Origin of the sequence: Paucimonas lemoignei (assembly GCF_004342585.1) — a bacterium.
Lineage (GTDB): Bacteria > Pseudomonadota > Gammaproteobacteria > Burkholderiales > Burkholderiaceae_D > Paucimonas > Paucimonas lemoignei.
Genome location: NZ_SLZQ01000004.1, coordinates 1 through 55,784 on the forward strand (window position 1 = coordinate 1; position 55,784 = coordinate 55,784).

61 protein-coding genes and 2 tRNA genes (1 of these 63 running past the window's edge) are annotated in these 55,784 nt (G+C 58.1%); 24 read left to right on the forward strand and 39 right to left on the reverse strand.

The window, feature by feature from the left end:
- Positions 1-192 precede the first annotated feature (192 nt).
- Positions 193-969 (reverse strand): enoyl-CoA hydratase, encoded by a 777-nt coding sequence (locus EDC30_RS07225; RefSeq protein WP_132258164.1) that lies wholly within the window; start codon positions 967-969, stop codon positions 193-195.
- A 187-nt stretch (positions 970-1,156) separates the two neighbouring features.
- Between EDC30_RS07225 and EDC30_RS07230 the strand changes: the two genes are divergently transcribed.
- Positions 1,157-1,552 (forward strand): bacteriohemerythrin, encoded by a 396-nt coding sequence (locus EDC30_RS07230; RefSeq protein ID WP_165973760.1) that lies wholly within the window; start codon positions 1,157-1,159, stop codon positions 1,550-1,552.
- A gap of 63 nt (positions 1,553-1,615) precedes the next feature.
- Here EDC30_RS07230 and mltA read toward each other — a convergent pair whose 3' ends face one another.
- A complete protein-coding gene (mltA, locus tag EDC30_RS07235; protein ID WP_132258166.1) occupies positions 1,616-2,800 on the reverse strand; it encodes a murein transglycosylase A in 1,185 nt (394 codons plus the stop codon).
- A 159-nt stretch (positions 2,801-2,959) separates the two neighbouring features.
- Positions 2,960-3,334 carry a Co2+/Mg2+ efflux protein ApaG gene (gene apaG / locus EDC30_RS07240; RefSeq protein ID WP_132258167.1) on the reverse strand — a complete coding sequence of 125 codons (375 nt, stop codon included), beginning with the start codon at positions 3,332-3,334 and terminating at the stop codon, positions 2,960-2,962.
- A gap of 134 nt (positions 3,335-3,468) precedes the next feature.
- Between apaG and rpe the strand changes: the two genes are divergently transcribed.
- From rpe to trpC, 7 genes are all read left to right on the forward strand, one after another.
- Positions 3,469-4,134, forward strand: coding sequence for a ribulose-phosphate 3-epimerase (rpe, locus tag EDC30_RS07245; RefSeq protein WP_132258168.1), 666 nt, complete (start codon positions 3,469-3,471; stop codon positions 4,132-4,134).
- Positions 4,131-4,823: a phosphoglycolate phosphatase gene (locus EDC30_RS07250; RefSeq protein ID WP_132258169.1), complete on the forward strand. Its 693-nt coding sequence runs from the start codon at positions 4,131-4,133 to the stop codon at positions 4,821-4,823. The genes rpe and EDC30_RS07250 overlap by 4 nt, the downstream gene beginning before the upstream one ends.
- Positions 4,824-5,042: 219 nt before the next feature.
- Positions 5,043-6,539: an anthranilate synthase component I gene (trpE, locus tag EDC30_RS07255; RefSeq protein WP_132258170.1), complete on the forward strand. Its 1,497-nt coding sequence runs from the start codon at positions 5,043-5,045 to the stop codon at positions 6,537-6,539.
- A gap of 125 nt (positions 6,540-6,664) precedes the next feature.
- Positions 6,665-7,228, forward strand: coding sequence for an aminodeoxychorismate/anthranilate synthase component II (locus EDC30_RS07260; protein WP_132258171.1), 564 nt, complete (start codon positions 6,665-6,667; stop codon positions 7,226-7,228).
- A 19-nt stretch (positions 7,229-7,247) separates the two neighbouring features.
- The gene (locus EDC30_RS07265) at positions 7,248-7,592 is read left to right on the forward strand and encodes a hypothetical protein (RefSeq protein ID WP_132258172.1); all 345 of its coding nucleotides are present in this window, start codon (positions 7,248-7,250) and stop codon (positions 7,590-7,592) included.
- A 60-nt stretch (positions 7,593-7,652) separates the two neighbouring features.
- Positions 7,653-8,690, forward strand: coding sequence for an anthranilate phosphoribosyltransferase (trpD, locus tag EDC30_RS07270; RefSeq protein ID WP_132258173.1), 1,038 nt, complete (start codon positions 7,653-7,655; stop codon positions 8,688-8,690).
- Between the two features lie 38 nt (positions 8,691-8,728).
- Complete coding sequence (gene trpC / locus EDC30_RS07275; protein WP_132258174.1) at positions 8,729-9,529, forward strand: indole-3-glycerol phosphate synthase TrpC; 801 nt, start codon at positions 8,729-8,731, stop codon at positions 9,527-9,529.
- A gap of 27 nt (positions 9,530-9,556) precedes the next feature.
- On the opposite strand, the gene EDC30_RS07280 is transcribed toward trpC, so the two are convergent.
- The 3 genes from EDC30_RS07280 to EDC30_RS07290 form a co-directional block, all read right to left on the reverse strand.
- Positions 9,557-11,353, reverse strand: coding sequence for a M61 family metallopeptidase (locus EDC30_RS07280; RefSeq protein WP_132258175.1), 1,797 nt, complete (start codon positions 11,351-11,353; stop codon positions 9,557-9,559).
- An 86-nt stretch (positions 11,354-11,439) separates the two neighbouring features.
- The gene (locus tag EDC30_RS07285) at positions 11,440-12,165 is read right to left on the reverse strand and encodes a DsbC family protein (RefSeq protein WP_132258176.1); all 726 of its coding nucleotides are present in this window, start codon (positions 12,163-12,165) and stop codon (positions 11,440-11,442) included.
- A 31-nt stretch (positions 12,166-12,196) separates the two neighbouring features.
- Positions 12,197-13,393: a UbiH/UbiF family hydroxylase gene (locus EDC30_RS07290; protein WP_132258177.1), complete on the reverse strand. Its 1,197-nt coding sequence runs from the start codon at positions 13,391-13,393 to the stop codon at positions 12,197-12,199.
- A gap of 134 nt (positions 13,394-13,527) precedes the next feature.
- Between EDC30_RS07290 and EDC30_RS07295 the strand changes: the two genes are divergently transcribed.
- The 9 genes from EDC30_RS07295 to prmC all read left to right on the forward strand — a co-directional run bounded on the left by EDC30_RS07295 (position 13,528) and on the right by prmC (position 24,065).
- Positions 13,528-13,603 (forward strand) — tRNA-Phe (locus EDC30_RS07295).
- Between the two features lie 406 nt (positions 13,604-14,009).
- Positions 14,010-15,005: an SDR family oxidoreductase gene (locus tag EDC30_RS07300; RefSeq protein WP_132258178.1), complete on the forward strand. Its 996-nt coding sequence runs from the start codon at positions 14,010-14,012 to the stop codon at positions 15,003-15,005.
- 346 nt (positions 15,006-15,351) lie between these two features.
- Positions 15,352-16,041, forward strand: coding sequence for a response regulator transcription factor (locus EDC30_RS07305; RefSeq protein WP_132258179.1), 690 nt, complete (start codon positions 15,352-15,354; stop codon positions 16,039-16,041).
- A 68-nt stretch (positions 16,042-16,109) separates the two neighbouring features.
- Complete coding sequence (locus EDC30_RS07310) at positions 16,110-17,510, forward strand: FecR domain-containing protein (RefSeq protein ID WP_132258180.1); 1,401 nt, start codon at positions 16,110-16,112, stop codon at positions 17,508-17,510.
- A gap of 118 nt (positions 17,511-17,628) precedes the next feature.
- On the forward strand, positions 17,629-20,031 hold the full coding sequence (locus EDC30_RS07315) for a CHASE2 domain-containing protein (protein ID WP_132258181.1): 2,403 nt from the start codon (positions 17,629-17,631) through the stop codon (positions 20,029-20,031).
- Positions 20,032-20,181: 150 nt separating this feature from the next.
- The gene (hemA, locus tag EDC30_RS07320) at positions 20,182-21,471 is read left to right on the forward strand and encodes a glutamyl-tRNA reductase (protein WP_132258182.1); all 1,290 of its coding nucleotides are present in this window, start codon (positions 20,182-20,184) and stop codon (positions 21,469-21,471) included.
- Between the two features lie 110 nt (positions 21,472-21,581).
- Positions 21,582-22,664: a peptide chain release factor 1 gene (prfA, locus tag EDC30_RS07325; RefSeq protein ID WP_132258183.1), complete on the forward strand. Its 1,083-nt coding sequence runs from the start codon at positions 21,582-21,584 to the stop codon at positions 22,662-22,664.
- A 65-nt stretch (positions 22,665-22,729) separates the two neighbouring features.
- Entirely contained in the window at positions 22,730-23,206 is a 477-nt protein-coding gene (locus EDC30_RS07330; RefSeq protein ID WP_243656690.1) for a disulfide bond formation protein B, read from the forward strand.
- 10 nt (positions 23,207-23,216) lie between these two features.
- Positions 23,217-24,065, forward strand: a complete 849-nt coding sequence (prmC, locus tag EDC30_RS07335) for a peptide chain release factor N(5)-glutamine methyltransferase (protein ID WP_243656691.1) — start codon at positions 23,217-23,219, stop codon at positions 24,063-24,065.
- Positions 24,066-24,069: 4 nt separating this feature from the next.
- On the opposite strand, the gene EDC30_RS07340 is transcribed toward prmC, so the two are convergent.
- A complete protein-coding gene (locus EDC30_RS07340; protein WP_165973761.1) occupies positions 24,070-25,893 on the reverse strand; it encodes a sensor domain-containing diguanylate cyclase in 1,824 nt (607 codons plus the stop codon).
- A 352-nt stretch (positions 25,894-26,245) separates the two neighbouring features.
- Here EDC30_RS07340 and EDC30_RS07345 point away from each other — a divergent pair, with 352 nt between their 5' ends.
- From EDC30_RS07345 to EDC30_RS07360, 4 genes are all read left to right on the forward strand, one after another.
- Positions 26,246-28,588 (forward strand): Tex family protein, encoded by a 2,343-nt coding sequence (locus tag EDC30_RS07345; RefSeq protein ID WP_132258186.1) that lies wholly within the window; start codon positions 26,246-26,248, stop codon positions 28,586-28,588.
- A gap of 68 nt (positions 28,589-28,656) precedes the next feature.
- Positions 28,657-28,968, forward strand: coding sequence for a Grx4 family monothiol glutaredoxin (gene grxD / locus EDC30_RS07350; RefSeq protein WP_132258187.1), 312 nt, complete (start codon positions 28,657-28,659; stop codon positions 28,966-28,968).
- Position 28,969: 1 nt separating this feature from the next.
- The gene (locus EDC30_RS07355) at positions 28,970-29,575 is read left to right on the forward strand and encodes a UbiX family flavin prenyltransferase (protein ID WP_424446905.1); all 606 of its coding nucleotides are present in this window, start codon (positions 28,970-28,972) and stop codon (positions 29,573-29,575) included.
- A 30-nt stretch (positions 29,576-29,605) separates the two neighbouring features.
- Positions 29,606-30,016 carry a hypothetical protein gene (locus tag EDC30_RS07360; RefSeq protein WP_132258188.1) on the forward strand — a complete coding sequence of 137 codons (411 nt, stop codon included), beginning with the start codon at positions 29,606-29,608 and terminating at the stop codon, positions 30,014-30,016.
- A 56-nt stretch (positions 30,017-30,072) separates the two neighbouring features.
- On the opposite strand, the gene EDC30_RS07365 is transcribed toward EDC30_RS07360, so the two are convergent.
- The 6 genes from EDC30_RS07365 to petA all read right to left on the reverse strand — a co-directional run bounded on the left by EDC30_RS07365 (position 30,073) and on the right by petA (position 34,192).
- Positions 30,073-30,148, reverse strand: a tRNA-Thr gene (locus tag EDC30_RS07365).
- 29 nt (positions 30,149-30,177) lie between these two features.
- Positions 30,178-30,669, reverse strand: coding sequence for a ClpXP protease specificity-enhancing factor (locus EDC30_RS07370; RefSeq protein ID WP_132258189.1), 492 nt, complete (start codon positions 30,667-30,669; stop codon positions 30,178-30,180).
- Positions 30,670-30,702: 33 nt separating this feature from the next.
- Positions 30,703-31,314, reverse strand: coding sequence for a glutathione S-transferase N-terminal domain-containing protein (locus EDC30_RS07375; protein WP_132258190.1), 612 nt, complete (start codon positions 31,312-31,314; stop codon positions 30,703-30,705).
- A 78-nt stretch (positions 31,315-31,392) separates the two neighbouring features.
- The gene (locus tag EDC30_RS07380) at positions 31,393-32,157 is read right to left on the reverse strand and encodes a cytochrome c1 (protein ID WP_132258191.1); all 765 of its coding nucleotides are present in this window, start codon (positions 32,155-32,157) and stop codon (positions 31,393-31,395) included.
- A 20-nt stretch (positions 32,158-32,177) separates the two neighbouring features.
- Positions 32,178-33,584: a cytochrome b gene (locus EDC30_RS07385; RefSeq protein WP_207907244.1), complete on the reverse strand. Its 1,407-nt coding sequence runs from the start codon at positions 33,582-33,584 to the stop codon at positions 32,178-32,180.
- Entirely contained in the window at positions 33,584-34,192 is a 609-nt protein-coding gene (gene petA / locus EDC30_RS07390; RefSeq protein WP_132258193.1) for a ubiquinol-cytochrome c reductase iron-sulfur subunit, read from the reverse strand. The genes EDC30_RS07385 and petA overlap by 1 nt, the downstream gene beginning before the upstream one ends.
- Positions 34,193-34,446: 254 nt before the next feature.
- Here petA and mscL point away from each other — a divergent pair, with 254 nt between their 5' ends.
- The gene (gene mscL / locus EDC30_RS07395; RefSeq protein ID WP_132258194.1) at positions 34,447-34,869 is read left to right on the forward strand and encodes a large conductance mechanosensitive channel protein MscL; all 423 of its coding nucleotides are present in this window, start codon (positions 34,447-34,449) and stop codon (positions 34,867-34,869) included.
- Positions 34,870-34,897: 28 nt separating this feature from the next.
- Here the strand turns inward: mscL and EDC30_RS07400 are convergent, their stop codons facing one another.
- Positions 34,898-35,647: a Nif3-like dinuclear metal center hexameric protein gene (locus EDC30_RS07400; RefSeq protein WP_132258497.1), complete on the reverse strand. Its 750-nt coding sequence runs from the start codon at positions 35,645-35,647 to the stop codon at positions 34,898-34,900.
- 29 nt (positions 35,648-35,676) lie between these two features.
- Between EDC30_RS07400 and EDC30_RS07405 the strand changes: the two genes are divergently transcribed.
- Positions 35,677-36,852 (forward strand): Do family serine endopeptidase, encoded by a 1,176-nt coding sequence (locus EDC30_RS07405; protein WP_132258195.1) that lies wholly within the window; start codon positions 35,677-35,679, stop codon positions 36,850-36,852.
- 25 nt (positions 36,853-36,877) lie between these two features.
- On the forward strand, positions 36,878-37,555 hold the full coding sequence (locus EDC30_RS07410) for a DUF2461 domain-containing protein (protein ID WP_132258196.1): 678 nt from the start codon (positions 36,878-36,880) through the stop codon (positions 37,553-37,555).
- Between the two features lie 13 nt (positions 37,556-37,568).
- Here EDC30_RS07410 and tatC read toward each other — a convergent pair whose 3' ends face one another.
- From tatC to EDC30_RS07535, 25 genes are all read right to left on the reverse strand, one after another.
- Positions 37,569-38,351, reverse strand: a complete 783-nt coding sequence (gene tatC / locus EDC30_RS07415; protein WP_132258197.1) for a twin-arginine translocase subunit TatC — start codon at positions 38,349-38,351, stop codon at positions 37,569-37,571.
- A 30-nt stretch (positions 38,352-38,381) separates the two neighbouring features.
- Entirely contained in the window at positions 38,382-38,882 is a 501-nt protein-coding gene (tatB, locus tag EDC30_RS07420; protein ID WP_132258198.1) for a Sec-independent protein translocase protein TatB, read from the reverse strand.
- A 31-nt stretch (positions 38,883-38,913) separates the two neighbouring features.
- The gene (tatA, locus tag EDC30_RS07425; RefSeq protein ID WP_132258199.1) at positions 38,914-39,135 is read right to left on the reverse strand and encodes a Sec-independent protein translocase subunit TatA; all 222 of its coding nucleotides are present in this window, start codon (positions 39,133-39,135) and stop codon (positions 38,914-38,916) included.
- 52 nt (positions 39,136-39,187) lie between these two features.
- Positions 39,188-39,559, reverse strand: a complete 372-nt coding sequence (locus EDC30_RS07430; protein ID WP_132258200.1) for a histidine triad nucleotide-binding protein — start codon at positions 39,557-39,559, stop codon at positions 39,188-39,190.
- A gap of 30 nt (positions 39,560-39,589) precedes the next feature.
- Complete coding sequence (locus tag EDC30_RS07435; protein WP_132258201.1) at positions 39,590-39,958, reverse strand: phosphoribosyl-ATP diphosphatase; 369 nt, start codon at positions 39,956-39,958, stop codon at positions 39,590-39,592.
- A gap of 12 nt (positions 39,959-39,970) precedes the next feature.
- Positions 39,971-40,366, reverse strand: a complete 396-nt coding sequence (gene hisI, locus EDC30_RS07440) for a phosphoribosyl-AMP cyclohydrolase (RefSeq protein ID WP_132258202.1) — start codon at positions 40,364-40,366, stop codon at positions 39,971-39,973.
- Positions 40,363-41,127 carry an imidazole glycerol phosphate synthase subunit HisF gene (gene hisF / locus EDC30_RS07445; protein ID WP_132258203.1) on the reverse strand — a complete coding sequence of 255 codons (765 nt, stop codon included), beginning with the start codon at positions 41,125-41,127 and terminating at the stop codon, positions 40,363-40,365. Before hisF ends, hisI begins: the two co-directional genes overlap by 4 nt.
- Positions 41,128-41,162: 35 nt before the next feature.
- Positions 41,163-41,933 (reverse strand): 1-(5-phosphoribosyl)-5-[(5-phosphoribosylamino)methylideneamino]imidazole-4-carboxamide isomerase, encoded by a 771-nt coding sequence (gene hisA, locus EDC30_RS07450; RefSeq protein WP_132258204.1) that lies wholly within the window; start codon positions 41,931-41,933, stop codon positions 41,163-41,165.
- 49 nt (positions 41,934-41,982) lie between these two features.
- On the reverse strand, positions 41,983-42,621 hold the full coding sequence (hisH, locus tag EDC30_RS07455) for an imidazole glycerol phosphate synthase subunit HisH (protein ID WP_132258205.1): 639 nt from the start codon (positions 42,619-42,621) through the stop codon (positions 41,983-41,985).
- Between the two features lie 62 nt (positions 42,622-42,683).
- A complete protein-coding gene (hisB, locus tag EDC30_RS07460) occupies positions 42,684-43,274 on the reverse strand; it encodes an imidazoleglycerol-phosphate dehydratase HisB (protein WP_424446909.1) in 591 nt (196 codons plus the stop codon).
- Between the two features lie 194 nt (positions 43,275-43,468).
- Positions 43,469-44,254 (reverse strand): DNA-methyltransferase, encoded by a 786-nt coding sequence (locus EDC30_RS07465; protein ID WP_132258207.1) that lies wholly within the window; start codon positions 44,252-44,254, stop codon positions 43,469-43,471.
- 22 nt (positions 44,255-44,276) lie between these two features.
- On the reverse strand, positions 44,277-45,590 hold the full coding sequence (gene hisD / locus EDC30_RS07470) for a histidinol dehydrogenase (protein ID WP_132258208.1): 1,314 nt from the start codon (positions 45,588-45,590) through the stop codon (positions 44,277-44,279).
- 50 nt (positions 45,591-45,640) lie between these two features.
- Positions 45,641-46,297: an ATP phosphoribosyltransferase gene (hisG, locus tag EDC30_RS07475; protein WP_132258209.1), complete on the reverse strand. Its 657-nt coding sequence runs from the start codon at positions 46,295-46,297 to the stop codon at positions 45,641-45,643.
- Entirely contained in the window at positions 46,297-47,547 is a 1,251-nt protein-coding gene (gene murA / locus EDC30_RS07480; RefSeq protein WP_132258210.1) for a UDP-N-acetylglucosamine 1-carboxyvinyltransferase, read from the reverse strand. The genes hisG and murA overlap by 1 nt, the downstream gene beginning before the upstream one ends.
- Positions 47,540-47,782 carry a BolA family protein gene (locus EDC30_RS07485; RefSeq protein WP_132258211.1) on the reverse strand — a complete coding sequence of 81 codons (243 nt, stop codon included), beginning with the start codon at positions 47,780-47,782 and terminating at the stop codon, positions 47,540-47,542. The genes murA and EDC30_RS07485 overlap by 8 nt, the downstream gene beginning before the upstream one ends.
- A gap of 118 nt (positions 47,783-47,900) precedes the next feature.
- On the reverse strand, positions 47,901-48,656 hold the full coding sequence (locus EDC30_RS07490; protein WP_132258212.1) for an ABC transporter permease: 756 nt from the start codon (positions 48,654-48,656) through the stop codon (positions 47,901-47,903).
- Positions 48,653-49,567, reverse strand: coding sequence for an ABC transporter ATP-binding protein (locus tag EDC30_RS07495; protein WP_132258213.1), 915 nt, complete (start codon positions 49,565-49,567; stop codon positions 48,653-48,655). Before EDC30_RS07495 ends, EDC30_RS07490 begins: the two co-directional genes overlap by 4 nt.
- Positions 49,568-49,704: 137 nt before the next feature.
- A complete protein-coding gene (locus EDC30_RS07500; protein WP_132258214.1) occupies positions 49,705-50,004 on the reverse strand; it encodes an STAS domain-containing protein in 300 nt (99 codons plus the stop codon).
- 9 nt (positions 50,005-50,013) lie between these two features.
- A complete protein-coding gene (locus EDC30_RS07505) occupies positions 50,014-50,655 on the reverse strand; it encodes an MlaC/ttg2D family ABC transporter substrate-binding protein (RefSeq protein WP_132258215.1) in 642 nt (213 codons plus the stop codon).
- A gap of 99 nt (positions 50,656-50,754) precedes the next feature.
- Entirely contained in the window at positions 50,755-51,483 is a 729-nt protein-coding gene (locus EDC30_RS07510) for an MlaA family lipoprotein (RefSeq protein WP_132258216.1), read from the reverse strand.
- Positions 51,483-51,953, reverse strand: coding sequence for an outer membrane lipid asymmetry maintenance protein MlaD (gene mlaD, locus EDC30_RS07515; protein WP_132258217.1), 471 nt, complete (start codon positions 51,951-51,953; stop codon positions 51,483-51,485). Before mlaD ends, EDC30_RS07510 begins: the two co-directional genes overlap by 1 nt.
- 68 nt (positions 51,954-52,021) lie before the next feature.
- Positions 52,022-52,801 (reverse strand): lipid asymmetry maintenance ABC transporter permease subunit MlaE, encoded by a 780-nt coding sequence (gene mlaE / locus EDC30_RS07520; protein WP_132258218.1) that lies wholly within the window; start codon positions 52,799-52,801, stop codon positions 52,022-52,024.
- On the reverse strand, positions 52,798-53,601 hold the full coding sequence (locus EDC30_RS07525) for an ABC transporter ATP-binding protein (protein WP_132258219.1): 804 nt from the start codon (positions 53,599-53,601) through the stop codon (positions 52,798-52,800). The genes mlaE and EDC30_RS07525 overlap by 4 nt, the downstream gene beginning before the upstream one ends.
- Positions 53,602-53,833: 232 nt before the next feature.
- Positions 53,834-55,297 carry a glutamate synthase subunit beta gene (locus EDC30_RS07530; RefSeq protein ID WP_132258220.1) on the reverse strand — a complete coding sequence of 488 codons (1,464 nt, stop codon included), beginning with the start codon at positions 55,295-55,297 and terminating at the stop codon, positions 53,834-53,836.
- A 98-nt stretch (positions 55,298-55,395) separates the two neighbouring features.
- On the reverse strand, positions 55,396-55,784 hold the 3' portion of the coding sequence (locus tag EDC30_RS07535) for a glutamate synthase-related protein (RefSeq protein WP_132258221.1). 4,291 nt of this gene lie beyond the right edge of the window; only the last 389 of its 4,680 coding nucleotides appear in the window; the start codon falls outside the window, past its right edge; its stop codon occupies positions 55,396-55,398.

The window sequence follows — 55,784 nt, forward strand, 5'->3', positions numbered from 1 at the left end:
TTGTTAAAGATCATCCTACCTGCCCCGCTGTGCTTTCAGCGTTGCTGCGAAGCGTCGTGTTCGTCAGCAGCAGAGAAACGAGATTATGAAGCACTGTCTCGTTTTCGTCAACTCCCTTTTTCGGGCTTGTCTACTTGAGACTCTCGTCTTGCACACTTGCCTTGCGGCTCATGTGCAGAGCCCGCTATTGTACTACTTGTGCGTAAAGTTTGGGGGACGTTTTTCAAGAAATGCGCGCATTCCCTCTTTTTGGTCTTCCGTTGCGAAAGTGGCATGGAATTGCCGGCGCTCGAACTGGACGCCCTCGGACAGCGTCGTTTCGTAGGCGCGATTGACGGACTCTTTGACCATCATGACGATCGGCAGCGACATGCCGGCGATTACGGTTGCGGCGTCCATTGCCTCGTCGAGCAGCTTGTCGGCAGCAACGATCCGCGACACCAACCCGGCACGCTCGGCTTCCGCGGCGTCCATCATCCTGGCCGTCAAACACAGATCCATGGCCTTGGCCTTGGATACGGCTCGCGGCAAGCGCTGGGTGCCGCCGGCGCCAGGAATGATGCCGAGCTTGATTTCCGGCTGGCCAAACTTGGCATTGTCTGCAGCGATAATGAAATCGCACATCATGGCAAGCTCGCAACCGCCTCCCAGCGCATAGCCAGCGACGGCAGCGATCACGGGTTTGCGGATGCGCCGGATCGTTTCCCAGTTGCGGGTAATGTAATCGCCCTTGTAAGCGTCCATGTAACTGTAGTTCGCCATCAGCGTGATATCGGCGCCGGCGGCAAAGGCCTTTTCGCTGCCCGTCAAGACGATGCAGCCAATTGCGTCATCGGCATCAAAGTTCAGCAGCGCCTGACCAAGCTCGTTCATGAGGTCGTCGTTCAGCGCATTCAGTGCCTTGGGTCGATTCAAGCGAATCAGTCCGACTCTCCCTTGGACTTCAACAAGGATATTGGCGTAGTCCATCCGTTCCCCTCTTAGTTAATAAAGTATGAATGCTGAATTGTAGGCTTTTGTTTCGTTGGAATCGATTTTTTTGGCAAAGTGGCGGTCTATCCGGGTTCGTTTCGTTTGCGAGTGCTCAAGGGTCGGCACTACAGAACCCCTACCATATGCACGCACTGGCAATAATCCAACCCTCACCGGATCTCCCATGACATTCCACTTCTGGCTTTCAAGGATTTCGGAAGGAGCAACCTATATGGATGCTCTACATCACGATGTTGCCAAGGCATTGATGCGTTTGCCGGCCTCAAAGGATGCGGAATTTCAGGAGCGGTATGACGTTTTTCTTGCCAAGCTGGAGCGGATCTTTCGGGCGGAAGAAAGATGGATGGAAGAAATCCGCTTTCCTGAATTGAAGCATCACCGGGAACAGCATGCGAGCATTCTGGACACCTTGTATCACGGCCGCACGCAGCTTCGCGGCGGCAATACGCAATTCGGCCGTAATATTGTCGAGAATCTTTTGCCGGAATGGCTTCATTTTCATGCTTCAACCATGGATAGCGCGCTTGCTCGCGAGTTAAGGGTGGCCGCGCTTACCTGAGCAATTAGCCCATCCATTGATTACGATTAGCTCACTCATTGATTAGCGAACCCGCGCAGCCAATCAGCGTGTTGCGCGCAGCACCGCAGGCAGTTTTGGCAGCAACACCCACATCCGGCCTGACTGCTTCATTTTGCCGGCGCTTTCGCCGGCTGCAGCGCCAAAGCCCCAGAAAAAATCAGCCCTTACCGCGCCACGGATCGCACCGCCAGTATCCTGCGCCATCATCAGCCGTTGCATTGGCCGCTCCGAATTCGGTTCCGAAGTGGCCAGAAATACAGGCGCGCCCAAGGGAATGAATTGCGGATCGACGGCGATGGAGCGCTGCGATGTCAGCGGCACGCCGAGCGCCCCTTTGGGGCCCACTTGCGGATCAGCCAATTTCTCTTCTCTGAAAAACACATAGCTGGGGTTGGCATTCAGGACTTCCTGGCGCCGCGCCGGGTTGGCCGCCACCCATGCCTTGATGCTTTGCGCAGATGCCTGCGCCAGCGTCATCTCGCCCTTGTCGACCAGATAACGGCCGATTGACCTGTAAGGATGACCATTCTGGTCTGCGTAGGCAAGACGCACTGTTTCCTTGGTATCGGTTAATTGCACACGCCCCGATCCCTGGACTTGCAGGAAAAAGGCTTCCACCGGGTCATCCACCCAGAGCAATTCTTTCCCGGCCAGCGCATTGGCCTGATCCATTTCGCCGCGCGTGGGATACGGCAGAACCTTGCGTCCGACCAGCTTGCCGCGCAGCCGCATGTTTTTCAGTTCGGGATAGACGCTGCCGAGATCGATCACCAGCAAATCATCTGGCACAGCATGCAAAGGCGTTTGATAGGGGCCGCCGCGCTTGCGGGCACCACGCAGCAATGGTTCGTAATAGCCTGTCACCATGCCCTGTTCGGTGCCATCGGCGTTGGCAATACGATGCGGGACGAAGAAGCTTTCCAGGAAAACGCGCATCGCCTTGGCATCGCTTGCGTTGACGTCACGGGCCACTTCACAGGGCTCTTTCCAGTCGGGCTTCTTGATCATGGCCTGGCACGATGCCAGAAAAGCCGGCCATGCCTGGCGCAAGTCATCCTGCTGCCATCCCGGCAAGTCGGCAAAGCTAACCGGCTTCAACGTCTCCACGGGTTTGACAGGCGGCTGTTCGGGAACCGGTTTGGTTTCCGGCGGCACGGTGGTACATGCCAGCATGCCTAAGGCGACGCCGACGGCGGATACGAGTAAACTGATGCGATTCAATTTCATGGTGGGTCAAGACGATGTGGCTGTTACTGCTGGAGGCCGGCGTGGCCTTGTTTCTATTAGTGTTTATTGTATGGTGGACTCTGCCATCGGCGAAAAAACCGAACCCGCCCGCCCAGGAGCCGAACAAGCAGCCGGACGACCGACAGCAATAATCAATGATCAATGCAGGGTGCGCGGCAAGGATAAAACAAATTCCGGAATCGTGGCCGTGAATTGCGCGCCATCTTCGGCGACGCAAAAGTATTCGCCCCTCATCGAGCCATGGGGTGTTTTGAGCGTGGCACCGCTGGTGTATTCGAATTGCTCGCCCGGCTGCAGCAAGGGCTGCTGTCCGACTACGCCGAGGCCGCGCACTTCCTCAATATGATTGGTGGCATCGGTGATGACCCAATGGCGGGAAATTAGCTGGGAGGCGATTTGCCCGGTATTGCGGATGGTGATCGTGTAGGCAAATGCATATTGGGAACGTTCGGGTTCGGATTGCTCTTCCAGATAGCGCGTGCGCACCGATACCGTCAATTCATAAGCTGCCATACATTCCCCAATATTTGTACCAGATGCATTTTTAACAAAAAGAATCCGGTGATTGCACACCAAATTCCGGGGCGATGCAAGGAATAATCTCAAGCCCGGCGGTAAAATAGCGGATTCCTTGAAAGAACTTGATTATGCCAAGCTACCGTATCGCTCCCAGTATTCTTTCCGCCGACTTTGCCCGCCTGGGCGAGGAAGTGCGCAATGTAGTCGCCGCCGGCGCCGATATCATTCACTTTGACGTGATGGACAACCATTACGTGCCGAACCTGACCGTCGGTCCGCTCGTCTGCCAGGCGATCCGCCCGCATGTGGAAGTGCCGATCGATGTGCACCTGATGGTCAAGCCGGTGGATCGCATCATTCCCGACTTTGCCAAGGCCGGCGCTAACATCATCACCTTTCACCCGGAAGCTTCCGAACATATCGACCGCAGCCTGCAACTGATCCGCGACCATGGCTGCAAGGCCGGGCTCGTATTCAATCCGGCCACGCCATTGCATTACCTCGAGCACGTGATGGACAAACTGGACATCATCCTGCTCATGTCGGTTAACCCCGGCTTCGGCGGACAATCCTTCATTCCACACACTTTGAAGAAAATCGCCGCGGTGCGCCGCCTGATCGATGACTCGGGGCGCGACATCATGCTGGAAGTCGACGGCGGCATCAAGATCGAGAATATCGCGGAAGCTGCACGCGCCGGCGCCGATACCTTCGTGGCAGGCTCGGCGATTTTCGGCAAGCCGGATTACAAGGCCGTGATCGATGCCATGCGCAAGGAATTGGCTGCGGTATGACGGCGCGCGAGCCTTTGCTGCTGGCCGGCATTCGCGCCGCCATCATCGACCTTGACGGCACCATGGTGGACACGGCGCCAGACTTTCATGTGGCAATCAACCGTATGCGTGGGGAACTGTCGCTTGCGCCGCTGGATATTGACACCATCAAGAATTTCGTCGGCAAGGGCACCGAAAACCTGATGCGGCGAGTGCTGGCGGTCGATTACGGCGCAAACGAAGTGGAAGACCATTTCGATGCCGCGCTCAGTGCCTATCAGCGCCATTATCATGCGATCAATGGCGAGTACAGCAGCATCTATCCGGAAGTGCACGAAGGATTGGAAGCATTACGCGGCAAGGGTTTGCGCCTGGCTTGCGTGACGAATAAGCCGGTTGCATTTGCTTTACCGTTGCTGGAGAAGACTGGCCTGCGACCATTCTTTGAAGTCGTGTACGGTGGTGACTCTTTGCCAAAAAAGAAACCGGATCCCGAACCTCTGCTGCAGGTTTGCGCCGATTTCGGACTAAGCCCGGTGCAGGTGGTCGCCATCGGCGATTCTTCCAACGATGCCAGGGCGGCACGCGCGGCCGGTTGCCGCGTGCTGACTGTGCCGTATGGGTACAATCATGGGCAGGCTATACAAGAAGTTGATTCGGATGGTATAGTTTCTTCACTATTGGAAGCATCCAATCTGATTTCTGTCTGAATCCCTGAGTCTCTCAGCACTTTATTAAACAGCATGTTCCTCGTTAAAAAACGTGACATCGCATCGCCCGGCACCTTTGAGGCCTGGCTATGGCGACGCTGGCAATCCCGGGCTCTGTAAGCCGATTGCCGCCAATTCCTTTTGCGGAATTGGCGACGTTTTTTGACAGAATTTCCGCGCTATTGCCCGTCCGTTTTACAATAGCGCCTGGAGAGGAACATGACTGAACTCGAATTCAAATCACTGGCCACGCAAGGCTACAACCGCATTCCGCTGATCGCCGAAGCATTCGCCGACCTGGAAACGCCGCTTACGCTTTACCTGAAACTGGCACAGCCGCAGCAGGCTGGCAAGAATTCCTTCCTCCTTGAGTCAGTGGTGGGTGGCGAGCGTTTCGGCCGCTATTCCTTCATCGGTTTGCCGGCAACGACCCTGTTGCGCAGCATCGGCAAGCGTATTGAAGTGGTACGCAATGACGAAATTATTGAAACCCATGAGGGCAATCCGCTCGAATTCATCGCGCAATTCCAGTCGCGCTACAAGGTAGCAGTCAGGCCTGGCATGCCGCGCTTCTGCGGTGGGCTGGCCGGCTATTTCGGTTATGACGCCGTGCGCTACATTGAAAAGCGCCTGGAAGATACGGCGCCGCCGGATGAGCTGGGTTTGCCGGAAATTCAACTACTGGTGACGGAAGAGCTGGCCGTCATCGACAATTTGTCGGGCAAGCTGTATCTGATTGTCTATGCCGATCCATCGAAGCCCGAAGCCTATGCCAAGGCACAGCAACGCCTGAAAGACTTGCGCGCCATGCTGCGCCGCGCGGTCGATGTGCCGGTGACGTCGGCATCGGTGCGCACGGAATCGATCCGTGACTTTGCCAAGGAAGATTTCCTCAAGGCGGTCGTCAAGGCCAAGGAATACATCATGGCCGGTGACTTGATGCAGGTGCAGGTTGGCCAGCGTATCAAGAAGCCCTACGTGGATTCGCCGCTGTCGCTGTACCGCGCGCTGCGCTCGCTGAATCCTTCGCCTTACATGTATTACTACAACTTCGGCGACATGCAGATCGTTGGCGCTTCGCCGGAGATCCTGGTGCGTAACGAATCGACACCAGATGGCAAGAAGAAGGTGACCATTCGTCCGCTGGCCGGTACCCGCCCGCGCGGCGCGACACCGGAGCTTGACTTGCAGCTGGCCGAGGAATTGCTGGCCGATCCGAAGGAAATCGCCGAACACGTGATGCTGATCGACCTGGCGCGCAACGATATCGGCCGCATTGCCGACATCGGCAGCGTCAAGGTCACCGACAAGTTCGTGATTGAAAAGTATTCGCACGTGCAGCACATCGTCTCGAATGTTGAAGGCACGCTGCGCGATGGCATGTCGAACCTGGATGTGCTCAAGGCCACCTTCCCGGCCGGCACCCTGTCGGGCGCACCAAAAGTGCGGGCGATGGAATTGATCGACGAGCTGGAACCGGTCAAGCGCGGCATCTATGGCGGCGCCTGCGGATATCTATCGTTTGGCGGCGAAATGGATCTGGCAATCGCGATCCGCACCGGCGTGATCAAGGATGGCATGCTGTATGTGCAGGCAGCCGCCGGCGTGGTCGCTGATTCCGTGCCAGAAATGGAATGGCAGGAAACGGAAAATAAAGCTCGCGCAGTACTTAGAGCCGCTGAACAGGTGCAGGATGGCTTGGATGGAGGTAACTAAGATGGTAAATATTGTGCAAGCGAGCTTTATTTCGGCGCAGGTTAAGCGAAGCGGCCGAAGCCAAAATAGCGCCGTGCTGCGCGCGGCTGAGCAAGTGCGAGATGGTCTGGATGGAGGAAACTGAGATGCTGCTCATGATCGACAACTACGATTCCTTCACCTATAACCTGGTGCAGTATTTTGGCGAACTGGGTGAAGATGTGCGCACCTTCCGCAATGATGAAATCACGCTGGAAGACATTGAAAAGTTGAATCCAACGCGCATCTGCATTTCACCGGGCCCCTGCACGCCGCATGAAGCGGGCATTTCCGTGCCGGTGCTGCAGCAGTTTGCCGGTAAATTGCCGATATTAGGCGTGTGCCTGGGACACCAAAGCATCGGCGCAGCATTCGGCGGCAAGGTGGTGCGTGCCAAGGAGGTCATGCATGGCAAGACTTCGACGATCGAACATACCGGCGCCGGCGTATTCAAGGATTTGCCGGATCCCTTTACCGTGATCCGTTACCATTCGCTGGCCATCGAGCGCGCTTCGCTGCCGGATTGCCTGGAAGTGACGGCCTGGACGGAAGATGGCGAAATCATGGGCGTGCGCCACAAGGAATTTGCCATCGAAGGCGTGCAATTCCATCCGGAGTCGATTCTCTCCGAGCACGGACACGCGTTGCTGAAGAACTTTTTGACGGCCTGAGATGCGCCAGGCGCTGTTCTTGAGCATGCTGCTGGCAGTGACTGCCGCAAGCGCAAGTGCGCTCGACGATTGCCGGGCACAGAAACAGGCCGAGGCCGACATAGCCTTATGTGTCGAAACCGCTCAGCTTCGTTCGACGAACCACTTACGCAACTTGAGCAACACGACACGCGAGGCGGTAAGCGAAGAAACCCGCAGCGGCAAGCGTCGCAGCCGCATGCGCGAATATCGCAAGCTGGAAGCGCGCCATGTTCACGAACGTAACACCTTGTGCCGCAAACAAACCGACCCGCTTGAGCGCCGCGCCTGCATCGCCGACATGAACGATGCCCACGCCGCGGAGCTGAAGCGTTTCATGGAATAAGCGCGCCGCATCAAGCTACCGCGCGACGCATTGACCAACCAGATTTTTCAGGAGCATCCAATGCCCATAACCCCGCAAGAAGCCTTATTGCGCTGCATCGAGCACCGCGAGATTTTCCATGACGAGATGCTGTCGCTATTCCGCCAGATCATGAGCGGGGAAATGTCACCGGTGATGATCGCCGCACTGACCATGGGTTTGCGAGTGAAGAAAGAGACGGTCGGGGAAATCGCGGCAGCGGCCCAGGTCATGCGTGAATTCGCGACCAAGGTAGAAGTCACCAACCCGGACAAGCTGCTCGATATCGTCGGCACCGGCGGTGATGGCGCGCATACCTTCAATATTTCCACCACTGCCCTCTTCGCGGTGGCGGCGGCTGGCGGCCATGTCGCCAAGCACGGAGGACGCAGCGTGTCGTCTTCATCCGGCAGCGCCGATGCCATGGAAGCACTGGGCGCGCACATCAATCTCAAGCCTGAACAGGTAGCGCAATCGATCGAGCGCAGCGGCATCGGCTTCATGTTTGCACCGAACCATCATGCGGCCATGAAGCACGCCGCGCCGGTGCGCAAGGAACTGGGCGTGCGCACTATCTTCAATATCCTCGGGCCACTGACCAACCCGGCGGGCGCGGCCAATATCCTGATGGGCGTGTTCCATCCTGACCTGGTTGGCATCCAAGTGCGCGTGCTGCAACGCCTGGGAGCCAAGCGCGCCGTCGTCGTATGGGGGCGCGACAACCTGGATGAAGTCACGCTGGGCGCCGGCACCATGGTGGGCGAGCTGATCGATGGCGAAATCCGCGAATATGAAATTCATCCGGAAGACTTCGGCTTGCCGATGTCAGCAACCCGCAACCTGAAGGTCGCCAGCGCAGCCGAGTCGAAAATAAAAATGCTCGAAGCGCTCGATAACAAGCCGGGCCCGGTGCGCGACATCGTTGCTTTGAATGCCGGCACGGCGCTGTATGCAGCAGGCGTGGCATCATCCATTGCCGACGGCCTTGCCAAAGCCAAGGAAGCCCTGGCTTCCGGTGCGGCACGCGCCAAGATGGAAGAATTCGTGAAAGTCACACAAGAGCTCGCTCGCACAACCTGAACCCGGTTCACATCCAGCTCGTTTATTTTAATTAAGCCATGTCCGATATTCTCGATAAAATTTTGGCGGTGAAGGCAGAAGAAGTTGCTGCCGCCAAGAAGTACCAGGACTTCGCCAGCCTGCGGCGCGAAGTGGAAAACAATCAGCAATTGCGTGCCGAATTACGCGGCTTCGAGACAGCTTTGCGCGCCAAGATTGCCGCCGGGGGCGCCGGAGTCATCGCGGAAGTAAAAAAAGCATCGCCCTCCAAAGGCATCCTGCGGCCGAATTTCAATCCCGCCGAAATCGCGGCAACCTATGAAAAGCATGGCGCAGCTTGCCTCTCCGTGCTAACCGATGAGCAGTTTTTTCAAGGGAAGCCGGAATACCTGCAGCAAGCGCGCCAGGCTTGCGCGCTGCCGGTTCTGCGCAAGGATTTCATGATCGATCCCTATCAGGTCTATCAGGCCCGCGCGTGGGGCGCTGATTGCATTCTGCTGATTGTCGCAGCGCTCGACCATGGCTTGATGGCGGAGCTGGAAGCTTGCGCACTTGAATTGGGCATGAGCGTGCTGGTGGAAGTCCACGACGGCGCCGAACTGGATGCCGCGCTCAAGCTCAAGACGGCTCTGCTAGGCATCAACAACCGCAACCTGCGCACATTCGAAACGTCGTTGCAGACGACCATCGATTTCCTGCCGCGCATTCCAAGCGAGAAACTGGTGGTCACGGAATCCGGCATTATTGGACCAGACGACGTCAAGCGCATGCGTGACGCCGACGTCCATGCCTTCCTCGTGGGCGAGGCATTCATGCGCGCGCCCGATCCGGGACTGGAGTTGAGCCGCCTGTTCGGCTAAGCTCCGCTCCGCCCCGTTCTCGCCCTCTTACCGGCCGAGCCAGTCTGCGCGCAAGCGGGCTGCCGCGGCCGGTTTCATTTCCGTCGTCAGGCTGGCCTGTGGCGCATCATCGGCAGCCAGCACCGCTTCCACGCTAAACAACTCGTCGCGCCGGAAGGCGTGAATCGTCACGGCGTCTCCAAGACGGAGCCTTCCGAGCAAACCATCGAGATTGGATGCATTAACGCGCAAGCCATCGATCGCCACCAGCACGTCGCCGGCTGACAATCCGGCACGATGCGCCGTACCGCCTTCATACACGCTCGCCAATTTGGCGTCATTGCCATCCTTGGCGATACGCGCACCGAGCGAAGGCTTGGTTTCCTTGCCGCTATCGGCCAGCATGACGCCAAACGGCGACAGGAGTTTTGCCAGCGGCAGATCGTCGGTGCCATGCACGAAGCGCCGCAAGGTGCGCTTGAGCGCCAGGCCGGTGACTTCATCGAACAGCGCTTCGACTTCGGCTTCGGTGACGCCGCGGCCGGATTCCGCGCCATCCTCGTAAAAATCGCGGCCATAACGCTGCCACAAGGCGCGCATCACGTCGTCCAGGGACTTCTTGCCTTTTGTCTGGGCGCGGATGGTAAGGTCCAGCGCCAGCCCGACCAGCGAGCCCTTGGTGTAGTAACTGACGATGGCGTTGGGCGCGTTCTCATCCTGGCGGTAGTATTTGACCCAGGCATCGAAGCTCGATTGCGCCACGCTTTGCTTGGTACGGCCGCTGCCGCGCAGGACGCCATTGATAGTTTTCCCCAGCAGTCTGAAGTATTCCTTTTCATCGATCAGGCCGGCGCGCACCAGCATCAGGTCATCGTAATAACTGGTGAAGCCTTCGAACAGCCACAATAGCGTGGTGTAGTTTTCCACGCGCAGATCATAGGGCGCGAAGACTTCCGGCTTGATGCGCTTGACGTTCCAGGTATGGAAATACTCATGGCTACACAAGCCCAGGTAAGTGCGATAGCCATCGGTCATGTCCTTTTTGCCGATCACCGGCAAATCGTTGCGCGAGCAAATCAGCGCCGTCGACGCGCGGTGTTCCAGCCCGCCGTAACCATCGCCGACCGCCAGCGTCATGAAGACATAGCGTCGCATCGGTGCGTGCTGGCTCTTTGGCTCGAACAGGGCAATCTGCGCTTCGCACACCTTTTTCAAATCGTCGGCAAGCCGCTTCATGTCGAGATTGGGCACGCGGCCGGTGATTACGATATCGTGCGGCACGCCATGCGCCTTGAAGGTCGCCAAAGCGAAATTACCCATCTCAACCGGATGGTCGATGAGCTCATCGTAATTGGCTGCGACATAGGTGCCAAAGCCATAGCGCTTGGCTTTCAGTTCGGAAAGCGCAGTCGCCACGCGCCAGCTGCGGCAGACCTCATCATCCGGACGACGGATATCCACGATGTGCGGCACATTTTCCTGGCCGTCGACACACAGGAATACGCTGCTGCCATTGAAGAAGCCATGGGTTTGATCGAGATGAGCGGCGCGCACCGACAAGTCCCAGGCATACACTTCATAATGTAACACCAGCGGGCCGGCCACCGGTGCGGCTTGCCAAGTGTGTTTGTCGATCTTATGCAAGGCGACGGCCTGCCCTTGCGATTCAGCGCGGATCTGGACGATATTGCGCGCGAATTCACGGATCATGTAACTGCCGGGTATCCAGGCGGGCAATGAAAAGATTTGCCCCTCTTTATCCGGAGCGGCGACCGTGACCGTCACATCAAACAAATGTCCAGCCAGGTCTTTTGGCGTAATCGTGTAGAGGATATTTTTTTTCATGACAGGCGTCCCAAAGAAAAACCGCCATGGCGCGGAATCGAATCAGATCCCGGGCGCCATGGCGGCGAGCAGTCAAGACAACAGATTTACTTGATCGTTGCCAGCTTGGCTTCAACCGTTTTCAGGTCGACGGCGCCCGGAATGCGCGAGCCATCGGCAAAGAAGATGGTCGGCGTACCGGTAATTTTCAGCTTTTGGCCCAGTTCGAAAATTTTCTCGTTCGGGTTGGTCAGGCAGCTCTCCGGCGCAGGAGCCTGCGCCTTCCCATTCAACATCCACTCATCCCAGGCCTTCGCCCGGTCGGGGCTGCACCAGATATTTTTCGATTTGACGCCGGAATCCTCGGACAAGATGTTGTACATGAAGGTATAGACCGTCACGTTATCCATCTCTTGCAAGGTATGGCGGAAGCGCTTGCAATAACCGCAATTCGGATCTTCGAAGATGGCCATCACGCGCTTGCCATTCCCCTTGACCATCTTGAGGGCGGAATCGAAAGGCAGGTCGGAAAACTTGATCTTGGAAATTTCATCGGTGCGCGCCTTCGTATAATTCTGATACGTCGTGGTATCGATGATGTTACCGACGAAGAGGTATTGCGCCTTTTTGTCGGTATACAGGATGTCATTATTATTGGTGCGCACCTCGAACAAACCGGAATACGGCGTGCGGGTAACCGAGACCACCTTGGCGCGTTCGCCCAGGCGCGGCTCGATCAGCTTTTTCACCGCAGCCTCTTCCGCGCTTTGACCGACGGCTGATGTACAGGCTATGCTGAACAGGGCGACTGCTGCCAGTTTGATACTTTTCATGAAATTCCTAATCGATATGAGTGCACTGTCATCAAGACTGACGGCCGAGCGCATGAGAGATTAGCTGCCTTTTTATGCCGGGCAAGCGATTCACCAAGTTTAATCCAAGATTGCGGGCGATGCGCAAAGGTTCGAAATTGCTGGAGAATAGCCGCTCCAGTCCATCGGTCGCCAATTGCATGAGCAAGATATCTTCTTTTCGTGCACGCGCATAGCGCGCCAGCACGCGGGCATCACCGCAATCGCGCTGCACTTCACGGCCGGCCACGACTTTCAACAGCTCAGCGACGTCGCCAAATCCCAGGTTCATGCCATGCCCCGCCAGCGGGTGTACGACATGCGCCGCATCGCCGATCAAGGCAACCCGCGGAGCGGTGATGGCGTGTGGACGGATCAGCGCCAGCGGAAAAGCCTTGACTGCCTGCGGCTCCAAAGGAGTCAGGCGGCCGAGCACGCTGCCGCAATAATGATCCAGCCGTTGCGCCAATTGCTCCAGCGGTTCGGACAACAAGCGCTGCGCCAGCACTTCCGGTGCCGACCATACCAGCGACACACGCTCGCCGGGCAAAGGCAACAAGGCGATGATACCTTCTTCCGAAGTAAACCATTGATAGGCCACGCCGCGATGGGGCTTTTCGCAGGCAAAATTGGTCACGACGGCGCGCTGGCCGTAAGAACGGTAATCCATGCCAATCTCGCATTGATGGCGCACCCACGAATGCGCGCCATCCGCGCCGACCAGCAAGGGAGCCTGGAGCGTGTCGCCATTCTCCAACGTGACACGGGCATAATCGGCGTCAGTTTCCAGGCGCACGGCACGCCCCTGAACCAGCTGGACGTTCGAGGCGAATTTCAGCGCCGCATCCAGCGCCTGGTTCAGGTTGGCATCTTCAATGATCCATGCCAGCTCGCCAACGCGCGCGCCGTAAGAATCGAATACCAGATGCCCGGCTTTTTCTGCGCCGTCACCGCGGATATCCATGGCATCGACGGCGGCAATGCGCTCGGGATGAAGGGCACCCCAGACTTTCACCGAAGATAGCAGCGTGCGGGCGACATGATTGATGGCATACACGCGCACATCCCATGGCGCATCCGCCGATCCTGAAGCAGGCGTAGCAGCACCGCACAGCAGACTTACCCGCAGGCCGCTTTGTGCCAAGCCGAGGGCAGCCACCTTGCCGATAGCCCCGTTGCCGACAATACAAACATCGGTTTGCAATTCCATGGTGTTATGCGCCGTCGAAAAGTAGAAAAAATGAAGCTTCTTGGGCTCACATTATAGCGGGCGACACTTTTTTGCCCCATTTTTTCAAATCACTCTTTGCGGAAACAAATACATTTGCTATACTCGCAGGTCTTGGCCTGGTAGCTCAGTTGGTAGAGCAGAGGATTGAAAATCCTTGTGTCGGTGGTTCGATTCCGCCCCGGGCCACCAAGAATTAAGGGCTTAGCTTCGGCTAAGCCCTTTTTCATTTCCAGTCATCCAATCGCACGCGAGCGATTTATGCATTGCGCCCTCGCCATGCACCGGCAGCGCTTTCACCAGCAGTTTTCCAGCGCCAACCACGCTACCCCGCCGAGCACCTAGCCTCGCGCATGCGTCACGTCATGTACTGGAGCCTTGCTCGCCCATCTGATTCTGCGATGAACACTGCGGCCATGCTGATATATCGTTCATCCGGAAATACCGATCGAGAAATTTTTTGCACGAAGCTCCAATCGATAAGCTTCAGGGGGCCTATTCCAAATTCGCGTCATATCGGAACCTTTGCGACTGATTCCAGACATATTGACAAGAGAATTTTGTCAACATTCACATCAGTTTTTCCCAGGAGACTGACATGGCATCGGAAGATTCATATCGTCAATCAGCGGAGACGACAGCAGAAGCGCAACGCCAGATCCAACTGGATTCCGATGCGCGTGAAAGCAAGCAATCATCAAAACAAAGCCCTTCCAGCGAAGGTGCAATCCAGGCAGGCTCTACCAAGCAACCGGAACCGCCATTCCCCAAGAAACATCTGGCCAAGCCTGGACTGGAATCCGAACTCGATCCGCCGCCCCGCTTCATGGCAAGCGACTATAAGGGCAGTGGGAAATTGCAGGGCATGGCCGCCATCGTGACCGGGGGCGATTCGGGAATCGGCCGCGCCGTTGCCGTCTTGTTTGCGCGCGAAGGCGCGGATGTGGCGGTACTCTATTTGAACGAGCATGGCGATGCTGAAGAGACGCGGCGCTGCATTGAAAAGGAAGGACGGCGCTGCTTGCTGATTTCGGGGGATGTGCGCGACCCGGCGTTTTGCAATGACGCCGTCAAAAAGACGGTGGATACATTCGGCAAGCTCGATGTGCTCGTCAATAACGCCGCTTTTCAGGAACACGCGTCTTCGCTGGAAGAGATTACGGATGAACATTTCGATATGACGATCCGCACCAACCTCTACGGCTACTTCAATATGGCCAGGGCGGCGCTTCCACATTTGAAAACCGGCGCATCCATCATCAATACCGGTTCCGAAACCGGACTGTTCGGCAATCCCGTATTGCTGGACTATTCCGCCACTAAAGGCGCCATTCATGCCTTCACAAAGTCGTTGGCGGCAAACCTGATGTCGCGTGGAATTCGGGTCAATGCCGTTGCTCCCGGCCCGGTGTGGACGCCATTGAATCCAGCCGACCAGTCGCCCGACAAGATCGCCCAATTCGGCGCTCACACGGGAATGAAACGTCCAGCCCAGCCTGAAGAAGTGTCGCCAGCCTACGTTTTCCTCGCCTCCCCTAGCTGCGCCAGCTACATTACAGGCATAATTCTTCCGGTAATCGGAAGCGTGGGATAGACGTTGACGCAACACCGCGATATCGGCGGCCAGCCATTCAAGCTGGCTTGAATAACAACCTGGTTTGCCATGGCAGGCATCGTTCCTGCCTACGCAACGATGCCGCCAAGTTCAACTTGGGATATCGGGGCGATTTGCCAGAACTGCAATGGGCGATGGTGTTGCGTGAATCAATAACACAGCCGCGCCAACCAGCTTTGCAAGTTCTGGAGCATGCCAGCTTGTAACCAAATTGTTGTGCGAGCGTGTTAAATATTGTCAACGCATAATTAACAAACACCCGTCCCAAGTAATTCTTGGTAGATTACAAAATATCCGTTATTAGAATTAAAACAGAGGCAACTTTATGCGTATCGCCGTACTGGACGATGATCACAGCCAGACTGACTTGGTATGCCAGGTATTGAAATCGGCCGGCCATACTTGCCATCCTTTCCAGAGTGGGAAGGAAATGCTGAACCAGTTGCGTCGTGAAAGCTTCGACTTATTGATCATTGATTGGCAAGTACCCGACCTCAGCGGCCCGGAGGTGCTGCAATGGGCACGGGAAAAGCTCAATCCGAATCTGCCCGTGCTGTTCATGACCAGCCGCTCGAGCGAAGATGACATCGTCGCCGGCCTGGCAGCAGGCGCCGACGATTACATGATCAAGCCAATCCGCCGGGGTGAATTGACTGCCCGGGTGCAAGCCTTGCTGCGGCGCGCCTATCCGAACCAGACCAGCGCCGAACAGATCCAGTTCGGACAATACGTCTTCGAGCCGCGCACGGGAAAGCTGACTGCTAATGGTCAGGCTATCGACGTCACCCAGAAGGAATTCGATCTGGCGCTGCTGTTTTTCCGCAATCTCGGCCGGCCGCTGTCGCGAGCCTACATCCTCGAAGCGGTGTGGTCGCGCGACGTGGATATTCCCTCCCGCACCATGGACACGCACGTCTCACGTGTGCGTAGCAAGCTACAGTTGCGCCCAGAAAATGGTTTTCGGCTGGCACCAGTGTATAGTTACGGTTATCGTCTAGAACAGATAACTGAATAACAGCGCTGACCGAACCCGCCCGGAGTCCAAACCCGACGGGTTTGAAAACACGCGCAGGGGGGAGCATCATGCGCACCGTCGTCCTTCGATTTTTCCTGATGCTGTTTTTGGCAAGCGGCCTGCCAGCCATTGCCGCACCCGCCAACGCATCAGGGGCCGAGCCAATCACAGTCAATCGGGCCAGCATCGTCTACGCTACGCGCGCCGGCGACACGCTGATGTCCATTGCCGAGCGCTTCACGACGCGTATCGACAACTGGACCGCGCTCAGCAAAGTCAACAATATCGGCAGCGATACCGCCATACCGATCGGCACGCCAATCACCATTCCTGCCGACCTGTTGCAGGATGAGCCCAGCGAGGCCCGCGTCATCGCCCTGTCCGGCAGCATCACCGCCAACACGCAGGAAGGCCAGCCGCTGCTGCTCGGCCTGGGCGCCAAGATCACCGAAGGCATGCAGATCGATACCGGCAACAACAGCTTCCTGACACTGGAACTGCCGGACCAGTCGCGCATTTCGCTGCCTTCCAACAGCCGCATCCGCGTCGCCAAGCTGCGCATGGCGCGTTACACCAAGAGCCCGCGCACGGAAATCCTGCTCCTGAACGGCAAGGTCGAATCCCGTGTCGCGCCGCTGGAACAGAACAAGGGCAAGTTTGAAGTCCGTACGCCGATGGCAGTGGCCGGCGTGCGCGGCACGCAATTCCGGGTCGGCATCAGCGCCAACGGCACTGCCACCGAAGTCTTGTCCGGCAAGGTCGAGGTTGGCCGCCCCAACGGCCGCGATGGCCAGATGATCAATGCTGGCCAGGGCAACATCACCAATGGCAAGGCAGTAGGCAAGCCGGTCGATCTGCCGCCGACGCCGCAACTGGCCAGCGCGCCGACCCGCCAGGAACAGAGCGGCGCCCAGTTCGTGCTGACGCCGGTTCCCGGCGCGCAGGCTTACCATGTCCAGATCGCCACCGATCAGGAAGCGAAAAACATTCTTCTGGAAGGTCACGCCAAGGATACGCGCCTCAGGCTGGATGGCCTGCCTAACGGCAGCTACTATGCCCGCGTCTCGGCGATCGACAGGCTGGGTCTGGAAGGTCCGGCCAGCACGCACGCCTTTACGATCGGTTCTGCACCGCCAGCCGTTTCCGGACCGCTGCCCGCTTCGCCTACCGTGGAGGCAGGCGAAGCCCGCCAGCTGGCGTTGCGCTGGAGCGGCGCGCCGGGCCAGCAATTTACGGTACAAGTGGCGCGCGATCCGGCATTCTCCTGGCTGGTCTATACCAACAAGACTTCCGTGCCGGAAGCACGCTTCCCGCGTCCGCCTTTCGGCACCTATTATGCGCGCGTGCAAGTCAACCATCCAGATGGCAGCGCCAGCCCGTACTCCCTGGCCCAGCCGTTTGTCGTCACGGACCAGTGGATCATCCATGATGGCAATCCGATCAGCGCCAAAAACGCCGCGGCCCGCTAATCGTTGCGGGCAATGAGCGCTGGACTGCATATTCCGGCGGACAGCGCACGCAAGCTTGCTAACGTGCGCACGAGCCAGCCGCTATTTCAGCGAATGCTAATGTCGACTATCCTGCTTCATGACTTCTAACCGGCTTTCCCCACTGGTGCGGCGCCTGGCGGTACGCGAATGGCTGTCGATCCTGGTGGTCATGGTACTGCTGGCAGGTGTACTTGGCTGGCAATCCGGATTAGGCCGCCTGGATCAGACAGTGTATGACCAGTTCCTCTCGCAAACTGGCCGCCCCGCACGTGACGATATCCTGATCGTCGCCATCGATGATTACAGCCTGGCGCAACTGGGCCGCTGGCCCTGGCCGCGTACGCTGCACGCCGAACTGATTTCGCAAATTGCCGCGGCCAAGCCGCGCGCCATCGGCCTGGATGTGATCATGTCCGAGCCGGAAGCGGCGCCAGCCAATGGCAGCCGGTCTGGCGATCTGGCGCTGGCAGAAGTCTTGAAGAATAACCAGCGCACCGTGCTGCCGATCGTGATGGCCAATGCGGGCACCGGCTTGAGCGCGGCATTACCGGCCGCCGATATTGCCAAAGGCGCGCGCAGCTTTGGCCATATCAACCTGGAGCATGATAATGACGGCGTCGTGCGCAGCGTCTATCTCTATGAAGGCGAGAATGGCGTATGGTGGCCGCACTTTTCGCTGGCATTGCTGCAACTGGCTGAAGCCGATGCCAAAAATGCCGGCTTGCGCCTCGTCGGCGGCATGCAGCCTGCTGCGCCAGGCGCTGTCGAATCGACGAAGTTCGGACATTGGCAACGCAGCCGGCTGCTGCATATCCCGTTTGCCGGCCATAACGGCCATTTCCGTTCGATTCCTTACGTCTCAGTCTTGCGCGGCGAAGTCCCGCCGCAGTTTTTCGCGGATAAATATGTGCTGATCGGCGCCACCGCCATCGGCATGACGGATTCCTATCCCACTCCCGTGTCCGCCGGCGCCGGCGCCATGGCTGGTATCGAAATCAATGCCAATATCCTGGCCAGCCTGCTCGATCAGGAAACCATCGTCATTGCCAAACCGTGGCAGTCGGCATTGTTTTCCATTGCCCCGGTGCTGATCGCGCTGCTTGGCTATTTCATGCTGACGCCGCGCCTGGCGCTGCTGCTTAACGTCGGCATGCTGTTGTTGACACTGGCGTCGAGTTATTTCGCTCTGCAGATGGGCATCTGGTTCGCCCCTTGCGCAGCCCTGGTGACCCTGCTGATTTCCTATCCGTTGTGGAGCTGGCGCCGGCTGGAAGCGGCGATCGATTACCTCGGCCAGGAATTCATCCGACTGGACCAGGAACCGCACGTCTTGCCCGAACTCGCCACCAGCAATACCATCATCGAAGATGTGCTGGAACGCCGCATGAACGCCATGGAAACCGCGGCGCGGAGGGTGCGCGACCTGCGTCAGTTTATTTCCGACAATCTCGACAGCCTGCCTGACGCCACCTTGGTGACGACTGTCGATGGCCATGTTCTGCTGGCTAACAAGCATGCCAACGAATACTTCGCGCTAGCAGGCCACCAGGATATCCAGGGCGCCCTGCTGCCCTATCTGTTCTCCACGCTGGCGTCGCCCGAGCCGGTCAATCAAACCATCAGCACGCGCTTCGACTGGTGGCAACTGCTGGACTTGCAATATGCGCGCTTGCTTGCCGACGGCGTCAGCACGCTCGATCCGCAGGGACGCGACCTGCTGGTCAAGAGCGCGCCCTGCCACTCGGCCAGCAATGAACTGACCGGCTGGATCGTCAGCGTGATCGATATTTCACCGATCCGTGCCGCTGAACGCAGCCGCGATGAAACCCTACGCTTCCTGTCGCACGACATGCGTGCCCCGCAGGCATCGATCCTGGCGCTCCTGGAACTGCAGCACGATCCGGCCTCAGCCCTGCCGCAAGATGAACTGTTTTCCAGGATTGAAAAAGCCACCCGCAAGACGCTGGGGCTGGCCGACAATTTCGTGCAACTGGCACGCGCCGAATCGCATGAGTACCGGCTGGAAGAAGTTGATTTCCAGGAAATGCTTTACGACGCCACCGATGAAATGTGGTCGCTGGCAAAAAACAAGCAAATCGAACTGGTTACCAGCATCAAGGATGGGGAATATCCGGTCCAGGCCGACCGCGCCTTGATGACGCGCGCGCTGGTTAACCTGATTTCCAATGCCATCAATTACAGTCCGGCCGGCACGCGCGTGGCCTGCACGGTCGAACTGCAATCGACGCTGGAAGGCCCGCACGTCATCTGTAACATTACCGACCAGGGCTATGGCATTGCGCCGCATGACCAGGTCAAGCTGTTCCGGCGCTTCCAGCGACTGGAGTTGCCCAACCAACCGCGCCATGAAGGCATCGGCCTGGGGCTGGTCTTCGTCAAAACCGTGGTCGAGCGCCATCTCGGTGAAATACGCTTCAGCAGCAAGGTCGGCGAAGGCACCACCTTTACCGTCGTCCTGCCCAGTGCCTTGCCGGCATGACCACGACGGCCTGCGGCAGCGGAATGGCCAAGAGGCATACCGCACATTAGCACTTTCATCACGGATGAATCACCGTCGACGTCGCTGCTCATGCTGAGGTGCAAGGAGCTATAATGCTGCATTATGTTTAGCTGCAACCTATAGTCCGAAATGCAATTTCTTGCCGTCGGTCTGAACCACACCACCGCGCCGGTTTCCCTGCGTGAGAAAGTCGCTTTCCCTGCTGACCAGATTCGGCAGGCAGTGGCGTCTGCGCGCGCATGGTTTGGCCGCGATGGTCTTGTGGATGCCGGCAAGGAAGCAGCGATCCTATCGACCTGTAACCGCACCGAGCTGTATGCGGCTGGCGCTGCCGCCGGCAGTGTCGAAGAAGCGATCGATGCCACGGCTCATTTCCTGGCGCACTATCACAAGCTTTCCTATTCCGAGTTGCGGCCCTATCTCTATACCTTGCCGCAGGATCATGCCGTCCGGCACGCCTTCCGCGTCGCTTCCGGGCTCGATTCCATGGTGCTGGGCGAGCCGCAAATCCTCGGGCAAATGAAGGATGCCGTGCGCCATGCGGAAGCGGCGGGCGGCCTCGGCACTTACCTGCACCAGATGTTCCAGCGCACCTTTGCGGTTGCCAAGGAAGTGCGCAGCACCACTGCCATCGGCACCCAGAGCGTCTCGATGGCTGCGGCAGCCGTGCGCCTGTCGCAGCGGATTTTCGACACCATCACCGAGCAGAATGTCTTGTTCATCGGCGCGGGGGAAATGATCGAATTGTGCGCCACGCACTTCGCTGCCCAGCGGCCGAAATCGCTCACCATCGCCAATCGTACCCTGGAGCGTGGCGAAGCATTGGCGCGCCGCTTCGATGGCCGTGCCATTCGCCTGGCGGAATTGCCGGATCAGCTGGCAAATTTTGACATCGTCGTATCGTCCACTGCCTCATCCCTGCCGATCATCGGCCTGGGCATGGTCGAGCGCGCCATCAAGGTACGCCGCCACAAGCCGATGTTCATGGTGGACCTGGCGGTGCCGCGCGATATCGAAGCCGAGGTCGGCCGCCTGAACGACGTTTTCCTCTATACCGTGGATGACCTGGCGTCGGCAGTGCAGACTGGCCTGGAAAACCGCCAGGCTGCCGTGGCGCAGGCGGAAGCCATCATCGAAACCCGCGTGCGCTCTTTCATGCACTGGGTGGAAAGCCGCGCGGTGGTGCCATTGATTCAAGACTTGCATGAGACCAGCGAAGCTTTCCGCCTGGCCGAACTGGAACGCGCGCGCAAGCTGCTGGCCAAGGGCGAGGATATCGATACCGTGCTGGAAGCGCTGTCGAAAGGCCTGACTGCCAAGTTCCTGCATGGCCCGCAACAAGCCCTGCATGAAGCGCAAGGCGACGAGCGCGCGCGCCTCGCCACGCTCTTGCCGCATCTGTTCCGCACCAAGCGCTAGCTGCGCTGCCTGGCCGATATCGGCCACTTCCCTTTCGGGATCGCGTCTAATTTGCACGATTCCTTGTCCGAGATTCCTTGATTCACCCAGCACCCAGACTGGATACACCAATGAAACCTTCGCTGCTTGCCAAACTCGATCAGCTCACCCACCGCCTGGCGGAAGTCAACGACCTGCTGTCGCAGGAAAACGCGACGGCCGACATGGATAATTACCGCAAGCTCTCGCGCGAGCACGCCGAACTGGGGCCGCTGGTCGAGGTGTACAACGCCTACGTCCAGGCCGACAAGGATGTGCAAACTGCGCAGGAATTGCTGGCCGACCCGGACATGAAGGAATTCGCACAGGAAGAAATCGCGGCGGCAAAGGCGCGCATGGAACAGCTGGAAGTCGATTTGCAAAAGATGCTGCTGCCGAAAGATCCGAATGACGAGCGCAATATTTTCCTGGAAATCCGCGCCGGCACCGGCGGCGACGAAGCGGGGCTCTTTGCCGGCGATCTGCTGCGCATGTACACGCGCTATGCCGAACGCAATCGTTGGCAAGTCGAGCTGATTTCCGAGTCTCCCTCTGAAGTTGGCGGATACAAGGAAGTCATCGTGCGCATCGTCGGCTTTGGCGCCTACTCGAAGTTGAAGTTCGAGTCGGGCGGCCATCGTGTGCAGCGCGTGCCGGCCACCGAAACGCAGGGCCGCATTCATACTTCCGCCTGCACGGTGGCGGTGATGCCGGAAGCCGATGAAGTGGAAGACGTCAATATCAATCAGGCGGACCTGCGTATCGACACTTTCCGCGCTTCGGGCGCCGGCGGCCAGCACATCAACAAGACCGATTCGGCGGTACGCATAACTCACCTGCCGACCGGCATCGTGGTCGAATGCCAGGACGACCGCAGCCAGCACAAGAACAAGGCGCAAGCCATGAAGGTATTGGCAGCGCGCATCAAGGATGTCCAGATGCGCGAGCAACAAGCCAAGGAAGCGGCCACGCGCAAGTCGCTCATCGGCTCGGGCGACCGCAGCGAACGCATTCGCACGTATAATTTCCCGCAAGGCCGCATGACTGACCACCGCATCAACCTGACGCTGTACAAGCTCGACTTCATCATGGATGGCGACCTGGAAGAGTTGACGACGGCTCTCGCCGCCGAGCATCAGGCCGAGTTGCTGGCCGAACTCGGTGAGGGAGCATAAATAGGATAGGCAAGCGCAGCCTCAGATGCTGCCAAAGCCACCATAACAAACGAAATGGAATCGCGATGAAACAAACCAAACTTGTCTTGCTCGGCGTTGCCATCGCCGCCATCGCCCTGCTGGGTGCGGCGCTTTATCTGCAATTCAACAAGGGCATGCTACCCTGCCCCTGGTGCATCATTCAGCGCTATATTTTCGCCGCCATCGCGCTGATCTGCCTGATTGCGGCCTTCCTGCCGCAAGGCGCTGCGCGTGCCGGCGCCGGCCTGGGTTTTCTGACATCGCTGGGTGGCATCGGTGCGGGAAGCTGGCTGCTGTGGGTACAAGCCAATCCAAATGTCTCTTGCGGCATCGATCCGCTGGAAACGTCGCTGAACAAGGTGTTCCTGGCAGAGTTGCTGCCTGCGGTATTCAAGGCCGATGGCTTGTGCACTACCCAATATCCGCCATTGCTCGGCTTGTCGGTCGCCCAATGGTCGACGGTCTGGTTCGCCATCTTCGCCATCGTGCTCGGCTGGACAGCTTTCAAGCGCCGGCGTTGATCCTGCCGCCGTGCCTCACGAACCCCGCTCTCCATTCACGCTGGCCGCCGGCGATACGCTGGCGGCTGCCTTACGCAATATTCCGCTGCCCGCATTAGAGATCCGTATCCTTGCCAGCCATACGCTGGGATTAACGCGGGTGCAATTGATCACGCAAGCCGACCGCTCCCTGACCGACGCCGAAGCTAATGCCCTGAAGGAGCTTGTCCGCCGTCGCCTGGCCGGTGAGCCGATTGCCTACATCGTCGGCCAGCGCGAATTCTTTGGTCTGCCCTTCACCGTTACCCCGGCTGTGTTGATTCCCCGTCCGGAGACGGAGTTGCTGGTGGAGCTGGCGCTGGAACGCCTGCCGCCAAATGGGCGCGTGCTCGACCTTGGCACCGGCTCCGGCGCCATCGCAGTGGCCATTGCCCATCAGCGCCCGGATGCGAATGTGACCGCCCTCGACGCCAGCCATGAGGCGCTGGAAGTCGCGCGCGGCAATGCCGAACGCAATCACGCCAGGGTGAGCTTCCTGCATAGCGATTGGTATAGCGCCCTTGGCCGGGAAATTTTCGATGTCATCGTCGCCAACCCGCCTTATATTGAAAAGAACGACCCGCATCTTGCCCAAGGCGATTTGCGTTTCGAGCCGGTGGATGCGCTGACCGATCATGCCGACGGCCTGTCGGACCTTGCCACCATTGTCGCCGGCGCCGGTCAGCATTTGGCTGATGCCGGCTGGCTGTTGATGGAGCATGGCTACGATCAGGCCCAAGCCGTGCGTGACTTGCTGACAAAACAAGGATTCGGCAAGGTGCAAAGCTGGCGAGACCTGGCGGATATCGAACGGGTTTCCGGCGGCTGCTTGAAGACCTGAAGGCTTAGACTGCCGTCACGCCCGCAGATTCTGGCGAGGCTGCATCCTGATCCATCTGGCAGTGCGTATCCATCCGCACCTGATTGCGGCCAAGCTTCTTGGCCTCGTATAAGGCGGCGTCCGCCCTGGCGATGAGCGTATCGGAATTATCGTCCGGCATTGGCACCATGATGCCAATGCCCACGCTCACGGTCAGATGCAAGCGCTTGTCGTCGAATTCCACTACCCGCTCCTGCACGCGCGACCGCACCTCTTCCGCCAGCGCGGCAACTCCTGCCGCATCGCCGTGCGGAATAATCAGGCAAAACTCTTCGCCGCCGTAACGCGCCGCGTGATCCGATGGCCGCCTGAGCGAGCCCTGCAATACATTCGCCACGGCCTTGATGCAGACGTCGCCGCACAGATGGCCGTAACGGTCATTGATCGACTTGAAGTGATCGATATCCACCATGATGAGCGCGATGGGATATTGCTGGCGCATGGCGCGGCGCCATTCCTCGGCATAGCGTTCGTTAAAGAACTTGCGGTTCTTGATGCCGGTGAGCGGATCGACCAGATTCAATTCATGCAAGGCCTTGTTGGCGTCAGCGAGTTTCTGCAAGGCGGCGTCAAGCTCGCGGGTACGTTCCTGCACGCGCGTTTCCAGTTCCGTCGTGGCCTGGCGCTGGATCCGTTCATTCTCCTCCTTCAGGATACGCAAGCGGTCGGCCAGCGCCATGGACAGCAGGATCACTTCCAGCGCCGAACCGATTTGCTGACCATAATTGGTGATGAATACCGATGGCAGCAGGCCGAAGGTCTTCAGGGCATACAGGAGGGAGCCAATCAGAAACACGGACCAGGCGATCATGAAATAGCGCGCCGGCTTGACCCCTTTGGCCAGCGCGTAGCAGCCAGTGGCGAATGCCATCACGCTGGCGATCACGCCTTCCAATGTGCCCAGGCGGATCACCAATGGATACGGTGCAAAGAACGCGGCGGCGGCTGTCGCCACCGAGATGAGCAAGAAGGCCGTGAAAAAGTGGTTCAGGCGCGGGAAATTCTTGCCGATGTCCAGGAAGGAGCGGGTGAACTCCGTCACGCCGATGGAGCCCATGCAAAGGAAAATTGGCAGCGCCGTGTTGGCCCATGCGGGCGCATCCGGCCAGAGGTATTCGTAAGTCAGACCATGCAACGTCGCCTGGAACAGGAAGAAGGCCAGGAGGTAGCTGACGTAATAGAGATAGGGCTTATCGCGCGTGGAAAGGAACAGGACCAGGTTGAAGACGAACAGGCCGGCCAGGATGCCGTAGAAAAGACCCATCAGGTGCTGCTCGTGCTCCTTTGCTTCAATATAGGTCGGCATATTCCACAACACGAGCGGCAATTGCATGGAGCTGTTGGTGCGGACATTGACATACACATCCCGGCTGTCACCAGGCTGGACCTCCAGCAGAAAGTTGATATTGCGCTCTTTGATTGCGCGTGCATCGAAGGGGCGGCGGTCGCCGCCGCGCATGACCGCATGCGAGCCGTCCGGCGCAACCAGGTAAATATCCACATGGTCGAGCGGCGGATACAACACCTCAAGCAGCCAGTCCTTGAACCGGGCCGAGCGATTCTCGATTGTGAAACGGAACCACATGCTGGAGGAAGTGAAGCCAAAGCTCGGCGTGGAAGCGTTGACGGGTTGAAACCCCCTTGTACCCGCCGCAGCGCGTATCTCCTCAAACGTCAGCTTGCCGGAGGCATCTTCAACATACTCCAGCTGACTGGAGACTGCATAGCGGCCAGTGTCGGCATCCAGAACAACCGGCGCTGAACTCGCCTGCGCACCAATCGAAAACAAGAGTGCGATGACGAAAAAGCAAGGCAGGCAGAAAACTATATTTACGATTTTTCTTATCATTTTAAAAATGACATCTGCCATACCAGGAGCTAGTGACCAGGCCCGGCAAAACCCTCGCAGCGCACCATGGCGCCGCTGAAAATCCGGGACATACGCAGATGTTCACTGCCTGTCACATTAACAGGCAGTATAGCTCAATATTTTTACCGAGAAATAAACGCATGCGCAATTTCATACACCCCATTGCGCGGTCTTCAGCGTCCCGGAGTCGCATGCCAGCCCTTGTCAAGACTGGCGATTTCACACGAATTGCGTATCATGTCCAGCTTGTTTCATTACCTCGTATCAATTCATGCTGCCCTCGATTGAACAACGCCTTGCACTAGAACTTGTCGCCAAGCCGGCCCAGGTTGCCGCCGCCATCGCTCTCCTGGACGAAGGCGCCACCGTTCCCTTCATCGCCCGCTACCGCAAGGAAGCTACCGGCGGGCTGGATGATACCCAACTGCGCCTGCTGGAAGAGCGCCTGCGTTATCTGCGCGAACTGGAAGACCGCCGCGCAGCCGTGATCGCCTCCATCGAGGAACAAGGCAAGATGACACCCGCCCTGCTGGATGCCATCACCCATGCCGAAGACAAGACCCGCCTGGAAGACCTCTACCTGCCCTACAAGCCCAAGCGCCGCACCAAGGCTCAGATTGCAGCGGAAGCCGGCCTGACGGAACTGGCCGATGCGTTGCTGACCAACCCGAATTTGAATCCGGAAGAAGAAGCCGCCAAGTATCTGAAGCCGGCGTTCACTACCGCCAATGGCGACAATCCCGGCGTGGCCGATGCCAAAGCCGCGCTCGACGGCGCCCGCCAAATCCTCATGGAGCGCTTTGCCGAAGATGCCGGCCTGCTGCAGTCGCTGCGCGAATACCTGACCGAACATGGCGTGGTCGAATCCAAGGTCGTCGAGGGTAAGCAGGAAGCCGGTGAAAAATTTGCCGATTACTTCGACTATTCCGAAACGCTCGGCACCATGCCTTCGCACCGCGCGCTGGCGCTGTTCCGTGGTCGTCGCGAAGAAATCCTGAATGTATCGCTGCGTCTCGATTCGGAAGAGGAAAAGCCGAAGTGGGACGCGCCGCATAATCCATGTGAAGGCCGCATCGCCAAGCAGTTTGGCATCGCCAACCAGGGCCGCCCGGCCGACAAGTGGCTTTCGGATACCGTGCGCTGGGCCTGGCGCGTGAAAGTCTTCATGCACCTGGAAACCGAATTGATGACCAAGTTGCGCGAAGAAGCGGAAACGGAAGCCATCCATGTCTTCGCCCGTAACCTGAAGGACTTGCTGCTGGCCGCGCCTGCCGGCCCGCGCGCCACCATGGGCCTGGACCCGGGCTTGCGCACCGGCGTAAAAGTCGCGGTGGTCGACGCCACCGGCAAGGTGGTCGATACCGCCACCATCTACCCGCACCAGCCGCGCAATGACTGGCACGGCTCGCTCCACACACTGTCGCAACTCGCCGAAAAGCACAAGGTGTCGCTCATCTCGATCGGCAATGGCACCGCTTCACGCGAAACCGACAAGTTGGCGCAAGACTTGATCAAGCTGCGCCCGGAACTCAAGCTCACCAAGATCGTGGTTTCCGAAGCCGGCGCCTCGGTGTATTCGGCGTCCGAATTCGCTTCCAAGGAATTGCCGGAACTGGACGTGTCCCTGCGCGGCGCCGTCTCGATTGCGCGTCGCTTGCAAGACCCGCTTGCCGAACTGGTCAAGATCGATCCGAAGTCGATTGGCGTCGGCCAGTACCAGCACGATGTCAGCCAGTCGCAACTGGCCCGTTCGCTCGACGCCGTGGTGGAGGATTGCGTCAACGCCGTCGGCGTCGATGTGAACACCGCGTCGGCGCCGCTGCTGGCGCGCGTGTCCGGCCTGAATGGCAGTGTCGCGCAAAGCATCGTCAGCTATCGCGACATGAAAGGCATGTTTCGCTCGCGCGCCGATCTGCGCGCCGTACCGCGCCTGGGCGACAAGACCTTTGAACAAGCTGCGGGTTTCCTGCGCATCATGGGCGGCGAGAATCCGCTCGATGCCTCGGCGGTGCACCCGGAATCCTATCCATTGGTGGAAAAGATCCTCGCCGATATCAAGAAAGATGTGAAAAGCGTGATCGGTGAAGCCGGTTTGCTGAAGACGATTCAGCCGGCCAAGTACGCCGATGAAAAATTCGGCGTCCCGACCATCACCGATATCTTGAAGGAATTGGAGAAGCCCGGCCGCGATCCCCGCCCGGAATTCACCACGGCCACCTTCAAGGAAGGCGTCGAGGAAATCAGGGACCTGCGTCCGGACATGATCCTCGAAGGCGTTGTCACGAACGTGGCAGCCTTCGGCGCCTTCGTCGATATCGGCGTGCACCAAGATGGCCTGGTGCATATTTCCGCCCTGTCGAATACCTTCGTCAAGGACCCGCATTCGGTCGTCAAGGCGGGCCAGGTAGTGAAAGTCAAAGTGCTGGAAGTCGATGAAAAGCGGAAACGCATTGCCTTGACCATGCGCCTGACCGACACGCCGCCACAATCCGGCGCCAAGCCTGCGCAGCGCGGCGACCGCAACGATGCCAAACGTCTTGCGCAGCATCAGAACGTGCGTGAGCCGGCGATGAATAGTGCAATGGCGGCAGCATTTGCCAAGCTGAAGTCCTGAGCTGCAACCGACCTGCAACTGAAGCGGGATACTTTTATAATGGCGAAACCAACTTTAGAGAGGCAGCCATGAGCGATGTACAAAACTGGATCAAAGAAACCGTTACCCAGCACCCGGTGGTGCTGTTCATGAAAGGCACGGCGCAATTTCCGCAATGCGGCTTTTCCAGTCGCGCGGTGCAACTGCTCAAAGCGGCCGGCGCCAACGATATCGTCACCGTCAACGTGCTGGAAAACCCGGAAGTCCGCCAGGGCATCAAGGATTATTCCAACTGGCCGACCATCCCGCAGCTGTACGTCAAGGGTGAATTCATCGGCGGCTCCGACATCATGTCTGAAATGTTTGAATCGGGCGAACTGCAAACGCTGCTGAAGGACTGATGTGACACTGCCAGCCGCCGCAGCGAAGTCGCGACGGCTGATCGTCGCCATTACCGGCGCCACCGGCGCCGTGTACGGCGTACGCCTGCTGCAAATTCTCCGCACCATTCCCGGCATTGAGACGCACCTGCTCGTATCGGAAGCCGGCGTGCTCAATCTGCATCAGGAACTGGGACTTAGCCGCAAGGCTGTCGAAAGCCTGGCGCATGTGATCCATAACGTGCGCGATGTCGGCGCATCGATTGCCAGCGGCTCCTTTCAGTCCGATGGCATGGTCGTCGCTCCCTGCTCCATGAAAACCCTGGCGGCGGTTGCACATGGCCTTGCCGACAATCTCATTACACGTGCGGCAGACGTCGTATTGAAAGAGCGTCGCCGGCTTGTCCTGATGGTGCGGGAAACCCCTTTCAACCTTGCGCACTTGCGCAACATGACGGCGGTAACCGAAATGGGCGGCATTATTTTTCCGCCTTTGCCGGCGTTTTACCATCAACCGCAAAGCATCGAAGACATGGTCGACCATACGCTGGCTCGAGTACTGGACTTATTCGATATCTCGCACGAACTGGCGCCGCGCTGGCAAGGCATGCGCGGCGGTGAAGCGTAGACGACGCCTCGCATTAACGAATTAAAGAAAATGGCAGACAACAAATACGGCGCATGGCTCAGGAAAATTGGCGATCGTGAGGCGGCATCCAGCATGGCGCGTGAATGTGCCTTCGCTATGCTGTTCTGGGCGGTCGTGCAAGCGGCTTTTGCATGGAAATACGGTCCGTCCCTATTCGGGCACGCTGTCGTCCTCGCTGTAGGAGGCTTTTGTCTGCTGCGCTGGAAGAGCCGTGGCGCTGCGGTGGCGTTGGCACTGTACGCATTGATCAACATGAGCATCACGCTGGCGATCAATTCCGGCGTGGCGATTGAAGGCGGCAAGAACCTTGCGCTGGCCCTCATGATCTCGTGGACCGCAGTCAAGGCAGTCGAAGCCACTTTCCGCTTGCAGGGCCGCTTTGCCTTCCTGCCTGCGCCAGCGCCAGCGACGCATTCCTGAATCAGCGACGCATATGAAAAAAGCTTACGTACCCGAAGGGACGTAAGCTTTTTATTTGGTGCCGGCTGCAGGACTTGAACCCGCCACCCCCTGATTACAAGTCAGGTGCTCTACCAGATGAGCTAAGCCGGCGAAACTGAAAGAGCGCGTATTGTACTGGATTATTTAATCCGCGTCAGTGTCGGACGACCACCTTTTTTTGGTGGCTCATCATTTCCATCAGGAGAAGTGCCTTCCGGCTTGTTTTCCGAAGGCGTCGGCACGGAAGTCAGACTGGTCGGCTCCGTGCGCGTGGCGCTATCGATCTCGCCTTCCATTGCCTGAACTTCATCGGGAGAAGGCCTCACGACGTCGAATGCCATGCCCTGGCCATTCTCGCGCGCATAGATCGCAATCACGTTTTCCACCGGGATGACGATATCGCGCGATACGCCACCAAAACGCGCGCTGAAATGGATGAAGTCATTATCCATCTTCAACCCGCTGGTGGCATCGAAACTAATGTTCAGAACAATTTCGCCATTCTTCACGAATTGCATCGGCACGCGGGTACGGCCATCGACCATCACCGCCAGATAAGGCGTATAGCCATTATCTGTGCACCATTCGTAAATGGCACGCACCAAATAGGGTTTGGTCGATGTTTCGGACATGCTATGCAATCGCTATGGAATTAAAACCGCAAATCAGCGGCGCATTACTTTCTCGGACGGGGTCAGTGCTTCGATATACGCCGGGCGGGAGAAAATCCGTTCCGCATATTTCATCAGCGGCGCAGCCGTTTTCGACAGCTCGATGCCGTAATGATCAAGACGCCAGAGCAAGGGCGCAATCGCGACATCCAGCATGGAGAATTCGTCACCCAGCATGTATTTGTTTTTCAAGAACAAAGGTGCCAGTTCCGTCAGGCGGTCACGAATTTCAGCACGGGCCTTTTCCAGCGCTTTATCGCCGGATTTGCCCTTGTCATTTTCCAGCGTATGCACGTGGATGAACAATTCTTTTTCAAAATTGAACAGCATCAAGCGAGCGCGGGCACGCATGAGCGGATCAGCCGGCATCAGCTGAGGATGCGGGAAACGTTCATCGATATATTCGTTGATGATATTCGACTCATACAGGATCAGGTCGCGCTCCACCAGGATCGGCACCTGACCATACGGATTCATCACCGAAATATCTTCCGGCTTGTTAAAGAGATCAACATCACGTACTTCAAAATCCATGCCCTTTTCAAACAGGACAAGACGGCAACGCTGAGAAAATGGGCAGGTCGTGCCCGAATAGAGAACCATCATGGTTGCAGTTCCTTAGAAACAAAGGGGTGAGACGCGTGCGCTCACCCCGATTCAACTGCCCTTTAAGGGGCTATAAGCTTATTTGACTTCTTTCCAGTACGAACGGTTCAGTAACCAAGCCAGGAAAGCAAAAACGGACAGGAACAGGAACACCCAGACGCCAAGGCGGCGGCGGGTATCCTGAACCGGCTCAGCCATCCAGGTCATGAAGCTGACGAGGTCGGCTACGTCACGGTCATATTCCAGATTAGACAATTTACCCGGCTTGACTTGTTCGAACCCGGCAAAGCGGTGAATGGTCTTGGAATGATCGTGCGGATCCTTGGCTTCCTCGAACTTGGCAGTGCGAATGCCTTGTAATTCCCATAAGGCATGTGGCATACCGACGTTCGGGAATACCATGTTGTTCCAGCCGGTCGGGCGGGTATCGTCCTTGTAGAAAGTGCGCAGGTACGTATACAGCCAGTCAGGGCCGCTGCCTTCGGCAGATGCTTTAGCACGGGCAATTACCGACAAGTCCGGCGGTGCGGCGCCGAACCATTCCTTGGCATCTTTTGCCGACAGGGTGACTGTCATCAGGTCGCCAACTTTATTACCCGCAAAAAGCAGGTTGTTTTTGATTTGCTCGTCTGTCAAACCGATATCGCGCATGCGGTTGTAGCGCATGTTCGATGCAGCATGGCAGTTCAAGCAATAGTTGACGAAAATCTTGGCGCCGTTCTGGAGGGATGCCAGATCGCGCGTATGGTCCGGCGCGGCATCCAGAGGAAAACCGCCGCCAGCCGCCAGCGCAACGGCCGGCGCAAACGCCAAGGCTGCAAGTAATTTTTTCAGCAATTTCATATTGTTTTATCCTTTGCAGCTTAGTGCGGATGGAAAGTCACGCGGCTGGGGACCGGCTTGAACTGGCCCATCGCGCTCCACCACGGCATCAGCAGGAAGAAGCCGAAATAGATGAAGGTGCAGATCTGCGAAACCAGGGTACGGCCAGCGGTCGGCGGCTGCACACCCAGATAGCCCAGCACCAGGAAGGCTACGCCGAAGATGGCGTAGACATACTTGTGCCAGTCCGGACGATAACGGATCGATTTCACCGGCGAGTGATCCAGCCACGGCAAGGCAGCCATGATCAGCACCGACACGCCCATCAGCACGACGCCCCAGAACTTGGCGTCGAAAATCGACATGGCGATGATCACCACGACACCGATCACGGCAGCCGCCAGCTTGATCTTAGCGGGCAGCTTCGTGCGCAGCCAGACCAGCGCGACATAGGCAGCGATGCCAGCCTGCAGCCAGATCATGAAGTCGGAAGTGGTCGCACGCAGGATCGAGTAGAACGGCGTGAAGTACCAGACCGGCGCGATATGCGGCGGCGTCTTCAGCGGATCAGCCGGGATGAAGTTGTTGTACTCCAGGAAGTAGCCCCCCATTTCCGGCGCAAAGAACACCACGGCCGAGAAGATCGCCAGGAAGCAGGCCACCCCGAACAAATCCTTGAAGGTGTAATACGGATGCGAAGGAATGCCGTCGATCGGATGACCATCCGCACCAAGCGTATCCTTGACTTCGATGCCGTCCGGGTTGTTCGAACCCACTTCGTGCAGCGCGATCAGGTGAGCCGCCACGAGACCCAACAGCACCAGCGGAATGGCGATCACGTGGAACGAGAAGAAGCGGTTCAGGGTCGCGTCGGACACGACGTAGTCACCGCGGATCCACAGCGACAGATCCGGGCCGATGAACGGGATTGCGCCGAACAGGTTGACGATCACCTGCGCGCCCCAGTACGACATCTGGCCCCACGGCAGCAGGTAGCCGAAGAAGGCTTCGGCCATCAGGCACAGGAAGATGCCGACACCGAACAGCCAGATCAGCTCGCGCGGCTTGCGGTAGGAGCCGTACAGCAGACCACGGGTCATGTGCAGGTAGACCACGATGAAGAAGGCCGAGGCCCCGGTGGAGTGCATGTAGCGCACCAGCCAGCCCCAGGGCACATCGCGCATGATGTATTCGACCGAAGCGAACGCCAGGTTGGCATCCGGCTTGTAGTGCATGACCAGGAAAATACCGGTAACGATCTGGATCACCAGCACCAGCATGGCCAGCGAGCCGAACAGGTACCAGACGTTGAAGTTTTTCGGAGCGTAGTACTTGCCCCACTGGTCATTCCACAGCTTCGACAACGGGAAGCGGGCATCGACCCAGTTCAGCGCCTTGGCGGATACGGGCGCATCGGCAGGGAGTTTTTTCTCTACGAATGCCATGATTACGCTTCCCCTTTCTCATCCTTGCCGATCACCAGCTTGGTGTCGGAAAGATACATGTGGCGCGGCACCGGGAGGTTGTCCGGCGCAGGAACGTTCTTGTACACGCGTCCGGCAACGTCGAAAATCGAACCATGGCAGGGGCACAGGAAGCCGCCTTGCCAGTCATCCGGCAGCGAAGGCTGCGGGCCGGCTTGCAGCTTGGTCGTCGGCGAGCAGCCCAGGTGGGTGCAGATGCCGATGGCAACCAGATATTCCGGCTTGATCGAGCGGGTCTCGTTGCGAGCATATTCCGGCGTGAATTCATCCGGGTTACGCTGCGACTTGGGGTCGGCGAGCTTGCTATCCAGCTTCGGCAATTCCGCGATCATTTCCGGCGTGCGGCGCAATACCCATACCGGCTTGCCGCGCCATTCGACGGTTTTCATTTGTCCCGGAGCCAGGTCCGAGATATCTACTTCCACCGGCGCTCCAGCGGCCTTGGCGCGCTCGGATGGCTGAAAGGTGGACACAAACGCTCCGGCCGTGGCCAAACCAGCCACGCCTCCTGCCGCACATGTGGCGACAAGCAATCCGCGCCGGCCTGAATCGACCTGCTTTTCGTTACTCATACCCTACCCCGATATAGTCAAATTGCGAAAGCTGCACGAAACTTCTAGCAACATTAAATTATAACGAAGTCATGCTTCGTTTCAAAGAAATTCCAATTATGGAAATATTTCGGCATGCTTTTCGCCCGCTTTACGAACCTGTGCAGGCTTCGCCATTTGGGCTGCACCATATTGGAATTAACTGCATTTACGTCGTTTTTGATGCAATAAGGTTAAAATCCTCGCTTATTTTTATATAGGAAGGAGTCGTAACCATGGGAATGATGCAGGAATTCAAAGAGTTCGCCGTCAAAGGCAATGTGGTCGATTTGGCCGTGGCTGTGATCATTGGCGGCGCGTTTGGCCGGATCGTCGATTCGGTAGTGCAAGACCTCATCATGCCATTGGTTGGCAGATTGTTAGGCGGCCTGGATTTTTCCAGCTATTACCTTCCCTTGAACAATCAAGGCACACAGCTACCGTTGGCTGAGGCCAAAAAGCTCGGGGCGGTGTTTGCTTACGGCAATTTCCTGACGATTTTGCTGAATTTCATCATTTTGGCGTTCATTATTTTTCTGATGGTGCGCCTGATCAATAGAGCCAAGAAGCGCGAACCGGAAGCCCCGGCCGAAACCGCGCTTGCCACGCCGGAAGACATCCTGCTGCTGCGGGAAATTCGCGATTCGCTGAAGAAGTAAGGCCTACCCATGCATCCGACCCGGATTGCTAGACTGGGTTGGGAATGTCAATGAAGCGATGGCTGATGCCGAAATGCTCGGCCAGGTGCTCACCGAGTGCTTGTACGCCATACCGCTCGGTTGCATGGTGGCCGCACGCCAGATACGCCACGCCGGTTTCGCGGGCGAGATGCACGGTCGGCTCGGAGATTTCTCCGCTCAGATAAGCAGTCGCCCCGGCGCTAATTGCGTCACCTAACATGTTTTGAGCAGCGCCGGTACACCAACCGATGCGGCCCAGCGGTTGCGCCGGGTCCCCGATTACTTGCGGGGCGCGACCGAGCGCTGTTTCAACCAGCCGCGCCAGATCCCCGACTGTCGCCACATCGACCGGTGCCCTTCCCAACCAGCCAAGCTCATCCTCGCCAAAACGTCCATCCGCCTGCAAGCCAAGCTGTCTTGCGAGTTGCGCGTTATTGCCAAGTTCGGGATGCATATCCAGTGGCAGATGATAGGCAAACAGGTTGAGATCGTGCTTCAGCAGCCGGGCAATGCGACGCTGCTTGATGCCGACGATGCGCGCATCCTCGCCGCGCCAGAAATAACCGTGATGCACCAGAATGGCATCCGCACCTGCGTCAACCGCAGCCTCGATCAGCGCCTGGCTGGCAGTGACGCCGCTGACTATGGAACCGATATGGTCGCGCCCTTCCACCTGCAGACCGTTTGGGCAATAATCGCGGAAACGTGCGATATTTAGCAGTTGTGCCAAATAATTATCGATTTCATCCCTTTTCACTATCCGCTTTTCCATACTTCCTGCCTTTTATGCGACGTTATTGGTTATTGTTTGCCCAGACTGTTACGGTTGTTCTGGCGATCTGGTTCATTGTAGCGACACTGAAGCCCGAATGGGCGGGCCGCATGTTAGGCAAATCTGAAAAGGTCAACCTGAACTGGTCTACCGTACCGGTACAGGAAGCTCCAGCCGGCCTATCGCCTACGCAAGGCTCTTATCGCGACGCCGCGCGGCGCGCCATGCCTTCCGTCGTCAACATCTATACTTCCAAGGCGTCACGCCAGCGCAACCCGATGCTGGACGACCCGCTGTTCCGCCGCTTTTTCGGTGACCGCCTGGAAGAGCAGGATGAGAAGCAGTTCAGCCTGGGTTCCGGCGTCATCGTCAGTCCGCAAGGCTATATCCTCACCAACAACCATGTCGTCGAAGCCGCCGATGAAATCGAAGTGGCGCTTGCCGATGGCCGCAAGGCAGCCGGCAAGGTCGTCGGCACCGATTCGGAAACCGATCTGGCTGTCATTAAAATCAATCTGGATAACGTGCCGGCCATTACCCTGGGCCGCGCCGAACAATTGAAGGTGGGCGATGTCGTGCTCGCCATCGGCAATCCTTTCGGCGTTGGTCAGACCGTGACCATGGGCATCGTCTCCGCGCTGGGACGCAGCCACCTGGGCATTAACACGTTCGAAAATTTCATTCAAACCGATGCCGCCATCAATCCGGGCAATTCGGGAGGCGCGCTGATCGACACGAATGGCAATCTGCTGGGCATCAATACGGCCATCTATTCACGCTCGGGCGGCTCGCTCGGCATCGGCTTTGCCATCCCTGTCACCACCGTCAAAACCGTGATGGATTCCATCATCAGCACGGGCCAGGTGGTGCGCGGCTGGATCGGCGTCGAACCGCAGGACATCACGCCCGAACTGGCGGAAAGCTTCGGCCTGAAGCAAAAGACTGGCACCATCATCGCCGGCGTGCTGCGCGGCGGCCCTGCGGATCGCGCCGGCATTCGCCCGGGCGACATCCTGATTGCCGTCGATGGCCACGTCGTCAACGATACGACCGAAATGCTGAATTTGATTGCCCAGCTCAAGCCTGGCAATAAAGCAAAGATGACGATCTTGCGCAAGAACGAGCAGACCAGCCTGGACGTGTTGGTTGGCAAGCGCCCCGTCATCCGCCGTGAAGAAAGCGACGAATAAGCCCGTCGCACAAGGATAGCCGGATATGCACGTACGCGACCTGACCCAATTCCTCGCCGAACTGGCAGAGAACAATAATCGCGCCTGGTTTGTCATGAACAAGCCGCGCTACGATATCCTGCGCGCGGAATTTCTGGAACTGGTGACCGAGCTGATTGCCGGCATTGCCAAGTTCGATCCGGCCGTCGCGGATTGCAATCCGCGAAAAGCCTTATTCCGGATTAACCGCGACTTGCGCTTTGCTCGCGAAAAAATCCCTTACAAGACCCACTTTGCCGCGTCCATCACTGCCAGCGGCATGAAAAAACCCAGCCAGGGCGGCGGACCGGCGTATTACTTCCACATCAACGCCGATGGTGAACTGCTGGTGGCGGGTGGCGAATATCTGCCGCCGCCGCAGCGCTTACGGGCGATTCGCCAGCAAGTCATCGATGATGCCGATGGTTTTGCCCAGCTGCTGAAGAATAAAAAACTGGTGCAGGGTTTTGGCGGCTTGCAGGAAGAAGACAAGCTTGCACGGCCACCCAAGGGTTTCGATCCCGACATCCCGCACATCGAAGCCATCAAGCTCAAGAGCTTCATCGTGTGGAAGGAAAGCGATATCCGCGGCAATATCCCGAAGGATCTGAAAAAGGAATTATTGAGCAGCTTTCGTGATGCCTACCCGCTGGTAAGCTGGCTGCGGCAAATTCCCTTGGTCTGAATGGCGACGCCCTTCAGACCGTTCCTTCCGGATTTTCCGATTCTTCCGGTGCTTGCGTAGCCCGGACAAAAATCGGCGCCACCATTAAGCCCACTTCATAAAGTAGGCACAACGGCACGGCCAGGAAGAGCTGGCTCATGATATCCGGTGGCGTAACGATCGCCGCCAGCACGAATGCCGCCACGATGACGTAGGGACGGATCGCCTTGAGCTTTTCGACGGAAACGATACCCATGCGCACCAGCACGATCACCACGATCGGCACTTCAAAGGTAATGCCAAAAGCCAGGCACATGGTCATGACAAAATCGAGGTAGTTTTCGATATCCGGCGCAAAGGAGATTGACTGCGGCGCGAAGTTATAGATGAATTTGAAGACCTGGCCGAACACGAGGAAATAGCAAAATGCCACGCCGATCAGGAACAATACCGAGGTTGAAATCACCAGCGGCGCCACCAGGCGCTTTTCGTGTGCATACAAGCCCGGCGCAATGAACGCCCACGCCTGGTACAGCACCCATGGCAGCGCAACGATGAAAGCCGCAAGCAAGGTGATTTTCATCGGCACCAGGAAAGGCGTGATGACGCCGGTGGCGATCAACTTCGATCCCGGCGGCAGCGCGGCGATCATGGGGTGCGCCAGAAAATCGTAAATGGCGCCCGGACCTGGCGTGAGCATCAGGATACCGAAGACGATCAGCACGCCTGCCGATGCCTTCATGATGCGGTTGCGTAGCTCGATCAGGTGCGAGATGAACGAGTCTTTGACGTCGGCGAAGTCTTGGTCTTCAGTCATGGTATTGCGACTGCACGATAGCGGCCGGCATCAATGGAAAAAGGCCTGGGATTTGCGTGCGGCAGAAGCTGGCCGGTATTTGGCCACGCGCCCGGCTGCCGAAAGAACACGAGTCCTGTGGCCGGTCTGCCGCTTGTACCAGGAGGGAATGCTGGAAGAACGAAGCAGTTTTTTCTTGCGGAAGGTCCTGGCTTTTTCGGTCAGGCTTTCCGGCGTCGGCGGGTCCAGCAGGGACTGCCGCTCCATGGCGGCTTCGTTTGCTTCACTGACGGCACTGTGGATAGTCCGCTCGGCGTCTTCCACATCTCGCTTGACTTCATCGGCGGCCTCGCGCATTTCCTGCTGCATCTTGCGCAATTCGTCCAGCTCGATCTCGCGGCTGACTTCGGCTTTCACCTGATTCATGTAACGCTGCGCCCGGCCGAAAAGCGAGCCAGCCATGCGAGCGACACGCGGCAGCTTCTCGGGGCCGATCACCACCAGCGCCACCACGCCGATCAGAGCGATTTTGGTCAGTCCAATATCGATCATGGAAGGACGCCGACCTCAGGAATCAAAATGATCAAGCCTTGTTTTTTTCGCGAGCTTCGACATCGATCGTGCTCTTGTCGGCGACTTGCTGCGGCGGTGCGGCAGGCTGGTCTTCCTCACCCTTGACGCCATCCTTGAAACCCTTGACGGCCTTGCCCAGGTCGGAACCGATGTTGCCCAGTTTTTTGGTGCCAAAAATCAGCATGACCACTACCAGAACAATCAGCCAGTGCCAAATACTCATGGAACCCATGTTGCTTCTCCTCGCGGAACGCCTTGCGTCCCAATGTCAGTAACTTACTCGTTTAACGGATGCCGCGCCAGGGACGCGGACCACCCAGCACATGCAAATGCAGATGGTACACCTCTTGACCGCCATCGGGTCCGATGTGGAACTGGGTGCGGAAACCACCCTGCCCCGGACCTTCAGCGGCAGGCGTATAGCCGCAACCCTGTTCCTTGGCCAGCTTCGGTGCCAGCAACATCATTTTACCCAACAATGCGGCATGGCTTTCATTGCAATCCGCAAGTGTTGCGACATGTTGTTTCGGGATGATTAAAAAATGGACCGGAGCAGCAGGATTGATGTCATGAAAGGCAATGACGTCATCATCCTCATAGATGGTTTTCGATGGAATTTGTTTAGCCGCAATCTTGCAGAAAATACAGTTATCCACGCCTGATCCTTTATGAATGGCTAATGTCCGTCAGTCCTGACCTTCATCCTGCTCGCGGGTCTTGAGCTTGCGGCTGGCTTTTTCCTCGATGCCGGAAATGCCTTCGCGGCGCGCCAGTTCATCCAGCACATCCTGAGGCGTCAGGTTGAATTGCGCCAGCATGATCATCGAATGGAACCACAGGTCGGCGCATTCGTACAGCAGCTTGGATGCATCAGCGCCACCGCGCACATCCTTGGCTGCCATGACCGTCTCGGTCGCTTCTTCACCGACCTTCTTCAAGATCGCATCGTCGCCCTTGGAAAACAGGCGCGACACATAGGATTTGTCGGGATCGCCGCCATTGGCCAGCTTGCGCGATTCGATCACGGCTGCCAAGCGGTTCAGGGTATCGCTCATGATGTCGGGACTCTATTTGTAAATGCTTTCCGGGTCTTTCAAGACTGGCTCGACCGCTTGCCACTCGCCGCCGGCCTCGAGCTTTTCAAAGAAGCAGGAATGGCGGCCAGTGTGGCATGCAATGCCGCCAGCCTGTTCGACTTTCAGCAATACCACGTCCTGGTCGCAATCGAGGCGGATTTCATGGACTTTTTGCGTGTGGCCGGATTCCTCACCCTTGTGCCAAAGCTTTTTGCGCGAACGGCTCCAGTAGACGGCTTCGCCTAGTTCAAACGTTTTGGCAAGAGCGTCGCGATTCATCCAGGCAAACATCAGCACATCGTTGCTGCCGACTTCCTGCGCAATGACGGGGACCAATCCCTGCTCATCCCATTTGACATGGTTGAGCCATTTATCGCTGGCGCTCATACCTGCCTCACCGGAATGTTGCGCTCGGCCATGAAGCGCTTGGCTTCACTGACGGTATGCTGACCATAGTGGAAGATGCTGGCAGCCAGCACGGCATCGGCATGGCCCTGGGTAATGCCGTCGGCCAGATCCTGCAAGCCGCCGACGCCGCCGGATGCAATCACCGGCACGTTGACGGCGTCCGACACCGCGCGGGTCAGCGCCAGATCGAAGCCACTCTTGGTGCCATCGCGATCCATGCTGGTCAGGAGTAACTCGCCTACGCCCAGCTGTTCCATCTTTTTCGCCCACTCGACGGCATCGATGCCGGTGGCCTTGCGGCCGCCATGCGTGAAAACTTCCCAGCGGCCTTCGCTTACCTGCTTGGCGTCGATCGCCACGACGATGCATTGCGAGCCGTATTTTTGCGCCGATTCATACACCAGTTGAGGATTCGCCACAGCGGCGCTATTCATGCTGACCTTGTCGGCGCCGGCGTTCAGGAGCCGGCGCACATCTTCCACCGCACGCACGCCGCCACCCACGGTCAGCGGGATAAATACCTGCGACGCCACGGCTTCGATGATGTGCAGGATAAGATCGCGCTCGTCGGAGGTCGCGGTGATGTCGAGAAAAGTGATTTCGTCGGCGCCCTGATCGTCATAGCGGCGCGCAATCTCGACGGGGTCACCGGCATCGCGCAGTTCGACGAAATTGATGCCCTTGACGACCCTGCCTGCGGTAACGTCAAGACAGGGAATGATGCGTTTAGCCAGCGCCATAAAACTTCGTTTAACCTTGATACGTGTTGCTTGGATTATTCAGCGTCGGCGAGTTCGTCGGCGAGTTCCTGCGCGCTGCGCAAGTCCAGCGTGCCTTCGTAAATCGAACGGCCGCAGATGACGCCTTCGATGCCTTCGGATTCGACTGCGCACAGCGCCTCGACGTCCTTGATGCTATGCACGCCGCCGGAAGCGATGATGGGAATCGTCACGCTTTGCGCGAGCTTGACGGTTGCATCGATATTCACGCCGCCCATCATGCCGTCGCGGCCGATGTCGGTATAGATAATCGATTCGACGCCGTAGTCTTCGAATTTTTTCGCCAGGTCGATGACTTCATGACCGGTCAGCTTGCTCCAGCCATCGGTCGCCACCTTGCCATCCTTGGCGTCCAGCCCGACGATGATCTGGCCGGGAAAGGCGCTGCAGGCATCGTGCAGGAAACCCGGGCTTTTCACCGCCGCCGTGCCGATGATGACGTATGACAGGCCGCCGTCCAGGTAGCGCTCGATGGTGTCGAGGTCGCGGATGCCGCCGCCCAGTTGCACCGGGATTTCTTCGATATCGTTCTCCACGGCGAATTCCTGCACCATGCGAATGATCGATTTCACGGCCGAAGCATTTTTCGGCGTGCCGGCGAATGCGCCATTCAAATCCACCAGGTGCAGGCGGCGCGCGCCCTGTTCCAGCCAGTGCCGCGCCATCTTGGCGGGGTCATCGGAAAACACGGTGGCCTGGTCCATATCACCTTGCTTGAGGCGTACGCAGTGACCGTCCTTGAGATCGATAGCAGGTATGAGCAGCATGGCTAGCGGTAAATTATTGTTGGTGAGTGAATGTTAAGTGTTAAGGAATTTACGGGTTCCAGTCCACGAAGTTTTTGTACAGGCGCAAACCTGCGGCAGCACTTTTTTCAGGATGGAACTGTGTTGCAAAAATATTTTCGCGCGCCACGGCACAAGTGAATACCTGGCCGTATTCCGTCTGCCCGACAATATCGTCGGCAGCATCCGGCACGGCATAGTAACTGTGCACGAAATAAAAATAGCTGTCGTCGGCGATACCTTGCCACAGCGGATGCGGGCGGGCTTGCTTGACCCGGTTCCAGCCCATCTGCGGCACCTTGTAGCGCGAGCCATCCGGCTGCAGCTGGCCATCGAGCTGGAAGCGCACGACCTTACCGGGCATCAGTGCCAGACAAGGCGTATCGCCTTCCTCGCTACGGTCAAACAGCATTTGCTCGCCGACGCATACGCCGAACAAGGGCTTGTTGCGCGCCGCCTCCAGTAATGCTTCTTCCACGCCGGATTCGCGCAGGCTGCGCATGCAGTCGCGCATGGCGCCCTGCCCCGGCAAGACGATCCGGTCCGCACTGCGGATATCCGCCGCCTCGCCAGAAATGCGCACATCGGCTTCCGGCGCGGCATGGCGCAAGGCTTGCGCTACCGAGCGCAAGTTGCCCATACCGTAATCTACCACCACAATTTTGTTCATGATAACGCTTGTAAACGCGGTTACCCTTGGACTTGACCTCGGGCCGTATCGTTTAGGTCTTCCTACAAACTACCTTTAGTTGAAGGAATCGTACCGGCGGCACGATCGTCGCGTTCAGTTGCCATGCGCAGGGCACGGCCGAAAGCCTTGAACACTGTTTCGCACTGATGATGAGCATTGGTGCCACGCAGATTATCGATATGCAGCGTCACTTGGGCGTGGTTGACGAAGCCCCGGAAAAATTCGCCGGTCAGGTCGACGTCGAAGCCGCCGATCATTGCGCGGGTAAACGGCACATGCAACTCCAGGCCGGGACGTCCGGACAAATCCACCACCACGCGCGACAACGCTTCATCGAGCGGCACATAGGCATGGCCGTAACGGCGGATGCCCTTCTTGTCGCCAACGGCCTTCGCAAACGCCTGTCCCAGGGTAATGCCGACATCCTCGACAGTGTGGTGCGCATCGATATGCAAGTCGCCCTTGGCTTCGATGTCCAGGTCGAACAAGCCATGGCGCGCGATCTGGTCGAGCATGTGGTCGAGAAAAGGAACGCCGGTATTCAGCTTTTGCTGGCCCGTGCCATCGAGGTTGATGGCAACGCGGATTTGCGTCTCATTGGTGTTGCGCGTGACTTCCGCGCTGCGTTGCATGGACATGGTCTTTTGTAAGGACAATAAATTTAGCTTGGTGCCATGGCTCGTAGCCATGGGCCAGTTTGTAATAATGCGTGCATTTTACCCATATTTTAGGCAGGAATTCTGTCCACACCTTACAAGAGATGAAATGAACGGCATTACAGCGATTAATATTGCAATTAAAGTAATGTTTATTGCCTAGTTTGGCATTATGACACCGCTTCCGGCGCTGTCGGCTCGGCGGGCAATTCGGCCAGGCGCCGCTGAATCATTTCACAATAAGTTGGATTCAACTCGAATCCGGTAAAGTGCCGTCCGCAGCGCCGAGCCGCGACGGCGGTAGTGCCGCTGCCCATGAATGGGTCCAGCACCATGCCGCCCGACGGACAGGAAGCCTTGATCATGCGCTCGATGATTTCCAGCGGCTTCTGCGTGGGGTGGTCGGCGCGCTCGCGATGCTCGCGGTGCAGGCGCGAGACGCTCCAGACATCCTTGGGGTTGTAACCCATCTCCAACCATTTGGCGCCGACGAAGATCGACCGGGTGCGCGCCTTCTTGGTCTGTTCATCGTAGGGAATGCGCACGGCGTCGAGATCGAAATAGTAATCCTTCGACTTGGCGAAGAAACCGACGGTGTCGTGCACCGACGAGTAACGCCGGGTGCTACCGCCCATCGATGGCACGCGCCGGTCCCAGATGATCTCATTCACCATCATCATGCGTTGCTTGAGCATCACGAATACTTCCGGCGAATAGCGCCAGGTCAGGAAAATATACAGGCTGCCGTTGGCTTTCAGCTTGGGCAGCGCGATATCTACCCACTGCTCCATCCAGGCGAGATAGGCTTGGGTGTCGAGCTTGTCGGAATCGTTGCCGTAATCCTTGCCCAGGCCATAAGGCGGATCGGCGATGATCAAATCGACCGAGGCATCCTCGATGCGCGCCATGCCTTGGAGCGCATCTTCGCAATAGACGCGGTCGAGCCACTCGCTCATGCGCTTACCTTCGCGCGCGGCTTCATTTCAGGCGCAGTTCCGCCGAACGGGCATGAGCTTGCAAGCCCTCACCGTAAGCCAGTTCCGCTGCCACCTTGCCCAGCGTTTGCGCCCCGGCTTCGCTGACCAGGATGACGCTCGAGCGCTTCTGGAAATCGTACACGCCCAGCGGCGAGGAAAAGCGCGCGGTGCGCGAAGTCGGTAATACGTGATTGGGGCCGGCGCAATAATCGCCCAGCGATTCGGATGAGTAGCGACCAAGGAACATGGCGCCGGCATGGCGGATCAGGTCAGCCCAGCGCTGTGGCTCGGTTGCGGAAATTTCGAGATGTTCGGCGGCGATGAAATTGGCGATCTCGCAGGCTTCTTCCATGTCACGCACTTTGACCAGGGCGCCGCGGTTGGTCAGCGACGTGCGGATCACTTCCTGGCGCGGCATGTCGCCGATGAGCTTGTCGATGCTGGCTTGCACGCGGCCGATATAGGCGGCGTCCGGGCACAGCAGGATGGATTGCGCCAGCTCGTCATGTTCGGCTTGCGAAAACAGGTCCATGGCGACCCAGTCGGGGTCAGTCGAACCATCGCACAGCACCAGGATTTCCGACGGGCCAGCGATCATGTCGATGCCCACCACGCCGAACACGCGGCGCTTGGCGGCAGCCACGTAGGCATTTCCGGGGCCGACGATCTTGTCCACGGCAGGAATGGAATCGGTGCCGTAAGCCAGTGCGCCGACGGCTTGCGCGCCGCCAATGGTGAAGACACGGTCAACACCGGCAATCGCGGCAGCGGCCAGCACCAGCGGATTTTTCACGCCATCCGGCGTCGGCACCACCATGATGACTTCCGCCACGCCGGCAACCTTGGCGGGAATCGCATTCATCAGCACGGACGAGGGATAGGCAGCCTTGCCGCCCGGGACGTAGATGCCGACGCGGTCCAGCGGCGTGACTTTTTGACCAAGCACGGTGCCGTCGGCTTCGGTATAGGTGAACCCGGCCGAGCCGCATTCAATCTTCTGGCGCTCGTGATAGGCGCGCACACGGTCGGCGGCAGTTTGCAGCGCGGCGCGGCGCGGCGCCGGCAATTGATCGAGCGCCGCCAGCAAATCGGCGCGCGGGATTTCCAGCGCTGCGACGCTGGTGGCCTGCAAGCGATCGAAACGGTTGGTGTATTCCAGCACTGCGGCATCGCCACGCGCCTTAACGTCGGCCAGGATGGCGGCGGCGGCGCGGTCGATGGCTTCATCCTCGGTGGCTTCAAAGGCCAGCACATGCGCCAGCTGTTTCTTGAATTCAGGCTGAGTGGAATCGAGGGTGCGAATCTGGATAGTCATGACAGTTCACTTTCCGGCACGGCGCGATGTGCGCCGTGGCTGTTTTCACCTTAATCGTTGTTGGCTTGCGAAGCGCGCTCGAAAGCTTCCAGGATGGGCTGCAGGCGCTCGCGCTTGAGTTTCAGGGCAGCCTGGTTGACCACCAGGCGCGAGGATATCGGCATGATGTGCTCGACTTCGACCAGGTTGTTGGCGCGCAGGGTGCCGCCGCTGCTGACCAGGTCGACGATGGCGTCCGACAAACCGACCAGCGGCGCCAGCTCCATCGAGCCATACAGCTTGATCAGGTCCACGTGCACGCCCTTGGCGGCGAAATGTTCGCGCGCGCATTGCACGTACTTGGTCGCCACGCGCAGCCGCGCCCCGTGGCGCACCGCACTGGCGTAATCGAAACCGGCCTGCACCGCCACCGACATGCGGCACTTGGCGATGTTCAAATCGATCGGCTGGTACAAGCCTTCGCCGCCATGCTCCAGCAACACATCCTTGCCGGCCACGCCGAAGTCGGCAGCGCCGTACTGCACGTAGGTCGGCACGTCGGACGCGCGCACGATGATCACGCGGATTTGCGGATCGTTGGTCGGCAGGATCAGCTTGCGCGAGCTTTCCGGGTCTTCCGTGACGGTGATGCCGGCTGCCTGCAACAGCGGCAGGGTTTCCTCGAAAATGCGTCCCTTGGACAGGGCCAGCGTCAGTTGGCGTTCCATTATTTCACCCTCACGATATCGGCGCCCACGCCTGACAGCTTGACTTCCATGCGGTCGTAGCCGCGGTCCAGGTGGTAGATGCGGTCCACCAGGGTCTGACCTTGCGCGGCCAGCGCAGCGATGACCAGCGAGGCCGAGGCACGCAGGTCGGTCGCCATCACCGGCGCGCCGACCAGCTTGTCGACGCCTTTCACCAATGCGGTATGGCCATCGATTTCAATGGCGGCGCCCAGGCGGTTCAATTCCTGCACATGCATGAAGCGGTTTTCAAAAATCGTTTCCGAAATGCGGCCCACGCCTTCGGCGATGCAATCCAGCGCCATGAACTGCGCCTGCATATCGGTCGGAAAACCCGGGTATTCGGTCGTGCGGAAGCTGACGGCCTTGGGGCGCGCAGCCATTTGCGCGCGAATCCAGTCGGGGCCGGAAGTCAGCACCACGCCGGCTTCGCGCAGGCGATCCAGCACGACGTCGAGAATGTCGGTCCGGGTATTGGTCAGCGTGATATCGCCGCCGGCAGCCGCGACCGCGCACAGGAAGGTGCCGGTCTCGATGCGGTCGGCAATCACCGCGTGGCTGGCGCCATGCAGCTGGTCGACGCCCTGGATCACCAGGCGCTCGGTGCCGATGCCATCGATCTTCGCGCCCATGGCTACCAGCAGGTTGGCCAGGTCGGTCACTTCCGGCTCGCGCGCGGCGTTTTCCAGCACGGTCTCGCCTTCGGCCAGCGTCGCCGCCATCAGCAGGTTTTCGGTGCCGGTGACGGTAATCATGTCGGTGGTGATGCGCGCGCCTTTCAGGCGCTTGGCGCGCGCGTGAATATAGCCGGCTTCGATGGTGATGTCGGCGCCCATCGCCTGCAAGCCCTTGATGTGCTGGTCCACCGGGCGCGAGCCGATGGCGCAGCCGCCAGGCAGCGAGACCTTGGCCTCACCAAAGCGCGCCAGCAAGGGTCCCAGCACCAGGATCGAGGCGCGCATGGTTTTGACCATTTCATAAGGCGCCTCCAGCTTGTCGACAGCCTTGCCATTCAATGCCACCCGGTCGCCATCCTGCTCGATGCCCAGGCCCATCTGGCGCAAGAGTTTCAGCATGGTGTTCACATCCTGCAGATGCGGCACGTTTGACAATTGCACCGTCTCGGCCGTCAACAGGCCGGCGCACAATATCGGCAACGCGGCGTTCTTGGCGCCGGAAATGGCGATCTCGCCGGCGAGGCGCTTGCCGCCTGTAATCAGTAATTTATCCATTGTTCTTATATTCTTCCGACGTCAGGGTTTTCATGGACAAGGCATGGATTTCCGCCTTCATGCGGTCGCCCAATGCCGCGTACACCAGCTGATGACGCTGAATCAAACGTTTGCCGGCAAAGGCATCGGATACGATGACGGCCGTGAAATGCTGGCCGTCGCCTTCAACTTCCAGGTGGGAGCAGTCGAGGCCGGCAGCGATGTAGCTTTTTACCAGTTCCGGAGTAGGCAGCATGGTTTCAAAATCCTTTTAATAGCCGTGCCTATTTATGTTCAGGCACAAGTCGGGCGCACATCATGGCATCAACACCTGCACGATCGGCGGCACGATAACAGATGCCGACGCCATGCGATCAATGGCGCAATTTATAGCCAATCTTTAGCAAATGAATCGCAAAGCCGGCCAGAACCACGAAAAATACCGCCACGATGGTAAAGCTGGTCAACGGATTGACATCGGACTGGCCAAAGAAACCGTAGCGGAACCCGTCGATCATGTAAAAGAATGGGTTAAAGCGCGACACGGTTTGCCAGAACGATGGCAGCGAATGAATCGAATAAAACACGCCGGCGAGGAATGTCGCGGGCATGATCAGGAAGTTCTGGAAAGCGGCCAGCTGATCGAATTTTTCTGCCCAGATTCCCGCAATCAATCCCATCGTACCGAGAATGAAGGCGCCCAGCAAGGCGAAAAGGATGATCCAGGCCGGCGCGACAAACGACAGGTGCGCGAACCAGACAGTGATCAGGAACACGCCCGTCCCCACAACCAATCCGCGCAATGCGGCGGCCAGCACGTATGCGCTGAACAATTCCCAGTGCGACAGCGGCGGCAGCAGCACGAACACGAGGTTGCCGGTAATCTTGGACTGGATCAGCGAGGACGAGGAATTGGCAAAGGCATTCTGCAGTACGCTCATCATGACCAGTCCCGGGACCAGGAATGCCGTATAGCTGACGCCTTTGTACACCTCGACATGCTCTTCAAGCACATGGCCGAAGATCAGCAGATACAGCATGGCAGTCAGGATCGGCGCGGTGATGGTTTGCGTCGCCACTTTCCAGAAGCGCAACAGCTCCTTGTAAAGCAAGGTACGGAATCCAATCATTTTTCATTCCCCATCATCTGGATAAAGACGTCTTCCAGATCGGCTTGCTGCAATTGCATGTCTTCGATCTTTGCCCCCGCTTCGCGCAAGCGCGCCAGGATAGGCTCGACCTCGGCGAAGTCATTCACGCGCAAGGAATAGGTATTCCCGCGCAGGAGTTCATCCGGATGCATCACCAGCGGCTTGAGGCTGTCCGGCAACTGGCCGCTTGCCAGCGTCACCACGAGTTGCGATGAGCCGGAAATGCGCTTGATCAGGGCCGCAGTGGTATCCAGCGCCACCACCTTGCCGCCTTTGAGCATGGCGATGCGGTTACATAGCGCTTGCGCTTCTTCCAGATAATGGGTCGTCAGCACAACGGTATGACCGTCGCGGTTCAGGCGGCCAATGAATTGCCACAGCGTCTGGCGCAACTCCACATCGACGCCGGCCGTCGGCTCATCCAGCACGATGACCGGCGGCTTGTGCACCAGGGCCTGCGCCACCAGGACACGGCGCTTCATGCCGCCTGACAGTGCACGCATATTGGCGTCCGCCTTGTTGGTGAGATCGAGATTGAACATCACCTCGTCGATCCAGGCATCGTTGTTCTTCAAGCCAAAATAGCCGGACTGCATGCGCAGGGTTTCGCGCACGGTGAAGAAAGGATCGAAGACCAGCTCCTGCGGCACGACGCCGAGCATGCGCCGCGCCTGGCGATAATCGCTCACGACGTCATGCCCGTGGATCGTCACCTTGCCGGCATCGGCACGGTTCAGGCCGGCGATGATGGAAATCAGCGTGGTCTTGCCGGCGCCGTTCGGACCGAGCAAACCGAAAAACTCGCCCTGTCCGATCGACAGCGAGACGCCACCCAGTGCCTGCAGGGACTTGTAGCGTTTTTCAACATTGGTAATCTGGATTGCCGCCATGATGGCTGATGTGCTTTTTTTGCATTGGATACCAATGAAATGCCCGTAATGGCATATTCCTTGGCGAAACCTTTGATTATAGGGGATTTCCAGCCGGGCAGCCGGTTAATGCAGTAGTTCGGAAAGCTGACAAGCCGTCAATGATGGGGAATATCAGCACGGCCGACTGCAAATGCAGGAGCAGTCTGCAGCAGTTCAGCGACACCATACAGGCTGGCCAGGCTTTGCAAATTCACCGGCACATTGACAAAAGCCAGCGCCCTGCCCTGCCGGATCGCCGCACGCTGCCAGCCGATCAGCGCGGCTATCGCGACCGAATCGGCACTGGTCAGCTCGACCAGATCGATGGCGGTTTGCCCCGCGCGTATCGCCGCCAGCCCGGCTTCATATATAGGCTTGGCAGTGGCGGCGTTAAACGGCGAGGCAGGACGAAACATATGACTCAATCAGGAAGCTTTGGCGGTTTTGGCCGCAGCCGCTGCCAGGCGCTTGTTCTTGTCGCTCAGGACCTTGATCAAGCCATCGATACCATTCTTGCTGATCTCGGTAGCGAAGCTATTCTTGTACGATTCGACCAGCCAGGCGCCCATCACATTGACATCATAGATTTTCCAGCCATTGCCATCCTTGGCCAGGCGATAGTTCAGCTGAATCGGCTCGCCGCGCGGCTGAATGACTTGCGAGCGCACTTCCACTTCAGTGTCGTTGGCATCGCCACGGAATGGCTTGAAATCGAGTTTCTGGTCGCGGATTTGCGCGATGGCGCCCGAATAGGTATAGATCAGCAAGTCGCGGAATTCCTCGGACAAGCGCTTTTTCTGTTCCGGGGTGGCTTCGCGCCAGTAGCGACCTGCAGCCAGTGCAGTCATGCGCTGGGAATCCACATGGGGCAGAATCTTGGCTTCCACCAGTTCAAGAATCTTTTTCTGGTTACCGGCCTGAATATCCTTGTCGGACTTCGCGGTATCCAGCACTTCATGGCTGATGCGCTTGACCAGTGCATCCGGCGCTTCCTGCGCCGCAACGCCACCTGCCATGAATGCCAGCACGCCAAATGTCAAAACTGTCGTCAGTAATTTTTTCAGCATAGTCTTTAATCTTCGCTTTCTGCAAACCCAATGGGCAATGTGCATATTATGCACTAGCCTATTTGAACCCGCTGGGCCCGCAACAAAGCTATTCAATTCTTACTTGTTGTTACTATCGTTTTCTTCCAGCTCATCGTCATGCGGCAGCGCAGGCGGGTTGCCATCGTAAACCTGGCTGCGGCGCCGCTGCAGATAGGCATCCCGAACAAACTGGTAAGGATCCAGGGCAGCGTCTTCCAACAGGTTGGAGGCATCCAGCAAGGCGGCGCGACCGTCGATGATGCGGACACCTGTCCCGACGTTACGCCAGCGTAGCGGTTCTTTGTAAGTCCACGGATTGCCATAGATATCGGCTGGCAAGGCAACCGTATCGCGCACCGTCGAAGGACCGAGCAAGGGCAAGACCAGGAATGGCCCCGATGGCACGCCCCAGCTACCCAGGGTCTGGCCAAAGTCTTCTTTATGCTTCGGCACGCCGGAATCCGACGCAATATCGAACAGACCGAGCACACCCAGCGTGCTATTGGCTGTCACGCGCACCACGTCGAGCGCGCCATCCTCGAATTTCCCTTGCAGGAAGTTGTTCACGGCAGTCCAGACATCGCCGAGGTTGCCAAAGAAATTGCCAATCCCGGTTTGCACAAATGACGGCACCACTGTCTGGTAAGCCTTGGCCACCGGCTTCAAGGCCACCTTGTCCACCTTGTCGTTAAATTCGAACATGGTGCGGTTGTAGCCTTCGAAGGGATCCTGTTTGTTTGTCGTAGCGCAGCCTGTCATGACTGCGGCCATGACGATTAAGGCTAGCGTGCGGGTCATTGTTTTCATCATTTTTCGCTATCTCCTTCAGCAGCTTTGCTGAACAGGAATTGACTGATCAGATTTTCCAGGACGATCGCGGACTGCGTCATCTTGATCTGGTCGCCGGCGGCCAGGTTCGCCGTGTCGCCGCCCGGCTCCAGGCCGATGTACTGCTCGCCGAGCAAGCCGGACGTCAGGATCTTGGCAGAACTATCCTTGGGAAACTGATAACGGCTTTGCAGCTCCAGCGTCACCTGGGCCTGAAAGCTTTTGTCGTCGAATTTGATGTCCGCAACGCGTCCTACCACCACGCCGGCGCTTTTGACCGGCGCGCGCGGCTTCAAGCCACCGATATTGTCGAACTTGGTGACGACAGGGTAGGTTTTTTCGAATGAAAACGTGCTCATGTTTCCGGCCTTCAGCGCCAGGAACAACAAGGCCAACGCCCCTACCAGAACAAACAAACCGACCCACAGGTCCAGGGATTTTCTTTGCATGATGATCACACTATCTTAGATAAGCCATTCCGATTTTTTATCGCAAATCTTGTACTGACCGCGCCGGTTCAATTGAACATCAGCGCCGTCATCAGGAAATCGAGCCACAGCACCGTCAGCGACGCCGTGATGACGGTGCGCGTGGTCGCGCGCGCCACCCCTTCCGGCGTTGCCTTCGCTTCATACCCCTGATACAGGGCGATAAAGGTGACGGCGATACCGAATACAAAACTCTTGATGGTGCCGTTGAGGATATCCTTCCAGACATCGACACCTTCCTGCATTTGCGACCAGAATGCACCGGCATCCACGCCGATCAATTGCACGCCGACGATGTAGCCGCCGAAAATGCCGACCGCGCTGAAGATGGATGCCAGGAGCGGCATGGCAATGACACCGGCCACGAATCGCGGCGCAATCACGCGGTTCAAGGGATTAACTGCCATCATTTCCATCGCTGCCAATTGTTCGCCGGCTTTCATCAAACCGATTTCAGCTGTCAGCGACGTGCCGGCACGCCCGGCAAACAGCAAGGCCGCGACCACCGGCCCAAGTTCGCGAATCAGCGCCAGCGCCACCAGCACGCCCAGCGCCTGTTCCGAGCCATAGCGATTGAGGATGTAATAGCCTTGCAAACCCAGCACGAAACCGACGAATAAGCCGGAGACGGCAATGATCAGCATCGAATGATTGCCGATGAAGAAAAGCTGGCTGACCACGAGCCCCGGCCGGCGCCAGAGTTTCAGCGATGCGCCCAGCGTGGCGACAAACAAGCGCGTTGCATAACCGAGATTGCCGACATATTCGCGCAGTATGCGGCCCAGGCTGCTAATCGAATCCAGAATCATTGACTGCGCTCCAGCCCCAGCGATGCCGCCAGCGATTTACCCGGATAGTGGAACGGCACCGGCCCATCGGCCTGGGCATGAACAAATTGCTTCACGTACGGGTCGGACGAGGTCCGCATTTCCTCCGGCGTGCCTTGTGCGACGATGACGCCATTCGATAGAAAATAAACATAATCAGCGATGGCAAACGATTCATGCACGTCGTGCGACACCAGGATCGACGTCGAGCCCAATGCATCATTCAAGGTGCGAATCAGATTTGCCGTCACGCCCATCGAAATCGGATCGAGACCTGCGAACGGTTCGTCATACATGATCAGTTGCGGGTCGAGCGCAATCGCCCGCGCCAGCGCCACGCGCCGCGCCATACCGCCGGAAATTTCGGAAGGCTTGAGGTGTGCAGCGTTGCGCAAGCCCACCGCATGCAACTTCAGCAGCACGAGGTCATGGATCAGCTCTTCCGGCAAGTCGGTATGTTCGCGCAGCGGAAAAGCGACGTTTTCGGCCACCGTCAGATCGGTGAACAAGGCGCCATGCTGGAACAGCAGCCCCATCCTGCGTCGCAGCGCATACAGGTCGGCGGTATTGAGTGTTCCTACAGTCTGTCCATCGACGTTGATGGTGCCGGAATTCGCCAGCAGTTGGCCGCCGATCAATCTCAGGATCGTGGTCTTGCCTGAACCGGAACCACCCATGACCGCAACGACTTTCCCGCGCGGGAAGACCATATTGAGACCGGACAGGATGCTCCGTTCTCCATAGGCGAAATGGACATTGCGGATTTCTACAAGATCATACACGAGAATTAATGACGAATTGGTTAACAATGAGATTGTAGTGCAGAAACCCTTTTACCGACTGCACGCTGGTCAGGCATACAACAAAGGGGCCAGGAATTTTGCGTGATTTTCATCAGCATTGCCTTAAATACATCGCTTTTACCGGCATGCTGACAAAAATGCCCGCTCCAAGAGCGGGCATTCCATTTTGACATGGCCGGCATCTGCTTGCAGCGCAGACGCCTTTGCTAACTTATCGCGGCAGAACCGAGCTACCCATCAGGAACTCGTCAACGGCACGCGCGCATTGACGACCTTCGCGAATCGCCCACACCACCAGCGACTGGCCACGGCGCATATCGCCCGCAGCGAAGACTTTCGGCTTCGAAGTCTGGTAGCAGCCTTCGCCATCGGTATTGGCTTTGGCATTGCCGCGCACATCCTTCTCGACGCCGAAGGCATCCAGCACTTGCGCCACCGGCGAAACGAAGCCCATTGCCAGCAGCACGAGGTCTGCCTTGATCTCGAATTCGGAACCCGGCACTTCGGTCATCTTGCCGTCTTTCCATTCAACGCGGGCAGCGATCAGCTTTTCGACCTTGCCATTCTTGCCTTCCAGGCGCTTGGTGGTCACGGCCCAGTCGCGTTCGCAACCTTCGTCATGCGACGACGAAGTGCGCAATTTGTACGGCCAGTACGGCCACACCAGCGGCTTGTTTTCCTTCTCCGGCGGCGTCGGCATCAATTCGAACTGAGTCACTTGCGCCGCGCCATGACGGTTGGACGTACCCACGCAGTCGGAGCCGGTATCGCCGCCGCCAATCACGACGACATGCTTGCCGGTAGCCATGATCTGGTCTTTCAGCTTATCGCCGGCGTTGACCTTGTTTTGCTGCGGCAGGAATTCCATGGCGAAGTGGACGCCTTTCAATTCGCGGCCCGGCACCGGCAAGTCACGCGGATTTTCCGCGCCGCCGGCGATAACGACGGCGTCGAATTCCTTGTCCAGCTGTTCCGGCGAGATGGTTTCCTTGGCCCAGTTGGTGATATTGGCCGGGAACTCCTTGCCGACCAATACACCGGTGCGGAAGGTCACGCCTTCGGCTTTCATCTGCTCGACGCGGCGGTCGATGTGCGACTTCTCCATCTTGAAGTCGGGAATACCGTAGCGCAGCAGGCCGCCGACACGGTCATTCTTTTCAAAGACGGTAACGTCGTGACCGACGCGCGCCAGTTGCTGCGCCGCGGCCAAGCCCGCAGGACCGGAGCCGACGACAGCAACCTTCTTGCCGGTTTTCGCAGCAGCTGGCTGTGGCGTGACCCAACCGTTTTCCCAGCCCTTGTCGATGATGAAATGCTCGATCGACTTGATGCCGACCGGATCGTTGTTGATGCCCAGGGTGCAGGCAGCTTCGCACGGTGCCGGGCAGATGCGGCCGGTGAACTCCGGGAAGTTGTTGGTCTGGTGCAGCGTGTCCAGCGCCTGGCGATAATTGCCGTGATAAACCAGGTCATTCCAGTCAGGGATGATGTTGTTGACCGGGCAGCCATTGTTACAGAACGGGATGCCGCAATCCATGCAGCGTGCACCCTGGATCTTGGCGTCGCCATCGGACAGGCGAACGACAAATTCCTTGTAATGCTTCAAACGCGCTTTGGGGGCTTCATACCCTTCATTCAAGCGCTCGAATTCCAGAAAACCGGTTACTTTTCCCATGTTCTTCCTTCAATTATTCATTTCTCGGGCACGCCGTGCCCTGGCATTGTCCGTGGCTGGCGAGGATTGGCACCCTCGCCAGCGTGCATCTAGTACGTTTAGGCCGTGACCTTTTCCTTGGCTTGGGCTGCGGCATGCATTTCGCCCAGTGCGCGCTTGTACTCGGTCGGGAACACCTTGACGAACTTGGCACGGGCATTGGCCCAGTCATCCAGCAGGTTGCGTGCACGCGTGCTGCCGGTATGCTTGAAGTGACGCTCGATCAAGCCCTTCAGGATTGCCTCGTCAGCCTGGCGCTCGCCGTTGCGTTGGGTGCTGTGCCAGAAAGCGCGATCCAGCTTGGCCTCCTGATCGGCCGCCGACAATACCGGCTCCAGCGCCACCATCGCCATGTTGCACTTCTTGGCAAAGTCGCCGTCCGGATCGTAGACATAAGCGATACCGCCCGACATGCCGGCAGCGAAGTTGCGGCCGGTGGCGCCCAACA

What these genes read in the sequence shown, in the direction of transcription:
- EDC30_RS07225 (WP_132258164.1), bottom strand. Translation starts at nt 969, where the DNA reads ATGGACTACGCCAATATCCTTGTTGAAGTCCAAGGGAGAGTCGGACTG.
- EDC30_RS07230 (WP_165973760.1), top strand. Translation starts at nt 1,157, where the DNA reads ATGACATTCCACTTCTGGCTTTCAAGGATTTCGGAAGGAGCAACCTAT.
- mltA (WP_132258166.1), bottom strand. Translation starts at nt 2,800, where the DNA reads ATGAAATTGAATCGCATCAGTTTACTCGTATCCGCCGTCGGCGTCGCC.
- apaG (WP_132258167.1), bottom strand. Translation starts at nt 3,334, where the DNA reads ATGGCAGCTTATGAATTGACGGTATCGGTGCGCACGCGCTATCTGGAA.
- rpe (WP_132258168.1), top strand. Translation starts at nt 3,469, where the DNA reads ATGCCAAGCTACCGTATCGCTCCCAGTATTCTTTCCGCCGACTTTGCC.
- EDC30_RS07250 (WP_132258169.1), top strand. Translation starts at nt 4,131, where the DNA reads ATGACGGCGCGCGAGCCTTTGCTGCTGGCCGGCATTCGCGCCGCCATC.
- trpE (WP_132258170.1), top strand. Translation starts at nt 5,043, where the DNA reads ATGACTGAACTCGAATTCAAATCACTGGCCACGCAAGGCTACAACCGC.
- EDC30_RS07260 (WP_132258171.1), top strand. Translation starts at nt 6,665, where the DNA reads ATGCTGCTCATGATCGACAACTACGATTCCTTCACCTATAACCTGGTG.
- trpD (WP_132258173.1), top strand. Translation starts at nt 7,653, where the DNA reads ATGCCCATAACCCCGCAAGAAGCCTTATTGCGCTGCATCGAGCACCGC.
- trpC (WP_132258174.1), top strand. Translation starts at nt 8,729, where the DNA reads ATGTCCGATATTCTCGATAAAATTTTGGCGGTGAAGGCAGAAGAAGTT.
- EDC30_RS07280 (WP_132258175.1), bottom strand. Translation starts at nt 11,353, where the DNA reads ATGAAAAAAAATATCCTCTACACGATTACGCCAAAAGACCTGGCTGGA.
- EDC30_RS07285 (WP_132258176.1), bottom strand. Translation starts at nt 12,165, where the DNA reads ATGAAAAGTATCAAACTGGCAGCAGTCGCCCTGTTCAGCATAGCCTGT.
- EDC30_RS07290 (WP_132258177.1), bottom strand. Translation starts at nt 13,393, where the DNA reads ATGGAATTGCAAACCGATGTTTGTATTGTCGGCAACGGGGCTATCGGC.
- EDC30_RS07300 (WP_132258178.1), top strand. Translation starts at nt 14,010, where the DNA reads ATGGCATCGGAAGATTCATATCGTCAATCAGCGGAGACGACAGCAGAA.
- EDC30_RS07305 (WP_132258179.1), top strand. Translation starts at nt 15,352, where the DNA reads ATGCGTATCGCCGTACTGGACGATGATCACAGCCAGACTGACTTGGTA.
- EDC30_RS07310 (WP_132258180.1), top strand. Translation starts at nt 16,110, where the DNA reads ATGCGCACCGTCGTCCTTCGATTTTTCCTGATGCTGTTTTTGGCAAGC.
- EDC30_RS07315 (WP_132258181.1), top strand. Translation starts at nt 17,629, where the DNA reads ATGACTTCTAACCGGCTTTCCCCACTGGTGCGGCGCCTGGCGGTACGC.
- hemA (WP_132258182.1), top strand. Translation starts at nt 20,182, where the DNA reads ATGCAATTTCTTGCCGTCGGTCTGAACCACACCACCGCGCCGGTTTCC.
- prfA (WP_132258183.1), top strand. Translation starts at nt 21,582, where the DNA reads ATGAAACCTTCGCTGCTTGCCAAACTCGATCAGCTCACCCACCGCCTG.
- EDC30_RS07330 (WP_243656690.1), top strand. Translation starts at nt 22,730, where the DNA reads ATGAAACAAACCAAACTTGTCTTGCTCGGCGTTGCCATCGCCGCCATC.
- EDC30_RS07345 (WP_132258186.1), top strand. Translation starts at nt 26,246, where the DNA reads ATGCTGCCCTCGATTGAACAACGCCTTGCACTAGAACTTGTCGCCAAG.
- grxD (WP_132258187.1), top strand. Translation starts at nt 28,657, where the DNA reads ATGAGCGATGTACAAAACTGGATCAAAGAAACCGTTACCCAGCACCCG.
- EDC30_RS07360 (WP_132258188.1), top strand. Translation starts at nt 29,606, where the DNA reads ATGGCAGACAACAAATACGGCGCATGGCTCAGGAAAATTGGCGATCGT.
- EDC30_RS07370 (WP_132258189.1), bottom strand. Translation starts at nt 30,669, where the DNA reads ATGTCCGAAACATCGACCAAACCCTATTTGGTGCGTGCCATTTACGAA.
- EDC30_RS07375 (WP_132258190.1), bottom strand. Translation starts at nt 31,314, where the DNA reads ATGATGGTTCTCTATTCGGGCACGACCTGCCCATTTTCTCAGCGTTGC.
- EDC30_RS07380 (WP_132258191.1), bottom strand. Translation starts at nt 32,157, where the DNA reads ATGAAATTGCTGAAAAAATTACTTGCAGCCTTGGCGTTTGCGCCGGCC.
- petA (WP_132258193.1), bottom strand. Translation starts at nt 34,192, where the DNA reads ATGAGTAACGAAAAGCAGGTCGATTCAGGCCGGCGCGGATTGCTTGTC.
- mscL (WP_132258194.1), top strand. Translation starts at nt 34,447, where the DNA reads ATGGGAATGATGCAGGAATTCAAAGAGTTCGCCGTCAAAGGCAATGTG.
- EDC30_RS07405 (WP_132258195.1), top strand. Translation starts at nt 35,677, where the DNA reads ATGCGACGTTATTGGTTATTGTTTGCCCAGACTGTTACGGTTGTTCTG.
- EDC30_RS07410 (WP_132258196.1), top strand. Translation starts at nt 36,878, where the DNA reads ATGCACGTACGCGACCTGACCCAATTCCTCGCCGAACTGGCAGAGAAC.
- tatC (WP_132258197.1), bottom strand. Translation starts at nt 38,351, where the DNA reads ATGACTGAAGACCAAGACTTCGCCGACGTCAAAGACTCGTTCATCTCG.
- tatB (WP_132258198.1), bottom strand. Translation starts at nt 38,882, where the DNA reads ATGATCGATATTGGACTGACCAAAATCGCTCTGATCGGCGTGGTGGCG.
- tatA (WP_132258199.1), bottom strand. Translation starts at nt 39,135, where the DNA reads ATGGGTTCCATGAGTATTTGGCACTGGCTGATTGTTCTGGTAGTGGTC.
- EDC30_RS07435 (WP_132258201.1), bottom strand. Translation starts at nt 39,958, where the DNA reads ATGAGCGATACCCTGAACCGCTTGGCAGCCGTGATCGAATCGCGCAAG.
- hisI (WP_132258202.1), bottom strand. Translation starts at nt 40,366, where the DNA reads ATGAGCGCCAGCGATAAATGGCTCAACCATGTCAAATGGGATGAGCAG.
- hisF (WP_132258203.1), bottom strand. Translation starts at nt 41,127, where the DNA reads ATGGCGCTGGCTAAACGCATCATTCCCTGTCTTGACGTTACCGCAGGC.
- hisA (WP_132258204.1), bottom strand. Translation starts at nt 41,933, where the DNA reads ATGCTGCTCATACCTGCTATCGATCTCAAGGACGGTCACTGCGTACGC.
- hisH (WP_132258205.1), bottom strand. Translation starts at nt 42,621, where the DNA reads ATGAACAAAATTGTGGTGGTAGATTACGGTATGGGCAACTTGCGCTCG.
- hisB (WP_424446909.1), bottom strand. Translation starts at nt 43,274, where the DNA reads ATGCAACGCAGCGCGGAAGTCACGCGCAACACCAATGAGACGCAAATC.
- EDC30_RS07465 (WP_132258207.1), bottom strand. Translation starts at nt 44,254, where the DNA reads ATGAGCGAGTGGCTCGACCGCGTCTATTGCGAAGATGCGCTCCAAGGC.
- hisD (WP_132258208.1), bottom strand. Translation starts at nt 45,590, where the DNA reads ATGACTATCCAGATTCGCACCCTCGATTCCACTCAGCCTGAATTCAAG.
- hisG (WP_132258209.1), bottom strand. Translation starts at nt 46,297, where the DNA reads ATGGAACGCCAACTGACGCTGGCCCTGTCCAAGGGACGCATTTTCGAG.
- murA (WP_132258210.1), bottom strand. Translation starts at nt 47,547, where the DNA reads ATGGATAAATTACTGATTACAGGCGGCAAGCGCCTCGCCGGCGAGATC.
- EDC30_RS07485 (WP_132258211.1), bottom strand. Translation starts at nt 47,782, where the DNA reads ATGCTGCCTACTCCGGAACTGGTAAAAAGCTACATCGCTGCCGGCCTC.
- EDC30_RS07490 (WP_132258212.1), bottom strand. Translation starts at nt 48,656, where the DNA reads ATGATTGGATTCCGTACCTTGCTTTACAAGGAGCTGTTGCGCTTCTGG.
- EDC30_RS07495 (WP_132258213.1), bottom strand. Translation starts at nt 49,567, where the DNA reads ATGGCGGCAATCCAGATTACCAATGTTGAAAAACGCTACAAGTCCCTG.
- EDC30_RS07500 (WP_132258214.1), bottom strand. Translation starts at nt 50,004, where the DNA reads ATGTTTCGTCCTGCCTCGCCGTTTAACGCCGCCACTGCCAAGCCTATA.
- EDC30_RS07505 (WP_132258215.1), bottom strand. Translation starts at nt 50,655, where the DNA reads ATGCTGAAAAAATTACTGACGACAGTTTTGACATTTGGCGTGCTGGCA.
- EDC30_RS07510 (WP_132258216.1), bottom strand. Translation starts at nt 51,483, where the DNA reads ATGAAAACAATGACCCGCACGCTAGCCTTAATCGTCATGGCCGCAGTC.
- mlaD (WP_132258217.1), bottom strand. Translation starts at nt 51,953, where the DNA reads ATGCAAAGAAAATCCCTGGACCTGTGGGTCGGTTTGTTTGTTCTGGTA.
- mlaE (WP_132258218.1), bottom strand. Translation starts at nt 52,801, where the DNA reads ATGATTCTGGATTCGATTAGCAGCCTGGGCCGCATACTGCGCGAATAT.
- EDC30_RS07530 (WP_132258220.1), bottom strand. Translation starts at nt 55,297, where the DNA reads ATGGGAAAAGTAACCGGTTTTCTGGAATTCGAGCGCTTGAATGAAGGG.